This is a genomic window from Fibrobacter sp. UWCM (assembly GCF_900129735.1).
GTDB lineage: Bacteria > Fibrobacterota > Fibrobacteria > Fibrobacterales > Fibrobacteraceae > Fibrobacter.
On the sequence record NZ_FQWR01000013.1, the window covers coordinates 57672 to 98505 of the forward strand.

Below are 40834 nucleotides of genomic sequence, written 5' to 3' on the forward strand. Positions count from 1 at the left end.
GGGTGAAGCTGGCACATCTCGATATAGGATGCGCGACGCCATGCCCCACCATCATACACGTAATAAATTGCCTTCGGCGTTCCGCTCACAAGGCACGCCGCCGGCAGATTGGGCCTAGACCACACGGTATCCTTAGAAAAACGCGCAATAGCAAAAGAGCCTTCGCCTAGGGATTCGAGGCCAACCGTATCGGCAACGGAATCGGGAACGACAAACCAATGGCCTTCGCTACACCGATAATAGCCATTTTTAGAGAACCCGATGGACGTATCCCGCACGAATTTCCCTTCCTTTTCGCCGGTACACTTTTCAAGTACCGAATCGCGGGCATCCTTGATGACACTTGTAATTTCGTGATCCAGCAATGCCGAATCCCAAATATCAGCCGAGTTGCCATCACCTCTTTCGCCAAGGAACCATTTGTAACTTTCTACCCATTCGCCTTCATTGCAAGTAAAGGAGCCCCGTTCTTTACGATTGTAGAATTCTGCACCTTCCCAATCTGCATTGCATTCAGGAAAATACGTCAGCGTATCTCTAATCTCAACAAGATTTTGCTCGAGCCAAACATTTTTTGAGGTACATTTCATGTTGCGATTCAAGGCTTCGACATAAATAACCTTGAAACGGTACGAAGAATCACAATCGGGCAAATCTGCATACGACAAAACAGAATCCGCCACCGTACCTGCGCTGCTCGACGAATTGCTTTTTGTACTGGAACTCGACCGTGTACTTGAACTTGACTTCTTGCTGGAACTGGAAACGCCTTCAAAACCGTCCTCTTCATCCGAACTAGACGATTCATCCGCCTTCTGCCAGTCCTCGTAGTCTTCCCATTCGTCGCCATCGCAAATCATCGCAGCATTTTCTTCGGACAAATAAACGACTATTCCCTTCCTGTCTTGATTGCATTCATATTTTTTCAGGTCAGATTCATTCTTTGCATACGAGCCATCCGCCTCGTACAATTCGGCAAAAGATTCATCGTCGCTACAGCCGAGACACAGGACGGCAAACAGGAAGGCCGTTACAGATTTCACCACCAACTTCATTAGTCCTCCCCGCTTTCAATTTTCTTGATGCAGCGCAAGTGACAATAAAAATCCTTCTCCGCATAGCCCGACGTAAGCGCCGAACGTTTATCGTCGGAATAGGTGTACGCCAACGCATAGTAGGCCTGAGTATTACTTAAACTCGATGTTGTGCAGAATTTTGCCCTTCGATGGACCCAGTCATCCGTCCCGTACTCCCCACTAGGCAAGAGTGTCAGACCAGACTCATTATAGCTATCACGATACGTAACTGAAGTTCCATCGGCCACATACCCCCAAATATCTTTTGCCAGCGCCTTTGTAAAGCCAAATTTAAAAGAGGCGCTCCAATTTGAAAGGGACGGGATTCTCCAGCCTTCGGGGCATAGTCCCTGATGGCTCAATGTGTCCGTAATCTTTTTCGACATATACGTCGAATCCACCTGCATCGCTTCGAGCCAGCTGTAAAAACGTCCCGTGATTTCGCAATTCTTGGGGTTGTCGCCATAACACTTGCCCACTTCCGAATCATCGCCTGCATAGTTCAGGTTTTCTGCCATCCACACTAATCCGCCCGCTTTTACGGTCTTGTATTCCTTTCCGTCGCGGTCATCAGTCATGGTTCCATACGCAATACTTTCGTTAAAATAATTTTCGCGAGGGCGTTCATAGATGGTCATGTATTCCCACTGATTTTTCCCACGGCAAATAAACGGATAGCCTTTAAAATCCAGTGTTGCGCCAACATTCTTCTTCGAGCAGGCCTTCTTGAAACAGACTTCCGTAGAATCAGCGACTCTCCACCCGTCATCATAAATATAAAGAAGGTGCGTCGCATTCATCAGGGTTGCATCGCAATATTCCGACATGTTCTTCTTCGGTGCATTCAGGCGCCCCTCCTTAAAGGCACCTTGTGTGCCCGCCCCGAAGCCCAGCGTGTCGGCAACCTTTTTCGAGACGCCCGACCAGACGCCCTTCTTGCAATAATACAGGTGGTCGTAAGAAACACGGATTGTTCTTGCCGTGTCCTGCACAATGGCACCGTCGTTTTCGTTGTCACACTTGCCGAGAACCTTCTCCGCATTTACAATGGACGAATCATTGCGGACATAATAATAGGCGCTACTGCTGCTGTATTGCATTAGCGAATCGGGAATTTCAAAATAGTTGTCGAGGTCCGACTTGCCGTCTTTGTCAACCGGATCCAAAGTCCACGGAACAAATGGAGAAGCATCATTTGGCGGAGTATATTCAACCCATTTTTCATCGGTACATTTCATGTAACCGTTCAGCGATGCTATAAAGACGTAGCGCCCTTCATGGGAACTGTTGCATTCCTGCAAGTACTCGAGGGAAGGCATAGTGTCGTCTGCAGCAACATAGAGATTCAAAGTTGTAGTGGAAGCAGCGCTCACCTGTGCAGAACTTGAACTTGTAGTGCCCGACTTTTTTTCCGAGCTAGAAGGACCCGCATTACTCTTACCGGAACTGCTACTTTCTCCAGAACTCGAATTCTTGTCTCGGGAACCGCTCGGCTTGCCCTCGATAGGTTCAAACATCATCCAGAACCCGTCCTGACAAGTGAGATAGGCATCTTCACGCGACACGTAGACGGAATCGCCCTGTTGTTCTTCTCCACAGGCACCAAGATCCTCGGCAGATTTCGCCACAGGATAGTTTGAACCCGGACCAACACCGGAAGAATCGTCGCTACAGCCGACAAACAGGGAAAGAATAAGGAAAGCGCCCCATTTGCATGCCATTTTATATTTCGACATCTTTCACATCCTCCTTAACTCATAAATAGAAAATTCACAGGAAAGTCAACGGACTTCCCGTCAAACATTTGTAAATTTTGCACTATGAAACCCTGGAAACTGCTCAAGACGGAATACCTGGTAGACGCCCCCTGGCTCAAGGTCGCGAAGGAAACCTGCGAACTCCCGAACGGCAAGGTCATCGACGACTTCTACACGCTATGGCAACCCGACTGGGTGCTGATTCTCGCACGTACCGCAGGAGGCAAGTGGGTCATGACAGAACAGTATCGCCACGGCACCGGAAAAATCGCGCTTGAATTCCCCGCAGGCATCATCGACAAGGGCGAAACGCCGGAACAGGCCGCGCTCCGCGAACTGCAGGAAGAATGCGGGTATCGCATAGATCCTCGCCTACGCGAGGATGACAAAGGCAAAGCATCGAAGGCAAGTCGAACAGGTCTAGATTCTTCGACTACCCCTATCGCGCCATGCGCTCCAGGGTCCGCTCAGAATGACACAGTCAGGTTCATCGGGACATTCCCCGTGAATCCGGACAGGCACCGCGGCGTATTTCACGTGGTATTCATTGACGGGGTCGTAAAATCCGGCGAAACGCATTTCGACAGCACCGAGGACATCGAGTCTCTCGAGCTTTCCGACGAAGAACTGCAAAAGAAAATGGCGGACGGCACGTTCAACCATCCGCTACAGATTGCAGGTTACTTTAAATTAAAACTTAGCAAGAACTTCTAATAGATCCTCGCCTACGCGAGGATGACGACGGGGCTCGCGAGGATGACGACGGGGCTTGCGAGGATGACGACGGGGCTTGCGAGGATGACAAAAGCAGGTATTACCGCACTAGCACGCGCTGTGCGTCGCTACCCACGCGAACCAGGTACATTCCCGGCACAAACGTTCCCATGCTGAACGTGCCCGCACTTGCTGAAGCTTTCGCCACGATATGCCCGCGCATATCGTACACGACTACGCCGGAGCCGGCACGTACACCCGAAATTTCGAGCGAACGCGCGTGCGCCACCACACTGAAGCGGGCAACACTCGAACCCGCGACAGTGGGAATGGCATCCGGGTCCACCCGCCAGTGCGGGTAAAGCACCACGTCGGCATCGGCCACATAGTCCACGCCCAGCCTGTACACGCCCTTGCCTCCATCTTCGGTAGACCAGCCATCCTGCAGGTAGCCCTCGCGCGTGAACACGGCATCTTTCAGCTTCACCGTATCGCCGAACACCTTGACCTGCGGCTCGACAATCTCCAGAGCGAATTCGCCACCCATGTAGGTAACCGTGAACGTCTTCACTTCCCACTTGGCGTACAGCTTCACCTTGCCTGTAGAGCCCTCGGTAATCTGGGTCGCAGCATTCACGAAGTCGGCATCGTAGTACCAGCCGTCAAAATTGTAACCCTTCTTGGTAGGCGGGCGCAACTTGATGGTCGGAGTCTCAACATTATACGAAACCGGGTTCACCTCGTTGTTCGCGCCCGAGCCCATAAGGTACACGATATCATATTCCTGCAGTTTCCACTTGGCATACACCACGACGTTTTCTTCAATCACCTTGCTGGTATCGAATTCCGTACCTTCCGCGAACGAGGAATCGGTAAACCAGCCCACAAACTTGTAGCCGGCAGCCTTCGGGGCTTCGGGCAGTACCACCTTCTCGCCATCCTGCACGTAGGCGACGTTCACTCCGAACCCGCGAGCATCGAACGTTACCGTCCAGGTCGGAGCCTCGGTCCACACTGCATACAACGTTGTATCGCCCTTTACCTCTCCGAGCGATGCCAGAGACGCTTCTGCATCGGCCGCAAACGCCCAGCCTTTGAAGTAGTACTTCACATCATCTGCCGTATAGCTTTCCGGCAGGCCGATACCATCCACACTGATTGCCTCGCCTTCCGCGACCAGCTTGGACATCGACTTCACGGCACCCTCGCCCGGGAATGCGCTCCCGTTTGCATCGAAGGTCACCTTGAACATTTTCTTCCACACGGCATAAACAGTCTTCGCCTTGTCGGCAACACCCAGCACGCTATCCGGCTTCGTGGCGTCGCTTGTAAGCGCCCAGCCCGCAAATACGGTATCGCCGCGGGTCGGCGGAATAATTTCTGTGGCCGTAATCTTGTCGCCGACCTTCAAAAGCTTGCTCGTCTTGTCGCCATCACGGAACACGCCGCCATTAGCATCGAACTTGACTTCGAACATGAGCGCACCGCTCTCGTTACGCGACACGCCGTTCACCACCAGGTGCACCTCGCCCACGGACCAGACTCCGTCCTCGCTGCAGGCGCCATCTTTGAGTTCGCCACCATTCAACGCGCACGTCACCTTACCGACATTCAGTTCTTCTTCACCCAACGTCGTGCCATCCACCTCGAGCGAATCCGTCTTTTTGCCAACGCCTTCCGAAGCGACATCCTTGTCAAAGTAAGCGGCACCGACATTCAAGACGCCGTACTCGAAATTACCGACAATACCGCCCAACTTGCCGTCTCCACTATTGACAAGGGCGGTTCCATCGTATGCGCAGGATTCAACAGCCACCTTATCATTTTCATTTTTACCCCTAATGAACCCGGCAATGCCGCCGATATAGGTTTGGTTTCCGCTGGCATAAATAGAAACCGAGCTCAGGCTGTTCTTGATTGTCCCGTTCCAGGCATTGCCGACAATGCCGCCGACACCATTACCGTTTCCGCTCGTAAGGATCTTGCCCGAAACGGTGCAGCCCTCAATAGTGCCGCCTTTCTGCCAGGCGACAACGCCGCCGACAGAAACCGGCTGCTGGGCACCGAGAATTTCGCCGGCACTCGCCGATGCGGTAATATAGAGGTTATTGAAATTGAGGTTCTTGACCACGCCACCCGACATGACCGCAATAAACGCAGCATTCTGGGCGTTGCAATTCGCAACCGACGCGTCACAGAAAGGATTCTTGATTTCGGCAATCTTGCCCGCATCGATATAGAGGTTCGATATGGTAAAGCCGTCACCGTCAATAGTTCCGGCAAACTGGTTGCGCCCCATGCCCGCGGAAATCGGCATAAAGAGCTTGCCTCCCATATCCAGCGACCTCGTGAGTTTCGCGTTCAACGTAGCCGTTCCACCCGCGCGGTAAATTGAATCGGTAAACCACGCTAGGTTCGCCTCACTTGCGATAAGGTAAAAGTCCTTGCCGTCAATCTTCTGGATTTCCGGTTTTTCCATGGACTTGCCGTCCCACGCAGCAAACGACTGGCCGACACCCGCCAAAAACAGGAGCGATACAAACAAAATAAAATGGGATTGGACTGCAGTTTTCATCGTAATTCCCTTTTTTTGCCTAAAATAATTAAAAAAAAGACCTTTTGACCGGGCTCAAGAGAGCACTACAAAAAAAATATGCACTATATCACAAGTGCATATCGGTTCGGTTTTGTAAAAAGGCCGTTTTTCGCGTTCAAATGACAATTTTGAACATTTTGTCGCACAGAATAGAGCATTCCAAGTTGGATTATGGACGGAGTTATCAGCTAACTATTCAGCGTCTTTTCGTGCAAAAACAGCCTTGCAGGCATCCGCAAAACTGACCTTGAAGCCATCGAGCGGCCCTAAATCTGCACCATTCTTGAAGTGCGGGATGAACTCCGCCAGCTTCGCGCGCGAAATTTCGGACCAGTTTCCTTCCTTATCAAGGCAGAAAAACTCGTTATCGATGTATGCCTCGTAGTTGAACTCGCTTGTCGTAGATTCCAGGCCAAAGTCGCTGTAACCTTCGGGAGCCTGCTTTTCGGAATCCTCGATGGACGCCTTAACTTGTTCCAATTCTTCCGCATATTCATCGTCCACATCGGCAAAGGCATCCACACCGATGCTCAGCACGCCTTCTTTTGCGACAATGGACTTGTTCTCGCCGAAGGTGGCCTCGTAGGCGCTGGAACTTTCAGGTTCCGCAGACGAAGAGGATTCTATCCAGTCGTCATCTTCCGAGGAACTGGACGCATCTTCAGCGCCCGAAGAGGAACTGCCTTCCTCAGAACTGGAACTTCCGCCAGTTTCGGAGCTCGTGGCAACCGAGGAACTGGACTGCTTCGTAGCGGCGGAGGACTTTATCACATGACCGGTCTTGTCCATCTTGCCCGACGCCACGAGAGAATCGTACTCATCCTGGCTGTAGGTAAAACCATCCGGCGCAATCGCTTCGGGCGAAAGGTCCGAGGTACACGCCACAAGCAGGAATGCAGCGAAAATGCATGCAAATGCAAACAAAGACTTTCCGATCGAAACTTTCATTTCAAGCCTCCGGTTCTACGACGAAAAAGCAGAACAGCCCCACAAAGGGAATGCTCTGCCTTAAACATATAATTTTTTTTGCGGGTGGGCTACAGCGCGTCGATGACGGCGTTGAATTCCGCTACCGGACGCATCCACTTCTTCAAGAGATCGGCCTTGGGCAGGTAGTAGCCACCGATGTCGGCGGGTTTGCCCTGCTCGGCGGCAAACGCGGCGACAATTTCGGCTTCGCGGGCCTTCAATGCGTCGGCCACCGGGGCGAACTTCTTGGCAAGTTCCGCATCGTCCTTCTGGGCGGCAAGAGCCTCGGACCAGTAGAGCGCCAAGTAGAAGTGTGAGCCGCGGTTGTCCAGCTCGCCGATTTTGCGGGCCGGCGTGCGGTTGAATTCGAGAATCTTGCCGTTCGCTTCGTCCAGCGTGTCGGCGAGAACTTTCGCCTTCTTGTTGCCGTCCTTCAGCGCGACCTGTTCAAAAGCGGGCACCAGTGCGAAGTATTCGCCGAGGGAATCCCAGCGGAGGTAGTTTTCGGCGAGGAACTGCTGCACCTGCTTGGGGGCGGATCCACCTGCACCCGTCTCGTAGAGGCCGCCACCTGCCATCAAGGGCACGATGCTGAGCATCTTAGCTGATGTTCCGACTTCAAGAATCGGGAAAAGGTCCGTGAGGTAGTCGCGCATCACGTTGCCCGTGACGCCGATGGTATCGAGGCCTGCCTTGGCGCGCTTCATCGTTTCGACAATAGCCTTGCGCGGGCTCATGATCTTGATGTCGAGGCCGTTCAAGTCGTGTTTGGGCAAGTAGGCTTCCACCTTCTTCTGGATTTCGCGGTCATGGGCGCGTTCCGGGTCCAGCCAGAAAATCGCGGGCGTGTTGCTGAGGCGTGCGCGCGTGACGGCGAGCTTCACCCAGTCGCGCACCGGAGCGTCCTTGGCCTGGCACATGCGGAAAATGTCGCCCGCTTCTACATTCTGCTGCAAAAGGACTTCGCCCTTGCTGTTCACGGCGCGGATAACGCCCTTGCCCTTTGCAACGAAAGTCTTGTCGTGGCTGCCGTATTCTTCGGCGCCCTGGGCCATGAGGCCCACGTTCGGCACAGTTCCCATCGTCTTCGGGTCGAACGCGCCGTTCTGCTTGCAGAATTCAATCGTTTCGTCGTAAATGCCGGCGTAGCAGCGGTCCGGAATGCAGGCGATTGTCTCTTGCAGCTTGCCTTCCTTGTTCCACATGCAGCCGGAATTGCGGATCATCGCAGGCATCGAGGCGTCGATAATCACGTCGCTCGGCACATGCAAATTCGTAACGCCCTTGGCAGAATCGACCATCGCGAGGTCCGGACCCGCAGCGAGCGCTGCATCGATAGCGGCCTTGACTTCTGCTTCCTTCGCGTTGCCTTCGAGGCGCTTGTACAAATCACCCAGACCGTTGTTGGCATCGATGCCCAGTTCCTTGAACAAGTCGACGTACTTCGTGAATACATCCTTGAAGAACACGCGCACGAATGCACCGAACAGCACCGGGTCAGAGACCTTCATCATGGTAGCCTTCAGGTGCACCGAGAACAGCAGGCCCTTCGCCTTCGCTTCGGCCATGGCATTGGCGATGAACTTTTCGAGCGATGCCATGCGCATCACGGTCGCATCGATGATTTCACCCTTCAGGAGCGGCTTTGCGGCGCGGAGTTCTGTGACTTCGCCCGCTTCATTGACAAATTCAATCTTGAACGTGTCGGCGTCAGCCATGGTGATGGACTTTTCGTTTCCGTAAAAGTCGTCGGCCTGCATGCTTGCCACATGCGTCTTTACAGAAGTGTTCCAGTTGCCATTGCTGTGTGGGTTGTTGCGGGCGAAGTTCTTCACTGCCTTGGGGGCGCGACGGTCAGAGTTGCCCTGGCGGAGCACCGGGTTCACGGCGGAACCCTTCACCTTGTCGTACTTGGCTCGGATTGCCTTCTCTTCGTCGTTCGCTGGAGCATCCGGATAGTCGGGCACGTCAAAGCCGTTCTTCTGCAGTTCGGCGATGGCGGCCTTGAGCTGCGGCACAGAAGCCGAAATATTCGGGAGCTTGATGATGTTCGCGTCCGGTTCAAGCGTAAGCTTACCCAAAAAGTCTAGGTCGTCGCTCGCCTTGCCGAAGGCGGCCAGAATGCGGCCCGGCAGGGAGATGTTCTTGGTTTTCACATCGATATCGGCGGCCTTTGCAAAACCGCGAACGATGGGGAGCAGGGATTGAGTCGCCAGGAACGGCGACTCATCAGTAAGCGTGTAATAAATCTTCGTATTCATACAAAAGTAAAGATAGAAAAAGCGTCACCACCAAAAATGCCCCGAAAACAAGTTTCGGGGCATTGGGTGTATGGATTAGGATTTCTCTTTTGCCTTAGCGGGTCACGCGGACGCTCTGCATTGCGCCGGTAAAGCGGTTGCGCAGGTAGTACACGCCGGAAGTCTTCACCATGCTGGAAGAGCGGAGCATATCGGCTGCGGCGTTAAACCCGTAGGCGCTCATCAGGCCGAGGCGTACGCCGTTCTGGTCGAACACGTAGTAGTCCTGGAGCTTGCCCGCATCAAAATTCACGTTAGCAATGGAGGTCGTACCCGGGTCGTCTTCACCGATAATCGGTTCGGGGTCGGTCGCGTCCTTGCCCTTCACGAAGGTGAAGTAGTCCACATCGAACCAGGCGCCGGTCACGTCCATGCGGAGGATATGCGTGCCTTCCGGGAGGGTCACGTTGGCGCTGACCTTGTTGTAGTCATCGTAGTTCTCTTCGCCGGACTTGGCCGCAGGAACCGTAATCACGTCGGTGAGGGCCTTGCCATCGAGGGAGAGCTGGAAACTGGAGGTAGAACCTGCGGCAGCCACGGCAGCAAACATCGTGTAGTCGCCCGCTTCCTTCACGTTCACGGTCCATTCGAGCCAGTCGCCTTCGCTGTTGTAGCCCACGATCACGCCGGTCGCCTTCTTGTACAGGTCGACACCCGTATCCTTGCGGTAGTCGCTATCGCCGTGATTTTCGGAATCGTCGCTATAGGACTGGTTGCTCGTGCCGTCTTCATTGACGCCCACGCCCGGGATATCGAAATCTTCGGCTTCCACCTTGCCCGGGAGCGCAATCGGCTGGCCCTTGAACGGAAGCTGCGGTTCGGGCTCGACCGGCGTGAAGGTCACTTCATTCTGGCCCTTGTTGAGGTTCTTCGCGAAGTAGTCTTCGAGCCAGTTCATGGAAGCGCGCTTGCGGCCATCCTTTTCGATAAGGCCGGTGTTTGCCACCCAAGTAGAGCCGTTGATGTAACCCCAGATGGTGATGCCCGCGACCCAAGGAGTTTCCCACATGAAGGGAACCTGGTTTGCATAGTCATTTTTCTGCTTGGTATCGTCGGCTTCGCCGATATCGTATTCCGAAACCAGGAGCGGGAGGCCCGTCTCGTTATGGATTCGAGTCATCTTGCTTTCGAAATCGTTCTTGCTCATGCCCTTGCAGTCGTGAGCCTGCTGGCCGTAAGCATCGACCGGAGCGCCATTCTTGAGGATGGTCTGGATGAGTTCGATACCTTCGTTGATCTGCCAGGAAAGCGTGTTATAGTCGTTATAGATAAGCACAGCCTTCGGCCAACGTTCGCGGGCCATCTTGAAGGCGTTCGTGATAAAGTCGTACTGGTGCTTGCCATTCACCACACGGTCGCCACCGAGGGCCTCGATAATGTAGGAGCCACCGCATTCCGTATCGTCGGTGCTGTGGCCTTCGGCACCTGCAGCAGGCTTGCCGTAACCGGAGTGGTAGTTGTCACCGGCCCAAATGGCTTCGTTCACCACGTCGATGTATTCGAGGTCCGGGAACTTGGCCGCAACGGCATCGAACCATTCGGTGATGTACTGCTTGGTCTTTTCTACCGTGATGCTCGGATTCTTTTTCTTGCAGAGGAAGTTCGGGTACTGAGAACCCCAAACGAGGGCATGGAACTTGAAGTGACGCTCACCGGGCTTTTCCTTGGCCCACTTGTAGGCGCTTTCGCACTTGTCGAAGTTGTCCCAGGCGAACTTGCTTGTACCGCTGTTGCCGTTAGAAAGGGAATGGATGGACCCCCACTTACAGCCATTTTCGGGAGTAATCTGATTCCAGTATTGAGCAAAGTCGCTACGGATCTGGCCACCCGTAGTAATATTGCCCAGGAATTTTGCGCCACCATCGGCCAATGCGGCATTCGCCACGGTTACAAGGCCAGCGATGGCAGCGACAGCAAGAGAAAGGGAAAGCTTTTTCATACACCACATCCTTATTTATTGTCTATACTCCAAAATTATCTTGAAAAACGCCCAAAAAAGCATGTCGGGAAGATGTTTCTATGGATAGATTATCCATAGGAATAAAAGAAACGGATCCCGAAACTTTCGTTTCGAGACCCGTCTCTAAAATGCTAAACCTTTTTGTTTGCGATTAGCGGGTAACGCGAACCCTCTGCATTTCGCCCGTGAAGCGGTTGCGGAGCACGTACACGCCGGAAGACTTCACGTAGCTAGAGGACTTGAGAATCGTGGAAGCCGCATCGAAGCCGTAGGCGCTCAGCACACCCAGGTTAGCACCGTGCATGTCGAACACGAAGTAATCCTGGAGGGCATTCGGGTCGTACTTCACCGTACGAGCGATAGCGTCCGTACCCGGGCCCGTGCCCGGACCTTCGCCAGCCTTCGAAATCTGGAACCAGTCAACGTCGATGTAGCCCTTGGCAACTTCCAACGTGAGAATCTGTTGACCCTTTTCAAGGGTAATGGAACCAGAAACCTTGTCAAAATCAGTCCATGAAGAGCCGCTGTATTTCAGAGAATCAGACACGACCTTGTCGCCAACCTTGAACACCAATGCGCCGTCACCGTCTGCAGCGACCATTGCAGTAACATCAAACGTACCACCCTCGGCAACGTTGATTGTGTACTCGAAAGAGTTTCCTGTCGGATTGCAGCCGAGAACAAGACCACCGTTCTTTTCACCAATGCTTACAGTCGTACCCTTTCTGTATTCCGTATTCCAGGTATCGCTGCATTCACCGGTAACAGAGTAGGAGTTGTTGTTCGTACCATCTTCGTTACGACCCTTGCCCGGAACGTCGAAGTCCTCTGCTTCAATCTTGGCGGACAGATCGAACGGCTGGCCCTTGAACGGAGTCTGCGGTTCGGGATCGACCGGCGTGCTGTTCAGCAAGCCCGTAGTGTTGTTACCCGGGTGAGACGGCAGGTAGGACTTGAGCCAAGTCATGGCAGGCCTGTCCTGACCATCCCTGATAATGCCAGAGTTACCGCCAGAGGTCCAGGTTGCACCGTAGATATAACCCCAGATGGTGATACCTGCGATGTGTTCATTTTCCATGAAGTAGGAAATCTGCTGTTCGTAACAATTCTTCTGGTCCTGGTCATCGTTACTGGCGATGTCATATTCGGAGATGAACATCGGAATCTGGGTCTTGTTCCAGATTTCTTCAATAGCACTCTTGAGCGTGCTCAGAGCCAAGCAGGAACCATTGGCACCGGTTCCGTTGTTTCCACCGCCACCGACCTGCATATCGTGAGCCTGAAGGCCATAGGCATCAACCGGGGCACCGGCTTTCTTGATGGTCTGGATAAGCTGGATACCTTCGTTCTTCTGCCACTGGACAGTATTGTAGTCGTTGTAAATCAGGACGGCATCCGGCCAGCGCTTCCTGGCTTCCTTGAACGCATTTACAATAAACGTGTAGTCACCATTGTTATCGCCACCCATAGCCTGGATAATCTTGGTCTTCGGGTAGTTGGAGTGGTACTGGTTATTACCCGTACGGATAGCCTCGTTCACCACGTCAATCATGTCAAGTTCGGGGAAATTCTGCTTGACGGCATCGAACCAGTCCATGATGGCCTTCTTGGTATCGTCAACGCTCAGGCTTTCGAGCCAGTTCGGATACTGCGAGCCCCAAAGCAGTGCGTGGAACTTGAAGTAGCCGCCGTTCTGCTTTGCCCAGTTATAGGCCGCCTTACAACCGCTGAAATTGCGGTTGCCACGGGAACCTTCGATAGAGGCCCACTTGCATTCGTTTTCAGCAGTAATCTGGTTCCAGTACTGACCGAAGTCCGAACGCACCTGACCGCGAGTGGTGATGTTTCCGACGAACTTGGAAGCGTTTTCTGCCAAGCCGACGCCAAACGAGAGAGTGGACGCTGCAAGAGCGAGCGCCACGACCTTCGTTGCTGTTGAGAGAATCTTTTTCATATCCACATCCTTTGGTTTTATAACCATCTGGACATTAAATTATCCTCAAAACAGCACTTTTTCTCCCGTTTATAGACATTTCCCATTGACAAAATGTCCATAACACCCCAAAAGGCAGGTTCCGGAGAATCCCGGAATCTGCTCTTTTTTGCAAAATTTCGCGAATTTTTGATGTTTTACTTGATTACACGGACCTTCTGCATTTCGCCGGTAAAGCGGTTGCGCAGCAGGTACACCCCCGAGGACTTCACGTCGGCGGAGGTACGGAGGATTTCCGCGGCACCGTCGAAACCGTAGGCACTCATGACACCCATATTGACGCCGTGCATGTCAAACACGAAGTAGTGCTGGATTGCGTTCGGGTTGTAGTTGATGTTCTGGCCAATAACCGTCGTACCTTCACCCGGATTATCGTCGCCCGGTTCTTCAGACACGATCGGTTCGGGGTCGGTCGCATTCTTGCCCTTCACGAAGGTGAAGTAGTCCACGTCAAACCAGGAGCCGGTTACCGTCATGCGGAGGATATGCGTCCCCGCAGTGAGGGAAACGTTGGCAGAAACCTTGTTATAGTCGTCGTAGTTCTCCTCGCCCTGCTTGGCAGCCGGAACGCTGATGACATCGGTAAGGGCCTTGCCATCGAGAGAAAGCTGGAAGCTGGAGGTAGAACCGGCAGCAGCCACGGCAGCGAACATGGTGTAGTCGCCCGCTTCCTTCACGTTGACCGTGTATTCGAGCCAGTCGCCTTCGCTGTTGTAGCCCACGATGATGCCGGTAGCCTTCTTGTAGAGGTCCACACCCGTCGTGTCCTTGCGGTAATCCTTCACGTCGCCGTGGTTTTCGATATCACCTTCGCTGTAAGAGACGTTGCTCACGCCGTTAGTTTCGCCGACACCGGAAATATCGAAGTCTTCGGCCTCGATCTTGCCCGGGATTTCGAATGCAGAACCCTTGAACAACTTGCGCGGCACAGGTTCGACCGGAGTGAGCACGCCAGTCTTGAGGCCGGTAGTGTTCACGCCCTTGTTGGAAGCCAGATATTCCTTCATCCATGTCAGAGCCGGACGATCCTGACCATTTCTCACAAGACCAGAGCAACCGTTCGCCTTACCATTACAGTTAAGCCAGGTCTGACCGTAGACCCACCCCCAAATGGTGATTCCTGCAACATGGGGGTCTTCCATCCAGTACTTGACCTGTTCCTGATAGCACTGCTTCTGGATGCCATCGTCAGTAGACGGGACGTCATATTCAGAGATGAGAACCGGGAAATTATTAGTTTCCTTATGGATCTTCTGCATGGTAGCAACGAAATTATTGTAATTCATGCAGACGCCGCCGCCGCCAGTACCGCCAGCCTGACCACCGTCACTCATCAAGTCGTGAGCCTGGAGGCCATAAGCATCAACAGGAGCGCCATTCTTCCGGATGGTGTTGATCAGATTAATGCCCTGGTCCACATGCCACTGGATGGTGTTATAGTCGTTATAGATGAGGATAGCCTTGGGCCAACGTTCGCGGGCCATCTTGAAAGCGGTCGTCAAGAAGGCGTAATCGCCGTTGTCGCCACCCAGTGCAGGAATAATCTTGGTTCTGGTATAACCAGAATGATACTGATTGTTGCCAGTACGGATAGCCTCGTTGGCCACGTCGATCATCTCGATATCGGGGTAATGATTCTTGACGGCGTCGAACCAGTCGGTAATCGCCTTCTTGGTATCTTCAACGCTCAGGCTTTCGAGCCAGCCAGGATACTGGCCGCCCCAAAGGAGGGCGTGGAACTTAAAGTGACCGCCATTGTTCTTTGCCCAGTTGTAGGCCGCGTCGCAACCGGCCCAGTTGTAGCGACCGCGAGTACCTTCGATGGAACCCCACTTACAACCGTTTTCGGCGGTAGCCTGGTTCCACAGCTTGGTAAATTGGTCGTTAGGACCAGGAGCCGTGTTTGACTGAGTAATGTTACCCACGAACTTCGCCGCACCATCGGCAATGCCGGGACCCGCGAAGGAGAAAGAGGACGCTGCAAGAGCGACAGCAGCAACCTTCGTTGCCGTTGAGAGAATATTTTTCATAACCACATCCCTTATGTGTTATGGCCGACTCACCAATACCGGCCTAATCTAAAGATATCTCCTCAGATTACGAAAATCTCACACCGGCACACCTATTCCATTGACGTTTTATCCACAATCAAAAGTTTACACTCAAGCGTTGCCCCAAACTCCTACATTTTCGCCATGACACAAAATGGCGATTTTTACAAAAAAAATGGGATTAATCGCCCCAACAAAAATGACCCTTTTGCAAAAATGGCTTTTTTAGCGAAATTTGCCGTTACCAAAATGTAAACAACCAAATCTTTACAAAAGAAAAAACACCTACCCGCAAGGCCGAAAGATTAAATTTGTCTATGGAATGTATGTGGTGTTTGGGAAAAAAAGGAGTCAAATATGCATTTTCCCAAACTTTTGGGCATTGCCAGTGGATTGGCATTGTCTAGTAGCCTGGCGTTCGCCTGGAGTATCGACGGGGTTGTAAAATCCAAGGTATCCGGCAGACTGCTTTCGGGCGTAAAAATCAACACCTTCAATTTCGGTGGCTACGAAACGACCTCCGCAGAAGATGGCACGTTCAGCCTCAGCGGCGGCACAGACGCCCTGCCTACCTCGAAGGTTGCCAACATGGCTATCCACATGGAAGGTGGCATGCTCACCATCTACAATGCGGACGCCAACAACCTCAAGGTTTCCGTGATTGACGCCCTGGGCAAGGTCCTTGCACAGAGCAACCCCGGGCACGTCCAAGGTATCGTCACTCTCAACTTTGGCAAGCTCGCCCGCGGCGCCAAGTTCATCCGCGTCAATGCCGATAGCGACAAGGCTACCTACATGGTGACCAGCAAGGGCGTAAAGGCACTCAAGAAAGAAGGCGACCTGTTGCCGATGCTCCAGTTCGCGTTGGACGGCTATGCAAACCTGGCTTACCAGATGCAGGCTGAAGTCGAAACCGGTGTGACCATCGAGATGGTAAGGCCCTCGGCCGTGGAATCTTCCAGCTCTGAAGCTGTTGAACCGCCGAAATCTTCTAGCTCTGTTGAACAGCCGAAGTCCTCCAGCAACATCGGCAGCGACGAACCTATCGTAGTCGATTGCTCCGGCAAGACTGCAAAGGTCGGAGATAAGCAAAACATGTCCGTGACCGTTGATGGCAAGCAGCGCACCTTTATTATGCACATTCCGAGTGCCTACAAGGGCGACAAGCCCGTACCGCTCGTTATTGACTACCACCCGATTGGCGGTTCCGGCAATGGCGAATTCGGAAGTTCTCCGTACAAGGCCAAGACTGACCCCGAAGGCGTAATCACGCTTTACCCGGACGGCACCAGCAAACCGGGTGGAATGGGTAACGGCTGGAACGTCGGTCCCTGCTGCTCTAACGACGACGACGTCAAGTTCTCTTACGCAATGATTGATAAGCTCAAAGAAATCGCCTGTATCGACCCGCAGCGTATCTACGCAACCGGTTTCTCGATGGGTGGCGGTATGAGCAATCACGTGGCTTGCATGATGTCCGATGTCTTTGCTGCAGTCGCTCCGGCAGCTATGGACTTGAACAAGACCAACAGTGCACAGTGCAAGATGTCTCGTCCTATCTCTGTCATCAACTTCCGCGGCACGAATGACCCTGTCTGCAAGTACCAGGGCGGCGATAGCGGATTCAACGACGGCCTGAACTTCCTCGGCGCCGAAGGCACCTTCAAGTTCTGGGCAGAGAAGAATGGCTGCACGGGCTCCCCGAGCAAGAACTCCAACGGCTGTGACGAATACTCCAACTGCCAGGACGGCGTGAAGGTCGTGCTCTGCACCAAGCAGGGTGGCGGCCACGACTACGGTGACGCAAGCATCGGCTGGCCGTTCCTCAAGCAGTTCACACTCCCGGCAAGCTTCGTGAAGTAATACAAGCTTCTTTACTAACTCCAAATCCAAAAGGCCTCCGCAAATGCGGAGACCTTTTTCATACATAGCCGTTCACAAGAATCAATGCAAGTTGACGCGAATCGCCTTCTTGCTGTCGAGCCCGCGGACCACGTACATGCCGGGGTTCACGCCCTTCGCAGAGAGGGCCGCCTTGATGCCGCCCGCGGCCGCTACGCCTTCGATTCTACAGACAAACTTGCCGTTCATGCCGAACACGTCGTAGCCGCGTTCGCCGAGGTCTAAGCGCATTCCGGAAACCTGACGGACAGGAGTAAGTTCCTCGGCAGTGAGCGCAAACTTTATCCAGTCAAGATTCACGTAACTGCCGGTGAACTGAATTTTCAGGATGTGTTCGCCCTTCGCAAGTTCGCTAGTTTCGCCGTCAATTGTGGCATAGGTATTCCAGTCTTCGCCCTGCGGCACAGGAATCGTATCCGAAACCGCCTTGCCGTCAAGGAACAGGCGGAAGCTACCGCCCTCAAGGCCGGTCGCCACGTTCGCACGGAACACGTACTTGCTTGCCGTAGTCACATTCACGCTGTATTCGAGCCATTCGCCCGCCTGCGTGTAACCGATGGCAAATCCCTTGCAATCCTGGGTATTGAGCGTGTCGGAGCAGCCGAAGCCCACCACGTCCACGCCGTCTTCGCGATAGGTGTTGCCCTCGTTCACGAAGTCCTTGTCGCTGTAAGAAACGCTCTGGCCGCCCACATCGTAGTCTTCGGCTTGGATGGTTCCTGGAAGGGTCGCCACGGCCTTGAAGGCTTCCTGCGTCACGGTGTTGCTGAAGTCAGCGAGCGGAATTTCCTTGATGTCGCGGATGTAACGGAAGGCCTTTTCGATACCAGCATTGTTCACGACTTCGTCGCTGTAATAGTTGTTGGACTGCTGGAGATTATTCTGACCAGCCTGGTTCTGACCCACACCTGCGGGAGAATTCTTGAACACGTTCTCTTTCACGGTAAAGCCGCTGGAGCCTTCGTCCAGGTAGATAGGCACGTTCCAGTAATCGGCCCACTTGGAAGTTCCGTTATCGTGAATGTAGTTGTGCTGGATTTCGCTACCGGTGCCCTGGTTACTCAAAGTGTAAATCGGGCCCGAGTCACAAAGCAGGCGGGCAATGTGGTGAATTTCGTTCCAGTTCACATGGTTGTTGGTCATGGCGGTCTGAGCCTTTGTCCAGCCAAAACCGATGGAAATGCCGGAGTAATACGTGTAAGAGACTTCGTTGTGTTCAATCACCACATAGCGCGGGTAACCGGCGCCAATACCTACGGCACCCTGATGCTCGTTCGTCACGTTGGTGACCAGGTTGTTCTTGACCGTATCGCGGGTGCTGATTTCATCCTTGTCGCTGGGATTATAGGCGATGTGGATTTCGGTGGTAGAATCCTGATAGAACTTGCCAAGCATAATGCCCGCTGCACCGATTTCGAAGAAGGCGTTGCCCTGAATCATGTCGTCGTTGGTGCCGGAGACAAAGTCGAGGCCCGTAGCCGCAATCTGCGAGAACACGTTGCCCTGCACCAAAAAGTGATGGGCATTTTCTACACGGAAAGCCGCATCGGGGCGCCACAGCAAGTACTTGTTGCTGTTCAGTTTTTCCCAGTTCCCGCGGCCAGGATCCGGAAGAACGTCTACGTTGAAGTTTGCCGCCTGCAAATCCAAAAAACCTTCTTCGCTCGGGCGAGTATAGTTGGAATGGGCGAAGGTCAGGCCTTCGAAAGACATGTAGCCCACCTTGTTCTTGGTATCCTTACCCAGAACGCTGAACAAGGTATTAAGGCGGGGCGCTACCACGTGGGCAGTCGCCATGCTTTCGCCTTCACGGGGCTTGTAATAAAGCGTTTGATTCTTTTCGTCCAGGTACCATTCACCCGGAGCGTCAATCAGGTCGTAGGAATTTTCCAGATAAAAGACCTGCTGCTTGGGCGGATTGCTCATGAAGGCGGTGCCGAGCATGGGGAAAGCGCGGTGGAACAGTTTGGTGCGTTCAGGATCCTTGGGGATGAGCTTTGCGGTGCCGCCGTTTACCTGGGCCTTTTCCAAGCGCAAAATGTTTTCGGACCAGGCAATCATCAAGTGGATTTCGACATCCTCGATGTTCTTGATATTCTTGATGTAATCGGCAGAGACATCGAAGGCACGGCCCGTAGAGTCCACCTTCGTGAGTCGCACAAAATCGTGGTCGAAACCGCCGTTGCCTTTTTCCTTTGCGTCAATCACATTGGGGAAGCATGCGCGAACAGCCTTACGGTTGTTCACGTAAAGCTGGCGGAATCGGCCTTCCACGCCTTCGGCTTTCCAGATGTTGTTCGCCTCGTCGTGAATGGTCCAGCCCGTAATGGGCATACCGCCCGTAATGAGCGGTTTTTCGCCATCGGCAGCTTTATAACGCACGTAATGGCCGTCCTTGCCACCGTCGCGTTCGTCAAATGCAATGGTTGCGGGGAGCGCGTAGGTGCCTTCGCGTAAAATTACCTCGATGTCGCCCGTCATGGAGCCGTTTATGGCGCGCACGGCCTTCTGGGCCTGCGTAATCGTCTTGAACGGAGCATCCTTCGAGCCATCTGCGGCATCGCTACCCGAAGGGGACACGTAGAAAGTTGCCTGAGTTGCCGCAAAGGAGGCTCCGGCCGCTACCAAACATAAGGAAAGTAACGATTTCATCCTCATAAATTCCTCTTTTTCCCGTTTTTTACACCAAGGGGGAATCCCTATCCTGAAAATTACCATTTACGAATAAAAAAAGAACCCCCGGAAAGGGAGTTCTCGTTGACAACTTATCAATGATTCTACTTAGGTCACTGAGCTTGCCGAAGTGCACCAACCTGGTTTACTTGATGCGGTGGCCCGTCAGGTCGAAGCGCATGCCGTTCCTTTCGACAAACAGCTGGCCGCCCTGCTTGCGGAGGCGCGGGGCCGAAGTCTTGGTAACAGGTGCAGGCATGATTTCGCGGATTCCCGTAGGTGCCTCGCAGGCCTCGCCTTCGCAGAACTTGAGCCAGTCCACGTTCACGTAGCTACCCGCAATGGCAAGTTTCAGGATGTGTTCGCCCGCCGTAAGGTTCGCGACACCGATATCGACTTCCTTGTACACATTCCATGTGGTATCGACCTTCTCGAAAGTCACCGTATCGCCAATCGCCTCGCCGTCGACAAACAGTTGGATTTTCGAGGTCTCGGATGCAGTCGCCACGTTCGCGCGGATGGCGTACTTGCCGCTCGTAGCGACCTTCACGCTGTATTCGAGCCACTCGCCCGCTTCAGTGTAGCCGACGGCATAACCCTTGCAGGCATCGCCGTTGCAGGTCGCGCCATCGAGGGTAACGACATCCACGGCGTCTTCGCGGTAGGTCTCGCCCTTGTTGGCAGCATCCTTGTCGTAAAAGCTGAAACGGTTTCCGCCCTTGTCGTAATTTTCGGCCTCGATCACGCCCGGAATCGCCGCAGGTTCGCCGTTATACGCCTCGCGCACGAGCGGTGTCGTCTCGACCGTGTCGGCCCAGGCCATCTTCATGCGGTCCACGCCCGACTGGTTCACGATTTCGAGCTTGATGTTCGCCCCTTCGCCGGTGCGCTTGGTCATGCTGTACCAGTCACCATCGCGCAGGCCCGGCCAGTAAAAGCTGCCCATTTCCCATTCGCGCAATTGGTCGGACATGCCGCGAATGTAGGCCATAAAGTAATTCGTCGGAGTAGAATTATAGTCCATGTAGTCGTAATGCACGCCCGCCTTGTCGCCAGGGCTCATCGCGCCGCCCCATTCCGTACACACGGTGCGGTCGGCATACTTGCCCACCTTGCCCTTGAAGCTGTTCTTCCAGCCCTGTTCGGTGGTGATGCTCATGTTCCAGAAGGTGTATTCGTGCACCGCGAAAAGGCAGCCTTCAAAGCGCGGGTCATCGGCAATGTCGGGCACGTTCCATGCAAGGCCCGAGCCGTCGAGCAGAATATGGTCGCGCGGCACATTCGGGAACTTGCTCAGCCACTGGGCGTAAAGGTCGCGCAGTTCCGTTTTGCTGTACATGTGCGGCTCATTGAAAATCTCGAAATAGGCGTTCGGGTGGTCGCCGTATTTTTCGACGATTTTCGCCCACATGCTCCACCAGTCATTCATGTTCTTGGGGCCGGAGGGCTGCGCGGGGCCCCAGTAGCCCATCACGATGCGGCCCTTGGAAAGGCCCATGTCGATAACGCCCGTGTAGGTATCCCAGAACTTGAGAACCGTGGGTTCGTTCACCGGGATGCGCACGCTGTTGGTACCGAACAGTTCCTGGAACTGCCCGATGACGCGGTCAGCAACAACCGATGCAGACTGGTAATTGTCCGAAAGGCTCATGCCCGAAAGCACAAGCACGTCAGACACGAAATTGTCGCGTTTGTCCGCCCAGTTTACGCCGCGGAACTGGCTCGTGACAGCGAAGGAACTCACTGCCGAAAGTGCGGTTGCAGCAAGAACAGAACAGGCTACACGCCTGAAACCATAACCAAACATCATAAGAACTTCCTTGTTAACACCAATAAGAAAAATACCTCTAAAAATTACGGAATGGAACCCTCTTCGTTGCCATTTGCGTGGACAAGATGTCAACGACAAACACAATCTGACCAACCTGTTCAAGCAGAGAGATCCTCCCCGTTCCGAGGATTGTGGGCACATAAGCAATAAATTGCAAGTGCCCACTAACCGCTCTGCGCGGGGATGATAATTCCTGTTAGCGGTCTTTGCGGAATATCGTACTGGCGAAACTAAATCCATCGCGCTGGATTTTCAGGATATACATGCCATTTTTCATATCGGCAATTCCGATGCTGAAGCTGGACTGCCCCGCCGGTAGCGCCTCGGTTTTTACCAGACGGCCGTTCATCGCATAGATTCTCGCGGTGAGGCCCTGCGAAAGCACCGCTCCGGAGGCAATCTGCAGTTCGTCGCCCATCACGCGCGCCTTCAAGTCGGGGCGTGCGGGCATTTTTGCGGGTGCGGCAATCGTCGGCACGGTATCCTGCACTTCGGGCTTCGGCTTGTTGCGGAGCAGTCGCACGCCGTAAATGCCACCCACCATGCCGGAAGTCGCTGTAAACGAGATGCGCACAATCTTCTTGCCCTTCACCATATTGTCCGGAATCGGGTAAATCACGTTCACGAACTCGTTCTTGTTCCAGCGATTCGAAATCGTCTCGGTCGTAAGTTTTTCGCCATCGATATCGATATCGAATATGCGGGTGCAACCCTCGTTGCCCCAGTAGCGCACCATGAGGCTCAGGGAATCCTCGCTGTTCGTCTCGAATTCATAGCTGATGAGGCCGCCGTCGCCGCCACTGCACTTGCCCGCATCGCGGTAGAATTCCCCATTCGCCGTTCCCGACGTGGAATTCTCGATTTTCATCTTGTGGTCCACTTCGGGCTGCTGCTCGCCGGGTGCCACCTTGTCAACCGTCTTCTCGTCAAGCGCGAGGGCCTCTTCCTGTTCCTTTTTCAGGCGTTCCAAAACGGAGGGGTCGGTAAGCACCATCCAGTACATCATGTAGCGGGCATCGTGCACCTCGTAGAACGGCTCCAGCAACAGGTTTGCATCCTTCTTGGCGGCAAACAGGTAGGGCGCCTTGAAGTGCAGAGGTTCTCCCTTCACGGGTTCCACCTTCGAGGGGATATCTTCCTTCTTGCTCGCAAGCATGGGGGCCTGATCCAGGGATTCGAGCGCTCCCGACGCGATATGGCTCCAGCGTCCGTCATCGGCAACAAGGCCGTTCAGGTTCGCCGTTCCCGTCTTTGCGGAAAGCACGATGGGGCCATACATAAGCGCCACGTAGTCGCTCACGCCCGGCAAGTCCTCGGTATGCGTGTACATCGGGTAAAGGACCTCAATCACGTCGCCGGACTTCCAGGACTTACCCGCAGACACATAGCTCGACGGATCGGACTTCTTCACGACGGTATCGCCGTTCACGATAACCTTGAAATCGCCTTCCTTGACCCAGTACGGGTGGCGAATCTGCATATCGAAATCGCCGCTACCCGTAATCGTGAACTTGGAGGATTCGCCCTTCGGGAAGGCCGTTTCCTGCTTAATTTTCACGCCTTTATCCTTCCAGTTCAAAAGCGAAGCCACAAACAGGTTTACATACAAACTAGATTTATCCTTCGTGTAGATAAACTGGTTGTACTTCGCGGGGTTCTCCATGCCCGAACCCACGCAGCACCACATGCCCGCATTCACCTTGGAATACACGCGGTAATGGCGCGGGCGCGCGGGCGTAAAGTACACGTAGCCGCCGTGCTTCGGGTGGATTGTCGAAAGGATATGGTTAAAAAGCGCCCGCTCGTAAAAATCGGCGTAATGCGCATCGTGTTTCATGTTGAACAGGCGTTCCGTCAGCTTGAGCATGTTGTAGGTGTTGCAAGATTCCGGCCCTTCGCGTTCCTCCACGAACTTCTTGTGGTTGTTGAGCGCCGGGAAATGTTCCGAAATGCTGTTGCCGCCAATCGCGATGCTCCTCTTGTTCACGACAGTCTGCCAGAAGAAATCGGAACCCTTCTTGTAGTTCTGATCGCCGGAAAGTTCCGCAATGCGGGCAAAACCCACCACCTTCGGGACCTGCGTATTCGCGTGCACGTTCGTGAGGTTGTCATTGCCCTGCGACATCGGGTTCAAGAGCCACTGGTGAGACCATTTCTTTGCCGCATTCAGGTACTTCTCGTTTTTCGTGAGGTAATACGCATCGGCATAGACTTCGGGCATGCCGCCATGTTCAGTACCGAGCATCTGCTGCATCTTGGAATCGTTCAGGCCGTTCGTGATGGTTATGCCCCAGTCACAGAGCTTGAGGAACATCGTCTTCGCCTGTTCGTAGCCCGCATACACGTATGCATCACGCAAGCCCGCGTAAAGCTTGTGGATGTTGTACCAGGGGACCCAATAGCCGTTTTGCGCACCGGCATCGCCGTTCTTCATCTTGAGCCACATCTGCTTCCCGTTCGGCACGCCGCTGATATAGCCCACAAAGTTCGCGTCCTTGGAATTCTGGTCCTGGATGGTCTTGAGCTCGTTCAGGATATACTCCAGACGTTCCTTTATCATGATATCGTCGTTATCTGCATAGTGCATGGCCAAGGCGCTCAGGTAATGGCCCAGCACGTGGCCGTCGAGGCCCGCCCAGTTCGGGAACTTGGATGCCTTCGGGCGCATTCCCGCCTCTTCGTAGAACGGCGCAAGCAGGCGGTCTACATCATAGGCTAGCAGCGTTTCCGCATTCAGGTCTTGACGTTCCTTCAGAACCCCGTCAAGGAGCTGCACATCGCTCAGCGCGAACATGTCGGGGTAAAGCAAATCCTGCGAGAACCCCTGTGAAAACAATCCGCACACCGCAGCGAAGGTAATGGCGGCGAGCCGCTTCGTCTTAATACCAAACATCTTGTACCATCCTTTCCCTATACCATGCACCATCATAAAAATTAGATTCGCGGCACGGCAAAAAACACCCCCTTACACAAAACACTTTTGCTAAAAATTCAAAAGCCCCGGTGTAAAATTTTTCAAAAAAAAACGCCCCGCTATTGCTAGCGAGACGCTTTTTGTTAGGAGGAACTTTTACAAGATCCCCGCCTTCGCGGGGATGACATTAGCAGTGGCTCCTGCGGACGACGTTAGCGGAGGCGGTGGCCGGTCAGGTCGAAACGCATGCCGTTCTTCTCGACAAAGAGCATATTGCCCTTCTTGACAAGGCGCGGCGCAGAGGCATCGCCACGAACGGCAGGCATTACCTGGCGGATTGCATCCGTACCCGGTTCGGTGCTCCCCGGTTCGCTGAACTTTATCCAGTCGATATCCATCCAGTCGCCGGTAACCGTGAAGCGGAGAATGTGTTCGCCCTCGGTCAGGCTCACTTCGGCTTCAACCGTATTGTATTCGTCGTAGTTTTCTTCACCCGAGGTTGCCGCAGGCACCGCAATTTCTTCGGTGATATCCTTGCCGTCCATGGAGAGCTTGAAGCTAGAAGTGCTGTTCGCAGAAGCCACAGAAGCGTTCATCGTGTAAGTTCCCGTCTTGGCGACCTTCACGGTGTATTCGAGCCATTCGCCCGCCTGGTTGTAGCCGACGATGATTCCCGTAGCCTTCTTGTAAAGGTCCACACCGGTACCCGGGCGGTAATCGCTATCGCCATGGTTTTCGGTATCGCTTTCGTTGTAGGTGGTGTTGCCCTGGCCCACGCCGTTCACGTCAAAGTCTTCCATTTCGATCTTGCCTGGAATAGCGAGAGCCTCGCCCTTGAACGGCTTGCGCGGAACCGGCTTGAGAACCAGGCGGAGGAGTGCAGAGCCGTGAGCCGGGAGTTCAATAGAAACGTGAGAAACCGGGCCCAAGTCCTTCTTTTTCCAGGCATCGCGGACTTCCACTTCACCTTCTACGCCAATGTCTGCAAAGTTGCATTCAACGGTCTGGGTAGAGTTGTTATTGTTGAGGAGCGCCACGGCAATATCGCCATTCTTCAAGGGCTTGGTCCAAATCTGCTTGCCGTTCACGTCGGAGACGCGATGTCCCTGAACGCCCAGAGAATCCTGGTTAATGGCAATCATGTCCTTGTTCAGGTAGAGTTCCTTGGTCTCGTTGCTCATGTTGCGCACGTCGGAACTGATCATGATGGGAGCGGCCATGATGGACCACATCGTCATCTGGGAGCGCTGTTCTTCGTAAGAGAGTCCCCTGTTGCCGACTTCAAGCATGTCCGGGTCGTTCCAATGACCGGGCTTTGCAATTTGCCAGTACTTGTTGTTGGCATCGATAATTTCGTAGACGCCGCGGTACCATGAGGTAGAAATCCATTCGGGACCGATGTCAAATGTAGTACGCCAGAGGTTAGCGATTTTAGGCATCCAGTCCTTGTATTCCCACATGCAAATGCTGAACACGATATCGCGTCCGGAATTGCGGAGAGCGTTGGACATTGCAGTGTAATCTTTTTCCTGCGTTCTCGGATCCGAGTCGCAGTTGTCGTACTTCCAGTAGTCAACGCCCCATTCGGCGAGTTTCTTGGCATCCTGCTCTTCGTGGCCATTGGAACCACTTTCGCTTTGCCAGTTGCTATTGTAATGGTGACAGGTACGCTTGCCGCGGTCGCCGTAAAGGCCGAACTTCAGGCCCTTATTATGCACGTAGTCGGCAATGGCCTTCATACCGCTCGGGAAGGTTTTCGGGTTGTTCTGGAGGTTGCCTTGCGCATCGCGCTTGGTATCCATCCAGTTGTCGTCGAGGTTCAGGTAAATGTAGCCCGCATCCCTCAAGCCAGAAGAGACCATGGCATCGGCAATTTCCTGAATCTGCTTTTCGTTGATGTTTTCGTGGAACACGTTCCAGCTGTTCCACCCCAGCGGGGGCGTAAGCACCAGGCTATCCGGATGTGCAAAGGCCAGGGAGGCCATACCCAAAAAGGCAAGGGCACAAGCCCCGCCGAGCGAGCATTTTTTTAAACCAAACATCTTCATCTCCACTTTTTTTGATTTACTGGTCTAAAAATACTCTCCAAAAACGGCAAAATACCCGCCAAAACGGAAGGCGCCATTGATTATTTGTCAATGGCGCTATTAGTGTTTTTAGTGTTTTTTAGCGGGAAACGGGTACCAGAAGCGTTTTTTCGCCCTTCAGGCCGCGCAGGAGGTAGACCCCCTTCGTGTAACCCGCTCGCAGGAGCGTTTCGGCCTCAGTCGCATCGAGCATTTCGATAGTCCCGAGCCTGTGACCGCGCAGGTCGAACACGGCATACGATGCCGGCTGTTCGCGCACAAACTGTACCCCGCGCAGGGCAGTCGTTCCCGTATCGGCGGGGGCTTCCGTCTTTGCGATTTTCACGTTGTCGAGCGTGAGCGTGCCGGTGGCGGCGCCCGCATTGAAACTCAGGCGGCTGTTCGTATCGGTCGCGGCCGTCATCTGGAACTTGAACGTGAACGTCTTTGACGTAGTGCCGAGTTCAAAATTCTGCTTTTCCTTGAGGTAAGATGCCCACGGGTCGTTGTGCTGTTCCACGTTCACCTCGAGCGTACGGGCCGCACCCGCGCTCGCGTCAAAACTGATTTCGTACCACTGGCCCTTTTCGAGGTGCAAGTCGTGCTGGATAAGTTGCACCTGGTAATTCTCGGTACCGATGGCAGAAATATCGAGCTGGTACTTGCCGCCTTTGGCCTCGCCCGTCGCCTGCGCGTCACCGTGCACCTGCAGGTCCCAAGCCACGGAGGTGGAATCGAAACCGCCATTAAAGATGCTGTCGCGATTCGTGGGCACCACAATCGCGGGAGGCGGCGGCGTGATGCTGGAACCATCAAGCGAGTAATTCTTCACGAAGTTCCAGATTTCCACGCTCGTATTGACGCTCACGGCCTCGTCCATGGAATACCAGTGACCCTTGCCGTCAATCGTCAGCAGGCGAACTTCGACGCCATCGGTGCAGCCGCTCCAGATTTCAAGCGATGCGGCAGAGCCCGGCTTTGTCGAGGGATACGGCTTGATCTTTTGCGAATTGCTGGAGCACTTCTGTGCATTGACCCAGCCCTTGAGGGTATTCACGGTGCTGTTGTAGTTCACCACGTCGTCGGTGGTACCGTGCGTATGCATAATCGGCATGGCGCGTTTGGGCGAATTCACGCCGCCGCCACCCGAAACAGGCGCGATGGCCGCAATCTGGTCGCCCATCTTGTTTGCCACGTGATAGCTCATCATGCCGCCCATCGAAAATCCCGAAACGTACACGCGGTTCTTGTCGATACCGTACTTATTGTACATCTCGTTGATGATGGCCTTGATAAAGTTGAGGTCCTTGTTGCCGGAGATATCCCAGGCCTTGTTTTCGCCGTTCGGGAACACCACCACAAAGCGCGCGGTATCGGCAATGGATTCCCACTTCGCGGCGTTTTTCTGGTAGGGCGCATCCTGGTTCATGCCGTGCATCTGGATGATGAGCGGGCGGTTCTTCTCGATGCCCGAAGGCGCATACACAAGCATGCTGCGGCTCTTGCCATCGACCGTTATGTTGTCTGCAAGTGCCGGAACCGAGAAAGCAGTCGCTGCTATTAGCGCAAGGACAGAAACCGCCTTCGCGGAGGAAATTTTATGACCAAACATATTGACTCCTTAAGGGCAAAACACCAAACTGCCCTACCATAATATATACCCCGCAGGGTCGAAAATTACCCGCGGGGTATAACAAACCATTGTCATTTTGTAAAAGGAATTACTTTGTTACAAGGACGCGGCGAGTCATGCCTGTTGCGGTCCTGATCAGGTACACGCCCTTCTCAGAAACCATCGCGCGCACCTTGGACTGGGCCTCGTACGTGCTTGTAGCATCTACGGTTCCCACGAGCGTGCCATTCAGGCTGAACACGCGATAGGTCTGCACGCCCTGCACGCCGAAGCGCACCTTCTGCGCAATATCAGTCCCGATGGGTTCCGGGTCCGTAGCGTCCTTGCCCTTCACGAACGTGAAGTAGTCGATATCAAGCCAGGCACCAGTAACCGTGAAGCGGAGCACGTGTTCGCCAGCAGGGAGCGTCACGTTGGCCTGCACCTTGTTGTAGTCGTCGTAATTCTCTTCGCCAGAACTTGCCGCAGGCACCGCGATTTCTTCGGTAATGTCCTTGCCATCCAGGGAGAGCTTGAAACTCGAGGTGTTGCCTGCAGCAGCGACAGCCGCGAACATGGTGTAATCACCCGCTTCCTTCACGTTCACAGTGTATTCGAGCCAGTCGCCTTCGCTGTTGTAGCCCACGATGATTCCGGTCGCCTTCTTGTAAAGGTCAACACCGGTACCTGCGCGGTAATCGCTGTCGCCGTGGTTCTCGGAATCGCCGTCATAGTAAGAGGTACCATCCTTGCCCTTGCCCGGCACGTCGAAGTTTTCGGCCTCAATCTTGCCCGGGAGCGCAACGGCGGGACAGTTTTCACCGGCGGCACAGAACGGAGTCTGCGGGACAGGTTCAGAGCCAGCGCCATCGAGGTAAATTTCATCGTTCGCATCAACACCGACCTTGAACCAGTCAAAGTCCGCATAGCCGCCCGCCTGCTTGGTCGCAAAGTTGAAGAGGCCCCAGCGCACGCCCACGAACATGTGCAGGTCGTAATTGAGCTTCACGTCGCTACCAATCTTTGTCCAGGTATTGCCATCGGTGCTGTAATAGAAGTATGCGGTACCGCGGTCAATCGGCAGGTCGAAATCGATACGCAGGTAAACCTTGGAACCCGAAATCGCCTTGCTGTCCTTCAGGCTTTCACCGTCCTTATTCCCGGTGTACATCACCACCTTGTAGCTGCCGCCATCTTTAGCAAGCGCCACAAAGCCCTTGTCATCTTGCAGGGCAACGAGGCCCGCCATGTCGCCATCCTTCATGCCGGTACCGTCGACAAGCGTACGGCCAGAACTCTTGGGGCCAAAGGAACGCTGGGTCAGGGTGTTCTTCGCATTCACCACGCGGCTATCGGTGCGGCTCGTAGTAATGCGGTAGAAGCCCGGATTTGCAGACAAGCTCCAGTTCTTGTTATCGGGATTGTGGTTGAACTGCCATTCAAGAGCAAGTTCGCTGGATTCAAAATCATCGCTGGTGACCATGCCATAGCCCGGGAGCGGGGATTCCGGCAGGTCAATCGTGGAGGGAGCCTTGCTTCCGCTGGTCGGAACCGGCCAGCCGTCTTTCCATTCCATCGGGACCAAGTGCGACATACGGCCGACCGGGCCGGAATCGCGGAACAGGAGGGCATACCACTTGCCATCGGGAGTATCAAAGATGCCACCCTGCGCAACACCGTTATCGGAGAGGAAATACCTTCCGCTAAATCCGGAGAGCAGGCTCTTGGAACGGTAAACGATTTCGCTACGGCTCTTGCCCGCCGGCCAGGAAATCGTGAACAGGTAGTATTCGCCGTTCACCTTTTCCATGTGCGAGCCTTCCTGCTGCACGTAGTAGTTGCTGGTGCCGGTCACCTGGTTCACGCTCACGCCGCCGAGCTTGCCGCTCTTGCCGCCGGCCTTCACGCCGCTCGCATCGTCATTGAGCTGCACGTAGCTAATCTGGTCGCCGCTGCCGTAGAACACCCACACGGTGCCGTCGTCATCGAAGAAGAGGGACGGATCGTGATAGAACGGGAGCTGCACTTCGCTCCACTGGCCGCTTTCCACGTCGGCGGTTTTGTACAGGTGAGTCTTGCCTGTCGTGTAGGACGGGGTCAGCACGTAGAAGAATCCCTTGTGGTAACGGATGCTCGAAGCCCAAGAGCCCTTACCATAGGCATCCTTGCCGCCATTCAAGTTCTGTTGGTCGTTGTTGGTGAGAGTCTGGTAGGCATACCCCACCGTGCGCCACTGGGCCAAATCCGTGCTCTTGAAGACGGGCACGCCCGGGGCAAAGTGCATGGTCGTCGTCACCATGTAGTAAGCGTCGTCAACGCGGACAATCGAGGGGTCCGGGCTATCGACGTACATAATCGGATTATTGACCGTAACGGCAAAGGAAATGCCGGTAAAAGCAGCAGCAGTGAGGGCTGCGCGAGTCAGAAGTTTGAAACATCCCATACAGAAACTCCTTATAACCCTAAAATTACCCTCTAAAAAGGCTTTTTTATAGGGTTCCGATATGTTTTCCATTGATATTTTGTCAATAGGAGACGCGTTTGACTAGGGAGGGGCGCGCAAAAAAGCCCCGGCTTAGCCGGGGCCCGATATATGATTAGGAGAAGACTATCCGTAGATGAAGCCGAGGGAAACGGCAATCACCATAAAGAAGACTATCTGCTTCACAATCCTGATTTCACTACTTTGCATAAACGCCTACCTTCCTGGAAACCATCCCGTTTGCCGTGTTGCCGCGGAGCATGTACACGCCGCCGCGAACCTTGAGCGCACCCGACTTCACGTAATCCATCGCGCTAGCCATGCCGCCCGCACTAAAGCGAGCCACGCGGTTGCCGCGAAGGTCGAACAGTTCAAAATTGCTCTCTGCTTCGGTCATGCCCAGGCGTACATCCTTAAATCCAAGAGGCTGTTGGGAGGAAACTTCCTTGAATTCCACGTAGTCGATATCAATCCAGTCGTTGGTTATTTCAATTTTCAGTTCGTGCTCGCCTGCCTTAAGCGAAGCCTTGCCACCATTTACGACAGAATACGCGTCAAATCCCTTGCCCTCGTTGACGATTTCATCGCCGATGCGTTCGCCGTCGATATAGAGCACAAAACCGCCCGTGCCGTTTTCACCCGCCACGTTGGCGGAAATTCCGTATTCGCCGTCGGCGGCCACGTTCACGGTGTACTTGAGCCATTCGCCCTTCTGGTTGTAGCCCACGACAATACCCATGTTCGGCTGGTAAATGTCCACATCGTCCTTGCGGAGCTTGCCGCCCTCGTTACCCTTGTTCAAATCGTAGTAGGCAACGTTTGCACCACCCTTGTTGTAGTTTTCGGCCTGCACCTTGCCCGGGATTTCAATCGGGTCGGTATAGGGTCCATATTCCTCGGGAGGTTCGTCAGGAACCGTAGACTGGCTCGGGTCCACCAGGTTTACCGGCGGGGCATCCGGGTCAATCGTCTTGTCGATAAGCTTGAGCATCTCGGAGCAGTAGCGCCTGCCAAGTTCAATCACACCCGCGCGCCCGAAGTGGTACGGGTCCTTGCCGTTACCCTGCAAGCCCTTCGATGATGCAAGCCCGAACTTCTTGAAGTTGTTCTTGAGCTGGGCAATGCCGCCATTCTTGCTTCCGCAGCAGTTGTTGCCTTCCTGGAGGAGTTCGCCGGCAACGAACGGAACCTCGTTCTCGTCGAGGTCGAGCGCGTCGATAATATCCTTGTAGGTCTTGTAGACAGTGCGGCGCCAGTTGTCGTCGGTGCCGTCGCTTTCGCCCTGGTGGAAAATGAAGCCCTTGATGACGCCCACTTCCTTAGCCTTCTTGGCGAGTTCCAGAATGCGTCCCGGAGGGTTGTTGTCGTAATCCTTGGGCCAGCCCCAACTCATGATGTCCTTGCCGTCACCCTTGAAGTAACTTTCATACTGGTCCTTGTCGAAGGCACGAATGCTCACCGCACCGATAGCGACCGGGATAATGCCCACGGTTACGCCCGGCAGGGAATCCACCATCGCACGGCCGAAATAGTCCGCCGGGGAGAGGTTCTCGAACGGGTGGAACATCGGGGGAATCGCGGTGTACCATTCGCCAGTCTTGATGGACTGGTTCGTCTTGCCGCTACGCTGGCTCGCGTTTGCGTTATGCGAGGCAAGCATCAGGAACTTTTCGGAATACTTGTCCTGGTCTTCGGCAGGGACGATATCGCCGTTACCGGCCATGTTGGACTGCCCGTAGGCAATATAAATATGGAAATTGGGGTTCGGGGCCGCAGTCGCGACCGTCGCAAGCATTAAAATTCCGCCCACGAGCCACAGCGCGATAGTCAGAATCTCGGAATACTTTTTCACATCCATAACACACTCCTTTGTCTTCTCTAAAATTACCTCCGAAAAAGGCGGAAATTTCATCAAAAAGGGGTGTTTTTATGGACAAAAAATCAATAAGGACGCAAAGATTTATTTACGGCAAGGGGTTCTTGCGGGGGCGTCCACGCGGGCGCTTTACGGGCTGTCCGTCGGCATCCACGAGGGGGCCGGGACCGTTCCTGCGGGCAAGTTCGGCACGGATTTTCTTGGCACGTTCTTCCATGCGGATACGGCTCAGTTCAGCCGCGGAATACACCTGCGCCTTCGCCGTATCGCTGGGCTTTTGCCCGAAAGACCCACGAAGCACGCGGCCCGAGGGCGGGACAGCCGGGGCAACAGCCTTCGGGGCTTCCGGCTTGGGCTCGACCCGAGGGGTTTCGGGTTCCACCGGCCTGCGGGTAACCGAGGTAAACAGCGATTCCAGCTTCTTGCGGGCCACGGAAAGCTTCGATGCCGGGCGGGAGGGCGTCTGTGCCGGAAAATCGCCCGCAGGCTTTACAGAAGCTGAAAAACTCGCGTAATGCCTCTTTTCTACGCGCGGGGCCCTCTTTTTGGCGTTTTCGGCGTAATTTGCGGCAATTTTCGACATCTCCGCACGCGAAATCCCGAGTTTTTTGTCCATGCGTTCACGCTTGGAGGGCCTGGCAGCCGCCCTGCGACGCCTGGGGGTATCTTCACGCCCCTCTTTTTGCAGGATTTCTTCATTGGAAGGGTCCCGAAGCTCCGGCGGAACCTCGATAACCCCACTGTCAAAAACCGTTTTTTCAGTACCCATATAGCCCCAAAAAATCAATTTTTTTGCTTGTCAAGAGTAATTTTTGTCATTTTTTTGCAAAATTGCAGAGAAAATTTAAAAAAAAATGAAAAAAAGTTTTGTCAAGGTCTAGAAAAAAATTTTTTTTAGGACTATTTTTGTGGGGTCATGTTAAGATTCACGCAAGATATACTACTCGCACTACGTGCCATCGCGAACGAGGAAGAAGCTCACGAGATGTCCAAAAAGACGCGCGAACAGTTCGATTTTCTTGGAGTCCGTCTTGTCCCCCGCCGCGAAGTCACCTACCCTATTTTTGATAAGAACCCGCCCAAAAACGATACCGAGCTAGTCACCCGGGTCGAAGACATGTGGTCGCAGCCTTATCGCGAAATACAGTATGCCGCTTGCGACTACCTCTTCCGCCATAAGGAAATGCTCGGTGGCCAGCACCTCAACTTCCTCAAGAAGTTGATCAAGACCCGCGCCTGGCGCGATACGGTCGACATCCTTGCATCTTGCATCCTGGGCGACCTCGCCCTCCGCCTGCCGGCACTCCGCACCAAGATTAGCTCGTGGATCCGCGACCCGAACATCTGGGTAAGGCGCAGCGCCATCATTTTCCAGGTGCAGTACAAGGACCGTACCGACTGGCCGCTGCTCAGGCAGTTCTGCCTTACCTGCGCAAAGGAAGACGACTATTATATCAGGAACGGAATCGGGCGTGCGCTTTCGGAATACGCGCGCATCAACCCCACCGAAGTGCGCCGCTTCGTGCAAGACAACAGCTTCGCCGAGCAGACCACCCAGGAAATCCTCCGCCTTATATAATAAAGAAAGCGCCGAAGGCGCCCACGCAAATATTCCGCAGTCATCCCCACCAAGGTGGGGATCTTTTTTATATGGCTAGTCTTTTTATTTAGTTTTTTTCTCAGGCTTATCCGTGCGTAGCGGGAACACAAACCGCCCTTCAAGCACGCAGCCCTTCGCACCCGGGCAGCATTCCTGTTTCCGCTTATCGCAGAACGTCTCGCGCAAATATTTGCATTCCCAACTCATACTAGATAATATAGTATAAAATGGTTTTTAGTCATTAGTCATTGGTCATCAGTCATTGGTTGTTAGTTATTTAAAAAACTATATTATGTAATATGGCTAAAGTAGTACAGATTACCGCTGAAAATTTTGAGACCGAGGTCATCCAGGCCTCCGAGACCCGCGCCGTCGCGGTGCTTTTTTCCTCCGCAGAATACCCCGACTGCGCCCCCTACTCGCAGTTGATGGGCCAGCTTTCCACCAGCATGGACTTTACCCTCGGGGTGGTGAGTTGCGACGACCGCGCAAACATGCAGCTCATCCAGGCGTTCCGCGTGCAGTCCGTGCCGGAGGTGCACGTGGTGGACAAAGGCCAGATTGCAGATGTCATCGCGGGCGTATTGCCCGAAGCCGACCTGAAGAAGCGCCTCGAGAAGTTCTTTATCTCGGACGAGGCCCGCTTCCAGACCGCCCTCGAAGACGCTATTGCCCAGAAGAACTTTGACCAGGCGCTCCCGATGCTCGACGAGGCCCTCGCGAAGACCCCCGACGACAAGAAGTTGCAGTTATTGTGGGCGAAGGCGAGCCTCGGCATGGGCGACACCGAGAAGGCGAAAGCCGTGCTCCAGAAGTTCAACGAGGGCGATGACCAGTACCGCGAGGCAAAATCCCTGCTGGAACTCCTCGACTTCCACGCCGAAGCCGCGAAGAAGGATGTCCAGGGCAAGGAAGCCATCGTGTACCACGAGGCCTGCAAGCTCGCCTGTGCCGAAGAATTTGAAAGCGCACTCCAGGCGTTCCTTAACTTGTTCGTAGAAGCACCCGAATGGAACGACGGCGCCGCAAAGAAGGCGATGCTTACCTTGTTCGGGGTACTCGGGCCCAAGCACGAACTCACGTGGAAATACCGCGCCAAGCTCAACACGATGATGTTTATTTAGTGGTCATTGGTTATTGGTCATTAGTCATTAGTCATTGGTTATTGGTTTTTTGTAGTTTAGTGTTGTGCGTTTGGGGTTTATAAGGAGGAGTCATGGGTAAATTGGGTATAGCACGTTTTCTCGCGGCAATGCTGCTACTTGCGGGCACCGGGAACGTATTCGCAGAAGGAAGCCTTCATTGCTTGTTCGACACGAAGGAGTGCGAAGACTACGCGGATTCCTCCACCATATATCAGGTTCCCGATTCCATCAACACGACCCTGCAGGTGGAACTCGACCGCGACACCTCCTTCGTGTTCTACGGCTCCATCGAGAAATTCGATGTCGAAGCATACCTGAACCCATACCAACAGGGCGGGCCAACCGAGCAACTCGGGCACAGCAAATACGGCAACACCGTCTTTGGCGACAGCACCAGCGAGCAAGACAAGGAACGCTTTGCCGCATGGGCCATGCCGCATATCGATACCATAAACGCAAGGCTTGAATCCGCACCGAAGGACCTGCAGACAACCTTCCGCGCGGTAGCCCCGGATATCGACTACGCATTGCTGAAACTGACCTACAACGTGAAGAAGGTCTATGACCGCAGCACAAAGAAGTGGGTCGCTCCGGCGGATAGCCAGAAGACATACACCCGGCAGATTCTTGTCCGGAGGGGCGTATTCGTGGTAACCGACCCGATTGGCCTACGGGCGAACAGGTCCGCCATCCGGGCAAATTCGCAGTACGACAGAATCTATACGAGCAACGGAAACTCCACGATTGTCGACGAGAAAAAGCTCGATTCCCTCGACGCGTTTGCAAGCAGACGCGGGACTTTCGTGCCGCAGGCTTTCGTCGTGGAAGTCATCAAGAACATGTCACCCATCTACATGTCCCGCATACAGCAGGCACTTGTAGAGGGCAACAAGGACGTCCTCCGGAAAACGGTCGCCCTGCTCGATTCCTTCTCCACCAAGGCAGAAGGCTCGTTCGTCATCGGCCCGGTACTGAATCTCAGTTGCCAGACGCGCCAATTCATGAACTTCTACCTGGGCACATACGACGACAACCTGCAAGGCAACCTGGATTGCATATCCACTTCCCTTGACAACAGATCGAACGACGGCCTGATATATGTAATGCTTCGCGATTCCCTCAAGGCCATGCACCAGTCCGGTGAACTCGAAAAGAACCTCGCCAGCCTCCCCTCCGGAGACAGGGCATTCTGGCGGATTGTCATCGCATCGCTCTCTGCAGACCAGGACAAGACGAACACGCTCGTAAAGGCGAACGTCGACAGCATCAAGAAAATCGAGCAGCGCGACTTTGTGCTCAAGAACTACTACAAGGAAGCCACCCTGAGCAACCTGACGGCACAAGTCGGCTTGGGTGCGGGGCTAAGCCTCCCGCTGGGAGACTCGCGCGACTACTTCCCCACCGACTGGACACCCTACCTGTGGCTTGCCTTCACCTACAGGGGATTCGACATCGGGTACTCCATACACAGCATGAGCAGCGACGACCTGACCGACTCCACGTTCGCGGAAGCGATGTACATAGACATGCTCCTTGGGTACAGGACCTTCAGAACCTCGCATTTCGAGCACCGCATTATGGCGGGCCCCTCCGTCATTTTTACCGATATCAGGCTGAAGGACCCTCCCGATTCAAAAGACGCCGTACTCGAAGAAGAGACTCTCTGCAGGTACAACGTCTCGACATCCCTGGACTTCTACTTTAGCGGCATCAAGGTCGATGACCCGGATGACAAGCGCGCCATGAACAAGGGACACGGTCGCTTGGGCCTCCGCCTGCTGGTTGGATACTCAGGTTACGCGACGGATCTTTTCAAGAATGCGGACGGCGGAAACTTCTATGCAACCCTGAGCCTTGTATTCCAGGGCTACGGAAGCAGGCTCAAGAAATACGGGGAGTAAAATGACGATGCGATTCATTCCCTTTCTAATCCTCACGCTGGCGTTCACGTACGCCCTTGCGCAAGATGCCGCAGGCGAAGAGAACTGGGGCTGGGGCGGCGAGGATTTTCCGAAGGAGTCGTTCCGCACGGTCGCAAACAACACCCCGAGAGTCCCGCTATTCGACGAGGCTCTTGGGGAACGCCTGCTCAACAAGGACTTCAAGTTTATCGCGAATGCCGACTCCGTAAGGGAAGCCGCAGAAAAATCCCAAATAGCATACCGGTACGCTAGCCAGTACCAGTGGAACGCAGAACGGGCAGAGTTTTTCAAGAACGTCTTTGCCTACCTCAATAGCGATGCCTGGGAACAGGACCTTGAAAAACTCCCCGAAGGGGATGCCGCTTTCATTAGGATTATCGTCTACGACGCATTTTTCAACAACGTAGACAGGCGTTACGCACAAATTCAACTTTCCAAGATTACGGATGAAAAACAACTCAATTACCTGAAAAAAATCTACCACATAAAAACCGAAGCAGAAGAACTCCATAATGGTCGCCTGCTATTGGGATTCGGCGTCGGAGCGAACTTCTTTAGCAACGGTGCAGACGATATAGTCAAGAACGCTCCCTCGGTCGACATGAACATAGGCTACTGCATTTACGGGAGGTACTGTACCGACTTCCACATCGGAGGAATCAAGTGCGACCTCAAGGAAGACGTGGTGCAGGATGGCTACACCTACTCTGGGAAGGATATCTCTTACACCACCATCGAAGGCCTTTTCAGGGTCAACGTGTTCACCTCCTACGACTACGACCTCGCTGTCTTTGGCGGGCTCAGGCTCCACGCCCTCGAAATTGACAGCAAGACAGACGAAAAGTACAAGGAAAAGTACGGGCGCACCATGGACGACTTCTATTCGTTCGGGTACACCACGGGCATTATGGGCGCCAAGTATTTCGGTGGAGGCAATGCCGCGCCTAAAATCTTCGGTGTCGGCGCACGCATAGGGGTAGCCACCTTCGGGGATACCGACCTCAATATTACCGGGTACAACTGGTACGCCACCCTGAACGTCCTCGTAAGGGTCGGAACGTCCGAGATGTAGGCCAGCAGGCTTATTATAAAAGCAATTATTATAAATATAATAATCATCATTTTAGGTCTACTAGCGCCCTTTTCCAACCCATTTTTCCCTCATTTCCTAGTAACGAATAACTAGCAACTAGCAACTATTTCTATCTTTTGCCCCGTATTTTATTGTACAGTAAAACAAGGGATTTATCCCACAAGGAAACACTATGAAAAAGATCAAGTTCCAGGATACCTCGTTCCGCGATGGTTTCCAGTCTATTTTCGGTGCCCGTGTCTTCGCGAAGGACTTCATGCCCGCCGTCGAAGCTGCCTGCAAGGCCGGCATCACCCACTTTGAAGCTGGTGGTGGCGCCCGTTTCCAGGCCCTTTACCAGAACTGCGGCGAAGACGCCTTCGACATGATGGACGAATTCCGTCGCGTCGTGGGCCCGAACGTCCGCCTGCAGACCCTCGCCCGCGGTATCAACGTGGTGGCCCTCGCCCCGCAGCCGCGCGACATGATCAAGCTCCATGCCGACATGTTCAAGAAGCACGGCATGACCCGCATCCGTAACTTTGACGCCCTCAACGACGTGAACAACCTCATCTACTCCGGCAAGTGCATCACCGACGCCGGTCTGGAACACGAAGTCGTCGTGACCATGATGGAACTGCCTCCGGGATGCGACCTCAACGCCGCCCACAACCCGGAATTCTACGAACGCATCCTCCGCAACATTTTGGACGCCGGTGTTCCGTTCGCTTCCGTCTGCTTCAAGGACGCTTCCGGTACCACTAACCCGACCAAGGTGTACGAGACCTTCAAGCGCGCTCGTAAGCTCCTCGGCGACAACGTCGAACTCCGCATCCACAGCCATGACACCTGCGGTACCGGTGTGGCCCAGTACAAGGCCGCTATCGAAGGTGGCGCCGATGGTGTTGACCTCGGCCGCAAGCCGCTTTCTGGCGGTACGGCTCAGCCCGACCTGTTCTCCATGTTCCACGCCCTCAAGGGCACGGAATACAAGCTCGCCCTCGGTGAAGACAGCATCGTCGACGACCACATTCCGGAACTCATGGAAGCAAACAACGTCGCCGTCGAATGCCTCAAGGACTACAACTTCCCGCCCGAGGCCCGCCAGATTACGACCGACGTGATCTTCAGCCCCATGCCGGGTGGCGCTCTTACCGCCAACACCCTCATGATGCGCGAAACCAAGACCTTCCACCTGTTCCCGAAGGTTATCGAGAACATGAGTGAATGCGTCCGCCGCGGTGGCTTTGCTTCTTCCGTGACGCCGGTTTCCCAGTTCTACTTCCAGCAGGCCTACATGAACACCCTGAACCAGGCCGCAGGCCGCGGTACGTGGTTCAAGATGACCGAAGGCTACGGCAAGATGCTCCTCGGTTACCAGGGCAAGACTCCTTGCGAACCGGATCCGGAACTCGTGAAGATTGCTGCCGACCAGTTCAACATGAAGCCGTTCAAGGAAGCCTATCCGGGCATCCAGTGCGCCGAAGAAATCTTGCCGCCGGGCATCCCCGCCGCCAAGAAACTCCTGGAAGAAAATGGTCTGCCGGTTACCGACGAGACCATCTTCATCACGGGCTGCCTCCAGACGAAGGCTGGCAACAAGGGTATCGAATTCCTCAAGGGCAACCGCCACATTGGCGTGCCGAAGAAGGACCCGAACGCCGCTCCGGCAGTGGACACCAAGAACATGAAGGCCGGTGCAACGAGCACCTACCGCATTGCCCTTGGCAACCAGAGCTGGGACGTGCAGGTCAGCACGCTCAAGTAATTTGCTTCTGCGCAAGAACTGCTCGAATTTCGAATAAGTTCAGCGCAGGTCACAAACAAATTAAAAGAAGTTCCGCAGATGCGGGGCTTCTTTTTGTTATAGCGAAGAATTATGTTTACGCCCTATTAGAATGGTTCGCACAAAGGAATCCTTGCATTGCATTTTTTGCCCTCCGCATAATCATAGTGAACTTGATTGTATTCGCCTTTCACCTTTAAGCAACTGTTGCTGTCAACAACCTGGATATTTAAAGTCCCATTTGATGTAAGTTCAAAAAAGCTACTGTCTTGAAAAGATACTCTAATAGCTGATGAGGTAATACTTTTTTGTGGATTTGGAAGCCTCCCGATGATATTATCGTCGTTACAGTCTTCGAATATATCTAAAGCCATGTGATAGTGAATTACTCTTTTGAATGTTCGTCTAGACAACGATAATTCATAAATACCATCGTCATCAACGATTAGGCAAGTCTTTTTCTGTAAATTCATGCACAAAAAGCAGATTTTTCCATTTCCTTCTCGGTTAAGTAAGCTTTTTCTTCCATCCATTCCT

General features: G+C 53.9%; 24 protein-coding genes (1 of these 24 running past the window's edge). 7 read left to right on the forward strand and 17 right to left on the reverse strand.

Annotated elements, in window-relative coordinates; all coding sequences use genetic code 11:
* Both BUB22_RS09830 and BUB22_RS09835 read right to left on the reverse strand, forming a co-directional pair.
* On the reverse strand, positions 1–1055 hold the 5' portion of the coding sequence (locus tag BUB22_RS09830) for an FISUMP domain-containing protein (protein WP_073114972.1). 745 nt of this gene lie to the left of the window's left edge; the window shows 1055 of its 1800 coding nt (coding positions 1–1055); its start codon is at positions 1053–1055; the stop codon falls past the left edge of the window.
* Positions 1055–2812 carry an FISUMP domain-containing protein gene (locus tag BUB22_RS09835; protein WP_083535492.1) on the reverse strand — a complete coding sequence of 586 codons (1758 nt, stop codon included), beginning with the start codon at positions 2810–2812 and terminating at the stop codon, positions 1055–1057. The genes BUB22_RS09830 and BUB22_RS09835 overlap by 1 nt, the downstream gene beginning before the upstream one ends.
* 84 nt (positions 2813–2896) lie before the next feature.
* On the opposite strand from BUB22_RS09835, the gene BUB22_RS09840 reads away from it, so the two are divergent.
* On the forward strand, positions 2897–3547 hold the full coding sequence (locus tag BUB22_RS09840; protein ID WP_073114974.1) for an NUDIX hydrolase: 651 nt from the start codon (positions 2897–2899) through the stop codon (positions 3545–3547).
* Between the two features lie 100 nt (positions 3548–3647).
* On the opposite strand, the gene BUB22_RS09845 is transcribed toward BUB22_RS09840, so the two are convergent.
* From BUB22_RS09845 to BUB22_RS09870, 6 genes are all read right to left on the reverse strand, one after another.
* Entirely contained in the window at positions 3648–6122 is a 2475-nt protein-coding gene (locus BUB22_RS09845) for an InlB B-repeat-containing protein (RefSeq protein WP_073114975.1), read from the reverse strand.
* Positions 6123–6335: 213 nt separating this feature from the next.
* On the reverse strand, positions 6336–7091 hold the full coding sequence (locus tag BUB22_RS09850) for a hypothetical protein (RefSeq protein ID WP_073114976.1): 756 nt from the start codon (positions 7089–7091) through the stop codon (positions 6336–6338).
* An 89-nt stretch (positions 7092–7180) separates the two neighbouring features.
* A complete protein-coding gene (locus tag BUB22_RS09855; RefSeq protein WP_073114977.1) occupies positions 7181–9373 on the reverse strand; it encodes an NADP-dependent isocitrate dehydrogenase in 2193 nt (730 codons plus the stop codon).
* A gap of 94 nt (positions 9374–9467) precedes the next feature.
* A complete protein-coding gene (locus BUB22_RS09860; protein WP_073114978.1) occupies positions 9468–11351 on the reverse strand; it encodes a cellulase family glycosylhydrolase in 1884 nt (627 codons plus the stop codon).
* Positions 11352–11523: 172 nt separating this feature from the next.
* On the reverse strand, positions 11524–13326 hold the full coding sequence (locus BUB22_RS09865) for an endo-1,4-beta-xylanase (RefSeq protein ID WP_073114994.1): 1803 nt from the start codon (positions 13324–13326) through the stop codon (positions 11524–11526).
* Between the two features lie 176 nt (positions 13327–13502).
* Complete coding sequence (locus BUB22_RS09870; protein ID WP_073114979.1) at positions 13503–15395, reverse strand: endo-1,4-beta-xylanase; 1893 nt, start codon at positions 15393–15395, stop codon at positions 13503–13505.
* 378 nt (positions 15396–15773) lie between these two features.
* Between BUB22_RS09870 and BUB22_RS09875 the strand changes: the two genes are divergently transcribed.
* Positions 15774–17279, forward strand: a complete 1506-nt coding sequence (locus BUB22_RS09875; RefSeq protein WP_073114980.1) for a CE1 family esterase — start codon at positions 15774–15776, stop codon at positions 17277–17279.
* An 81-nt stretch (positions 17280–17360) separates the two neighbouring features.
* Here BUB22_RS09875 and BUB22_RS09880 read toward each other — a convergent pair whose 3' ends face one another.
* The 8 genes from BUB22_RS09880 to BUB22_RS09915 form a co-directional block, all read right to left on the reverse strand.
* The gene (locus BUB22_RS09880) at positions 17361–19946 is read right to left on the reverse strand and encodes a carbohydrate-binding protein (RefSeq protein ID WP_254794709.1); all 2586 of its coding nucleotides are present in this window, start codon (positions 19944–19946) and stop codon (positions 17361–17363) included.
* A 190-nt stretch (positions 19947–20136) separates the two neighbouring features.
* The gene (locus tag BUB22_RS09885; protein WP_254794710.1) at positions 20137–21801 is read right to left on the reverse strand and encodes a carbohydrate-binding protein; all 1665 of its coding nucleotides are present in this window, start codon (positions 21799–21801) and stop codon (positions 20137–20139) included.
* A 217-nt stretch (positions 21802–22018) separates the two neighbouring features.
* Complete coding sequence (locus BUB22_RS09890; protein ID WP_139258939.1) at positions 22019–24715, reverse strand: beta-L-arabinofuranosidase domain-containing protein; 2697 nt, start codon at positions 24713–24715, stop codon at positions 22019–22021.
* A 233-nt stretch (positions 24716–24948) separates the two neighbouring features.
* Positions 24949–26778, reverse strand: a complete 1830-nt coding sequence (locus tag BUB22_RS09895; protein WP_254794711.1) for a carbohydrate-binding protein — start codon at positions 26776–26778, stop codon at positions 24949–24951.
* 124 nt (positions 26779–26902) lie between these two features.
* A complete protein-coding gene (locus BUB22_RS09900) occupies positions 26903–28414 on the reverse strand; it encodes a carbohydrate binding domain-containing protein (RefSeq protein WP_073114982.1) in 1512 nt (503 codons plus the stop codon).
* A 109-nt stretch (positions 28415–28523) separates the two neighbouring features.
* A complete protein-coding gene (locus tag BUB22_RS09905) occupies positions 28524–30857 on the reverse strand; it encodes a beta-xylosidase family glycoside hydrolase (protein ID WP_073114983.1) in 2334 nt (777 codons plus the stop codon).
* Between the two features lie 238 nt (positions 30858–31095).
* Positions 31096–32754: a sialate O-acetylesterase gene (locus BUB22_RS09910; protein WP_073114984.1), complete on the reverse strand. Its 1659-nt coding sequence runs from the start codon at positions 32752–32754 to the stop codon at positions 31096–31098.
* Between the two features lie 106 nt (positions 32755–32860).
* Positions 32861–33541, reverse strand: coding sequence for a hypothetical protein (locus tag BUB22_RS09915; RefSeq protein ID WP_073114985.1), 681 nt, complete (start codon positions 33539–33541; stop codon positions 32861–32863).
* Positions 33542–33688: 147 nt separating this feature from the next.
* Here BUB22_RS09915 and BUB22_RS09920 point away from each other — a divergent pair, with 147 nt between their 5' ends.
* The 5 genes from BUB22_RS09920 to BUB22_RS09940 all read left to right on the forward strand — a co-directional run bounded on the left by BUB22_RS09920 (position 33689) and on the right by BUB22_RS09940 (position 40279).
* On the forward strand, positions 33689–34351 hold the full coding sequence (locus BUB22_RS09920) for a DNA alkylation repair protein (RefSeq protein WP_073114986.1): 663 nt from the start codon (positions 33689–33691) through the stop codon (positions 34349–34351).
* Positions 34352–34671: 320 nt separating this feature from the next.
* Positions 34672–35496, forward strand: a complete 825-nt coding sequence (locus BUB22_RS09925; protein ID WP_073114987.1) for a tetratricopeptide repeat protein — start codon at positions 34672–34674, stop codon at positions 35494–35496.
* A 92-nt stretch (positions 35497–35588) separates the two neighbouring features.
* Positions 35589–37418, forward strand: a complete 1830-nt coding sequence (locus BUB22_RS09930; protein ID WP_139258941.1) for a hypothetical protein — start codon at positions 35589–35591, stop codon at positions 37416–37418.
* A 1-nt stretch (position 37419) separates the two neighbouring features.
* Positions 37420–38511: a hypothetical protein gene (locus BUB22_RS09935; RefSeq protein ID WP_073114989.1), complete on the forward strand. Its 1092-nt coding sequence runs from the start codon at positions 37420–37422 to the stop codon at positions 38509–38511.
* Between the two features lie 193 nt (positions 38512–38704).
* Positions 38705–40279 carry a biotin attachment protein gene (locus tag BUB22_RS09940; RefSeq protein WP_073114990.1) on the forward strand — a complete coding sequence of 525 codons (1575 nt, stop codon included), beginning with the start codon at positions 38705–38707 and terminating at the stop codon, positions 40277–40279.
* 125 nt (positions 40280–40404) lie between these two features.
* Here BUB22_RS09940 and BUB22_RS16725 read toward each other — a convergent pair.
* The coding region (locus BUB22_RS16725) for a hypothetical protein (RefSeq protein ID WP_217650370.1) at positions 40405–40834 on the reverse strand (430 nt) is incomplete at its 5' end.

Bases quoted from the DNA above. Each gene is read 5' to 3' on its own strand.
- BUB22_RS09870 (WP_073114979.1), bottom strand. From the start codon at position 15,395: ATGAAAAATATTCTCTCAACGGCAACGAAGGTTGCTGCTGTCGCTCTT.
- BUB22_RS09910 (WP_073114984.1), bottom strand. From the start codon at position 32,754: ATGGATGTGAAAAAGTATTCCGAGATTCTGACTATCGCGCTGTGGCTC.
- BUB22_RS09905 (WP_073114983.1), bottom strand. From the start codon at position 30,857: ATGGGATGTTTCAAACTTCTGACTCGCGCAGCCCTCACTGCTGCTGCT.
- BUB22_RS09895 (WP_254794711.1), bottom strand. From the start codon at position 26,778: ATGTTTGGTTTAAAAAAATGCTCGCTCGGCGGGGCTTGTGCCCTTGCC.
- BUB22_RS09855 (WP_073114977.1), bottom strand. From the start codon at position 9,373: ATGAATACGAAGATTTATTACACGCTTACTGATGAGTCGCCGTTCCTG.
- BUB22_RS09940 (WP_073114990.1), top strand. From the start codon at position 38,705: ATGAAAAAGATCAAGTTCCAGGATACCTCGTTCCGCGATGGTTTCCAG.
- BUB22_RS09860 (WP_073114978.1), bottom strand. From the start codon at position 11,351: ATGAAAAAGCTTTCCCTTTCTCTTGCTGTCGCTGCCATCGCTGGCCTT.
- BUB22_RS09930 (WP_139258941.1), top strand. From the start codon at position 35,589: ATGGGTAAATTGGGTATAGCACGTTTTCTCGCGGCAATGCTGCTACTT.
- BUB22_RS09935 (WP_073114989.1), top strand. From the start codon at position 37,420: ATGACGATGCGATTCATTCCCTTTCTAATCCTCACGCTGGCGTTCACG.
- BUB22_RS09845 (WP_073114975.1), bottom strand. From the start codon at position 6,122: ATGAAAACTGCAGTCCAATCCCATTTTATTTTGTTTGTATCGCTCCTG.
- BUB22_RS09840 (WP_073114974.1), top strand. From the start codon at position 2,897: ATGAAACCCTGGAAACTGCTCAAGACGGAATACCTGGTAGACGCCCCC.
- BUB22_RS09875 (WP_073114980.1), top strand. From the start codon at position 15,774: ATGCATTTTCCCAAACTTTTGGGCATTGCCAGTGGATTGGCATTGTCT.
- BUB22_RS09885 (WP_254794710.1), bottom strand. From the start codon at position 21,801: ATGATGTTTGGTTATGGTTTCAGGCGTGTAGCCTGTTCTGTTCTTGCT.
- BUB22_RS09900 (WP_073114982.1), bottom strand. From the start codon at position 28,414: ATGTTTGGTCATAAAATTTCCTCCGCGAAGGCGGTTTCTGTCCTTGCG.
- BUB22_RS09890 (WP_139258939.1), bottom strand. From the start codon at position 24,715: ATGTTTGGTATTAAGACGAAGCGGCTCGCCGCCATTACCTTCGCTGCG.
- BUB22_RS09915 (WP_073114985.1), bottom strand. From the start codon at position 33,541: ATGGGTACTGAAAAAACGGTTTTTGACAGTGGGGTTATCGAGGTTCCG.
- BUB22_RS09920 (WP_073114986.1), top strand. From the start codon at position 33,689: ATGTTAAGATTCACGCAAGATATACTACTCGCACTACGTGCCATCGCG.
- BUB22_RS09925 (WP_073114987.1), top strand. From the start codon at position 34,672: ATGGCTAAAGTAGTACAGATTACCGCTGAAAATTTTGAGACCGAGGTC.
- BUB22_RS09865 (WP_073114994.1), bottom strand. From the start codon at position 13,326: ATGAAAAAGATTCTCTCAACAGCAACGAAGGTCGTGGCGCTCGCTCTT.
- BUB22_RS09850 (WP_073114976.1), bottom strand. From the start codon at position 7,091: ATGAAAGTTTCGATCGGAAAGTCTTTGTTTGCATTTGCATGCATTTTC.
- BUB22_RS09835 (WP_083535492.1), bottom strand. From the start codon at position 2,812: ATGTCGAAATATAAAATGGCATGCAAATGGGGCGCTTTCCTTATTCTT.